The following is a 57,671-nucleotide window of genomic DNA, read 5'->3' as shown; positions in this document are numbered from 1 at the left end:
CGGAGCGCAGCTCGGCATCACCGTGACCGGCCTGCTCGTCGGCTACGTCGCCGAACCGCTCATCGGCGAGTCGCTGGGCGAGGCGCTCGGCGGCGTCGGCGTGCCCACCGGGGTCGGCATAGCCATCGGCACCGTGCTCGCGCTGCTCTTCTCGACCGTCGTGCAGATGCTCTTCGGCGAGCTCTTCCCCAAGAACCTCGCCATCGCGCGACCGGAGCCCGTCGCGCTGTGGCTGTCCCGGTCCACCACGCTCTACCTCGCCGTCTTCGGCTGGCTCATCGCCGTGTTCGACCGCGCGTCCAACGTGCTCCTGCGGACCCTCGGGATCGAGCCCGTCCACGACGTCGAGCACTCCGCCACAGCACGCGACCTCGAGCACATCGTCGCCGAGTCCCGAGACAGCGGCGACCTGCCCGCCGAGCTCTCCGTCCTCCTCGACCGCATCCTCGACTTCCCCGACCGCGACGTCGAGCACGCCATGATCCCGCGCGCCCGCGTCGACGTCATCCACCCCGACATCACCGTCGCCGGCGTCCGCGCGCTCATGAGCACCGGCCACTCGCGATACCCGGTGCTCGACGAGGACGACCGCGTGGTGGGCATCGTCCACCTCGACGACGTGCTCGCACACCACCACTCCGCCGACGCCCCCATCACGGCCATCATGCGCGACGCGACCGTCGTCCCCACGACGATGTCGCTCCCCGACGCGCTCCGTGAGGTCGCCGACACCCAGAACCACCTCGCGTGCGTCATCGACGAGTACGGCGGCTTCGCCGGGGTCCTCACCCTCGAAGACCTCGCCGAAGAGCTCGTCGGCGAGATCACCGACGAGCACGATCCCGAGACACCCACCGTCGAGCCGTCACCCGACGACGGCATCTGGGTCATGGCCGGCGACGTGCACGTCGACGAGGTCGAGCGCGCCATCGGCTACGACCTGCCGCGCGGTGACTACGAGACCATCGCCGGCCTCGTCATCGCCCACCACGGCTCGTTCCCAGCCCCGGGCACCAGCATCGACATCCTGCTCCCACCCGACCCGGCGGACCTCGCCCGGGCCGAGGAACCACCGACGGTGACGATGCACGTCGACGTGCTCGAGATCGACCGGCACGTGCCGTCCCTCGTGCGCGTGAGCCTCCCGCTCGAGGCGCTCAAGCCCACCACGGCACCCGAGGCGTCCGAAGCACCTGACGCCACGACCGACACGAAGGAGACGGGCCGATGAGCAACCCCTGGATCATCATCAGCGTCACCGTCCTCCTCATCGCGCTCAGCGCGTTCTTCGTCGCCATCGAGTTCGCGCTGCTCGCCGCGAAACGGCACCGCCTCGAAGACGCCGCCTCGCACAGCCGGGCGGCACGAGCCGCGCTGCGCAGCGCGTCCGAGCTCACGCTCCTGCTCGCCGGGTCCCAGCTCGGGATCACGATCTGCACCCTGGCGCTCGGTGCCGTCACCAAACCCGCCGTGCACCACTGGCTCACCCCGCTCTTCGAGTCGTGGGGGATCGCGGCGCTGCTCGCCGACGTCGCCGGATTCGCGCTCGCGCTCATCATCGTCACGTTCCTGCACCTCGTCGTCGGCGAGATGGCACCGAAGTCCTGGGCGATCGCGCACCCCGAGCGATCGGCCACCCTCCTGGCGATCCCGATGCGCGCCTTCATGGCGCTCACCCGACCGCTCCTGCGGGCGCTCAACGAGTCAGCGAACTGGTGCCTGCGCCGTGTGGGCGTCGAGCCTGCCGACCAGGTCGCCAGCGGCCAGAACCCGGACGACCTGCGACACCTGCTGGAGCACTCCGCGAACGTCGGTGCACTGGACCCCGCCTACTTCGCGCAGCTCTCCGGCGCGCTGGAGCTCCAGAGCCTGACCATCGCCGACCTCGTCGACCACGACGCCCGTCCGGTGTTCGTGGACGCCGACGGCACCATGGACGACATCCGGGCCGCCACGCTCGCCACCGGCCACCTGCGCCTGCTCGTCGGGGACCCGGACGCGATCCTCGGCGTCGTCCACGTCCGGGACACGCTCGCCGAGCCCGACGACCGGGCAGCGCGAGAGGTCGTCCGTCCCGTCTTCACGCTCGACGCCGCGACGCCCGTCTACGCCGCCCTCACCGCGATGCGCGAGACGCGCAACCACCTCGCGGTCATCACGCACGGCGACGAGCTCCGGGGAGTCGTCACGCTCGCCGACGTCCTGCGTCGTCTCTTCCCGCGGACGTCCGCGCAGGAGGCGATCGCCCAGACGACCTGAGAGCCCCCGCACCGCCCGCGGGCACGCGTCGTCGCGTGACCGCGGGCGTTCGCGTGCCCGAGGACGTTCGCGTGCCCGAGGGCGTCGGGCGGCTCAGTCGGCCGTCGGCGGACGGCGGGAGAGGTACTTCGCACTGTCGTTGACGTACGCGTAGTAGAGCCCGATGAGGACTCCACCGCCGAGGAAGTTCCCGAACAGCGCGATGCCGACGTTCGCCGACGCGAGACCGACGTCGACCCCCTCGCTCAGACCGACGACAGTGAAGAGCACCGTGTTCGCGACCGAGTGCTCGAGCCCGAGGAACGCGAACATGAACACCGCGACGATCATGACGAGGCTCTTCGTGAGGTCGTCCTTGATGCGCCCGTTGTACACGAGGAGCATCGCGAGGTTGATGAGGAAGTTGCAGAGGATCGCCCGGACGAGCAGGTCGCCCCAGCCGGCCGCACCCTCGGTGATGAATGCCGTCTTGTGCTCGACCGACGCGACCATCTCGGCCATCGGCACGCCCTCGGTGATGGTGCTGAACCGGATCATGAGCGCGACGAGCAGCCCGCCGAGCGCGTTCCCGAGGAAGCACAGGCCGAGGATCCGCAGGGCCTTCGACCAGCTCGTCCGGCGGTAGTACGCGCCGATCGACACGATCATCATGTTCGACGTGAGGAGCTCGGACTTCGAGTAGTAGATGAACACGAGCGCCCAGCCGAACGCGAGCGCACCGGCGATCCGGCCGAGCGGGCGCAGCGTGCTCTCCCCGAGGTCGACGGCGTCGAACGCCGCGATGACCGCGTAGTTCGTCGCGTAGAGGACACCGATGATGATGCCCGCCATCGCCGCGCGCTGCAGGTAGCGGCGCGCGAGAGCACCCGAGAGCTCCGTCTTCGTGTCGAGCGCGTCGAGGACGGTGCTGATGAAGTGCTTGCCGGGGAAGAGGTCGTGCGGATCCTGCGTCATGGGGTTCATGGTCGCAGACCCGCCCGCCTCACCACGTGCCGAGCGGTCATCCCACCGGGGACGCGACCGACGCCAGGGCGCCGACGATGTCGTCGACGCGCTGCTTGGCGTCGCCGAAGAGCATCGCGGTGTTCTCCTTGAAGAACAACGGGTTCTGCACGCCCGCGTAGCCGGTGGCCATGGACCTCTTGAAGACGATGACCTGCTTCGCCTTCCACACCTCGAGGACCGGCATCCCGGCGATCGGCGACGACGGGTCGTCGAGGGCCGCGGGGTTGACCGTGTCGTTCGCCCCGATGACGAGCACCACGTCCGTCTCGGCGAGGTCGTCGTTGATCTCGTCCATCTCGAGGACGATGTCGTACGGCACCTTCGCCTCCGCGAGCAGGACGTTCATGTGGCCGGGAAGACGGCCGGCGACGGGGTGGACACCGAAGCGGACCTCGACGCCCTGGGCGCGCAGGCGCGAGACGAGGTCGGCGACCGGGTACTGCGCCTTGGCGACCGCCATGCCGTAGCCCGGGGTGATGACGACGGACCGGGCGGCCGTGAGCATCTCCGCCACGTCGGCGGCCGTGACCTCGCGGTGGTCGCCGTAGTCCGTGTCGTCGCTCCCGCCTGCCGGGGCGCCGTCGTCCGAGCCGAAGCCCCCGAGGATGACGGACACGAAGGACCGGTTCATGGCCTTGCACATGATGTAGGACAGGATCGCACCGGACGAGCCGACGAGGGCGCCGACGATGATGAGCAGGTTGTTGCTCAGCATGAACCCGGCCGCGGCGGCTGCCCACCCGGAGTACGAGTTGAGCATCGAGACGACGACGGGCATGTCGCCACCGCCGATCGAGGCGACGAGGTGCCACCCGATCGCGAGAGCCACGACGAGGAGCAGGAGCAGCGGCGCGAGCGACGGGCTCGTGAGGAACCAGGCCATGAGCGCCGCGCTGACGAGGAGCCCTGCGAGGTTGAGCAGGTTGCGCCCGGGGAGCATGAGCGGCGAGGACTTGATGCGCGCCGAGAGCTTGAGGAAGGCGACGATCGACCCGGTGAAGGTGATGGCCCCGATGAAGATCCCGAGGAACACCTCGACGAGGTGGACCGCGTCGGCGTGCGTCTCGGTGAGGTAGGAGTTCACACCGACGAGCACGGCGGCGAGACCGACGAAGCTGTGCAGCATCGCGATCATCTCCGGCATCTGCGTCATCTCGACGCGGCGGGCCTGCCAGGTGCCGAGCGTCGCGCCGACGATGAAGACGAGCGCGATGAGCAGTGCCGTCACGAGGACCGACCGCTCGGAGCTCTCGAGGCTGAGGGCCACGGTCGCGCCGAGGGCGAGGACCATGCCGGTCATGCCGAAGAGGGCACCGCGCCGGGCGGTCGCCTGCTTGGACAGGCCCGCGAGGCTGAGGATGAAGAGGATGGCCGCGACGACGTACACGGCCTGCGCGAGAGAGGCGAGCGTCATGTCAGACGTCCTTCCGGAACATGGAGATCATGCGGTAGGCGACGAGGAACCCACCGAAGATGTTGATGCTCGCGACGGTCGCCGCGACGAACGCGAGAGCCGTGACCCACCAGCTGTCGCTGCCGATCTGCAGGAGCGCACCGACGAGGATGATCCCCGAGATGGCGTTCGTCTGCGCCATGAGCGGCGTGTGGAGGGAGTGGCTCACGTTGGAGATGACGTAGTAGCCGACGAAGACCGCGAGGACGAACACGGTGAAGTACCCGGCGAACGCGGGCGGCGAGAACGCGACCGCCAGGCCGAGGAGGACCGCACCGAGCCCGTACCCGGCGAGCTTGCGCTGGCCTGCACGGCGGGCGGCCTCTCGCTCTTCGAGCGCACGCACCGCCGGGTCGACGGTCGGGACGACCTCGACCGGCGCGGCGACCGGGACGGCCGAGACCTGCACGGGCGGCGGCGGCCAGAGGACCTCACCCGCGAGCGTGACGGTCATCCCCCGCTGCACCACGTCGTCCATGTCGAGGACGACCTCGCCGTCGGCGTCCGGGGTGAGGAGCTTCATGAGGTTGACGATGTTCGTGCCGAAGAGCTGGGAGGTGTGCTTCGGCAGCCGGCTCGTGAGGTCCGTGTACCCGATGATCGTCACGCCGTTGTCGGTGACGATCGTGGACCCGGGGACGGTGAGCTCGCAGTTGCCGCCGCCCGAGGCGGCGAGGTCGACGACGACGCTGCCCGGTCGCATCGCGGCGACCATCGAGGCCGTGATGGTGCGCGGGGCGGTGCCACGGACGAGCGCGGTGGTGATGACGATGTCGGCCTTCGCGCTCTCTTCCGCGTACATGACGGAGGTGAGCCGCTCCTGCTCGGCGGTCATCTCCTGGGCGTAGCCGTCCGAGGAGACGTCCTGCTGCGCGTCCTGGGCCTGGACGAACTCGGCGCCCATGGACTCGATCTGCTCGCCCGCCTCGGGGCGCACGTCGAAGGCGCGGACCTGCGCACCGAGGCTGCCGGCGGCCCCGATCGCGGCGAGGCCGGCGACACCGCCACCGATGACGAACACCTTGGCCGGGGCTGTCTTGCCCGCTGCTGTCACCTGTCCGGTGAACATGCCGCCGTAGGCCTCGGCGGCCTCGATGACGGCACGGTACCCGGCGACGTTGGACATGGTGCTGAGGACGTCGAGCGCCTGGGCGCGGGAGATGCGCGGCACGGCGTCGAGCGCGAGTGCGCTCACGCCACGCTCCGCGAAGGCGGCGACGAGCTCGGGGTGCGTCGCAGGGGCCATCATCGCGACGACCGTGGCACCCGGTCGGAGCTGGGCGACGCCCGCGTCGTCGGGGGCGTTGACACAGGTCACCACGTCGCTCGTCCACGCGGTGGCGGCGTCGACGACGCCGGCACCGGCCTCACGGTAGGCGACGTCGGGGAAGCTTGCCTGCGCGCCTGCTCCCGCCTCGACGACGACGTCGTAGCCGAGCTTGACGAGCTGCGCCACGGTGGTGGGTGTTGCGGCGACGAGCCGTTCCCCGGGACGTGTCTCCCGGGGGATGCCGATCCTCATCGAGCCTCCTCGTTGATGGTGCTTCCAGTGTCCACCCCGGCGCCGACGGCCAGGACGGGTGTGCTGCGCTCGGTCGTGGGCTGGTCGTGCGCCCGTTCCCCGGACCATGATCGCGTGCCCGGGCCCCTCGCTGCCAGGACCAAGAACCCTCGCCGGTCGTCCGCCTGTCCTCGCCGAGCGCACGAGGTCGGTGGGCACCCGGGTCGAGGAGGTGCGCAGAGCCACTCTCCCACAACGGGTAAGCGCTTTCCTAGGACCTCGGTCCTCGTGTCCGGACGCGAATTGTCACGCCCGGGTGACAATCCTCACCACCCGTTGACTCTGGGTATGTGAACGGACACACTTCTCTGTGACGGCGCGTGCCACTGCCCCCCTGCGCGGCACGCGTCGTCTTCTCATGTCCCGGCCGGCTCAGCCCCGGGTGCCGACCGTCGCCGCGGCCCCGATGTCCCCCGTGATGACCGCGTTGATGAGCTCCGTGCTCCACGCGAGGATCTCCGCCCCGCGCAGCGGCCGCCCACCGATCCGGGCGGTCGTCGGGAACGGTACGAGGATCGTGCGCGTCGCCGGCTTGAGGAGCGTGCCGGGGTAGAGCCGCTTGAGCCGCAGCTGCGCCGACTCGGGCAGGTCCACGGGCGCGAAGCGCACGAACTTCCCCTGCGACGTGACGTCGGCCAGGCCGGCTGCTCGGGCATGGTTGCGGAACCCGGCGACGTCGAAGAGGTTCGCCACCATCTCCGGCACCGGGCCGTAGCGGTCGACGAGCTCGGCACGGATGTCGTCGAGCTCCGTGGCGGTCTGGGCCGCGGCGATCTTCCGGTACGCCTCGAGGCGCAGACGCTCGTGAGCGATGTAGTCGTGCGGCAGGTGCGCGTCGACGGGGAGCTCGATCGTGACCTCGGGCGCCTCCTCCTCGACCTCGCCGCGGAAGCCGGCCACGGCCTCCCCCACCATCCGGATGTAGAGGTCGAAGCCGACGCCCGCGATGTGCCCGGACTGCTCACCTCCGAGGAGGTTCCCTGCCCCGCGGATCTCGAGGTCCTTGAGCGCGACCGCCATCCCCGAGCCGAGGTCCGTGTTCGCCGCGATCGTCGCGAGGCGGTCGTGCGCCGTCTCGGTGAGCGGGCGCTCGGGCGGGTAGAGGAAGTACGCGTAGGCCCGGTCGCGGCCTCGACCCACACGCCCCCGGAGCTGGTGCAGCTGGGAGAGCCCGAGCATGTCGGCCCGCTCGAGGATGAGCGTGTTCGCGTTGGAGATGTCGAGGCCGGTCTCGATGATCGTCGTGCACACGAGGACGTCGAACTTCTTCTCCCAGAAGTCCATGATGACGCGCTCGAGCTGGTGCTCGCCCATCTTCCCGTGCGCCACCTCGATCCGGGCCTCGGGCACGAGCTCGTGCAGACGGGCAGCGGTGCGGTCGATGGACTCGACCTTGTTGTGCACGTAGAACACCTGACCCTCGCGCAGCAGCTCGCGGCGGATCGCCGCCGTGATCTGGCGCTCGTCGTACGCGCCGACGTACGTGAGGATCGGGTGGCGCTCCTCCGGCGGCGTCGCGAGCGTCGACATCTCGCGGATACCGGTCACGGCCATCTCGAGGGTGCGCGGGATGGGCGTGGCGCTCATCGCGAGGACGTCGACGTTGGTGCGCAGCTGCTTGAGCTTCTCCTTGTGCTCGACGCCGAAGCGCTGCTCCTCGTCGACGACCACGAGGCCGAGGTCCTTGAAGCGGATCGAGCCGGCGAGCAGGCGGTGCGTGCCGATGACGACGTCGACCGTCCCCTCCGCGAGGCCGTCGACGACCTCCTTCGCCTCCTTGTCCGTCTGGAAGCGCGAGAGGCCCTTGACCACGACGGGGAAGCCCGCGTACCGCTCGGAGAACGTGTCGTAGTGCTGCTGGACGAGGAGCGTGGTCGGCACGAGGACGGCGACCTGCTTGCCGTCCTGGACGGCCTTGAACGCCGCACGCACGGCGATCTCGGTCTTGCCGTAGCCCACGTCGCCGCACACGAGGCGGTCCATCGGGACCGTCTTCTCCATGTCGCCCTTGACCTCGTCGATCGTGGCGAGCTGGTCGGGCGTCTCGACGTACGCGAACGCGTCCTCGAGCTCACGCTGCCACGGGGTGTCGGTGGAGAACGCGTGACCCTTCGTCGCCATGCGTGCCGAGTAGAGGCGGATGAGCTCGCTCGCGATCTCCTTGATCGCCTTCTTCGCCCGCCCCTTCGTCTTGGCCCAGTCCGAGCCGCCCATCTTGTTGAGGGACGGCGACTCGCCACCGGTGTACTTCGTCACCTGGTCGAGCTGGTCCGTCGGGACGTAGAGGCGATCGCCGGGGTGGTTCTTGCGCGACGCGGCGTACTCGATGACGAGGTACTCGCGCGTCGCGGCGTTCGCCCCCGCGCCGAGCGTGCGCTGCACGAGCTCGACGAACCGTCCGACTCCGTGCTGCTCGTGGACGACGAAGTCCCCGGTCCGCAGCTGGAGCGGGTCGACGACGTTGCGCCGCTTGGACGGCATCTTGCGCATGTCGCGTGTCGAGGAGCCTGCGCGCCCGGTGAGGTCGGACTCCGAGAAGACGGCGAGACGCAGCTCGGGTGCCACGAAGCCGGGACCGACCGGTGCCGGGGTGACGAGGACGACCCCACCCTCCGGGTCCGCGCCGATCTCCCCGACGAGCCGCGCGGGCGTCTCCACCGCGCTCAGCTGCTCGACCATCCTCTTAGCCGGGCCGTGGCCCTCGGTCGTGAGGACGAGGCGCCAGCCGGCCAGCTGGAGCCCGCGGATGTCGTCGAGCGCGCGCTGGACGTCGCCCCGGTAGCTCTCGACGTCGCGTGCGGCCACGCGGAGCGTGTCAGCACCGTCCATGTGCGCGAAGGTCGGGGTCGCGTCCTCGGGCTCGTCCCCGGCGCTCGGGTCGTCGAGGCCGAAGGAGGACAGGGTCCACCAGCCGAGCCCGCGCCGGGCCGCGATGTCCCGCACCTCCTCGATGGTCGCGAAGGACGCGGCACCGAGGTTGATGGGCGACGTCCCGCCCGCTGCGGCCCCGGTCCAGGCCGCCGCGAGAAACTCCTCGGTCGTCGCGACGAGGTCGAACGCCCTGCGCCGGACCTTCTCCGGCTCGGAGAGGACGACGAGCGCGTCGTCGGACACGAGGTCGAGGACCGAGACCATCGAGTCCACGAGCACGGGTGCGAGGGACTCCATGCCCTCCACGGCGATGCCCGCCGCCATCTTCGTGAGCATCTCCTCCGCACCGGGTAGCTGCTCGACGAGCGCCGCGGCGCGGTCGCGCACCGAGTCGGTGAGCAGCATCTCGCGGCAGGGCGGTGCCCACACGCCGTGGTCCGCCACCTCGAGGCTGCGCTGGTCGGCGACCGCGAACCAGCGGATCTCCTCGACCTCCTCGCCCCAGAACTCCACGCGCAGCGGGTGCTCCTCGATGGGCGGGAAGACGTCGAGGATCCCGCCGCGCACCGCGTACTCGCCCCGGCGCTCCACCATGTCGACGCGGGAGTACGCCGCCGCACCGAGCTGGTCCGCCACGACAGAGAGGTCGGCATGGTCGCGCACCTCCAGCCGCACGGGCTCGAGGTCGCCGAGACCCTCGACGACGGGCTGCAGGAGCGCACGCACGGGCAGGACGAGCACGCGGACCTCCCCGGTCATGCCGCCGTCGGCCGACGGGTGGGCGAGGCGACGGAAGACCGCGAGCCGTCGCGCGACCGTGTCCGAGCGCGGGGACAGCCGCTCGTGCGGCAGCGTCTCCCACGCCGGGAGGACGGCCACGTCGTCGTAGGGCAGGTAGCAGCGCAAGGCGCTCGCGAGCTCGTCCGCCTCGCGGCCGGTCGCCGTGACCACGACGAGCGGTCGCGAGCCTGCCACGCCGCTCAGGGGCACGGGGCCGTCGCTCGACCGTGACCCGGCCATCGCCGCGAGCAGCGGCGGCCGCACGCCGACCGGACCGACGACGTCGAGGAACCCTCGGGAGGCGACGCGCTCGACCGCGGCGCGGGCGCCGTCGTCGGCGAGGAGGGCAGAGAGGACTCCCGTGAGATTCATGATTCCTTCGACAGGTACAGGCACTTCGACACGTGCGGGGACGCAGACGGGCCCGGATCACGAGTGAGCCGGGCTGTGCTCCCACACTACGACGAGACACCGACACCGGCACACGGCAGCAGCCTGAGCGAGGCCCGTGCGGGCTCCGCTCGGGCCACCCGCAGGACCACCCCGAGAACCACCCCGACCGCCCTGGTCAGCGCTCGGCCGCTGAGTACGCTCGATCGCATGGCACACGTGGTGGTGGTCGGATCAGGGATCGTCGGGCTCGCGACCGCTGCGCGGCTGGCCGCGCGCGGGGACCGGGTGACCGTGCTGGAGAAGGAACCCGTGCTCGCGGCGCACCAGACGGGCCGCAACTCCGGGGTGATCCACTCCGGCCTCTACTACCCGCCCGGCAGCCTCAAGGCGACGCTCGGGACCGCGGGGGCCGCGTCGATGACGGCGTTCGCGCAGGAGAACGGCGTCGCGGTCCGCACGACGGGCAAGCTCGTCGTCGCCGTGACCGAGGACGAGCTGCCGCGCCTGACCGTCCTCGCGGAGCGCGCGACCGCGAACGGCGTCCCGGCACGCCTCGTCAGCGCCGCCGAGGCGCGCGAGATCGAGCCGCACGTCGCGTGCGTCGCGGCGTTGCGCGTCGAGAGCACCGGGATCGTCGACTACCGGGCGGTGTGCCGCGTGCTGGCGGAGGCCGTGGAGGCCGCCGGCGGCGAGGTCCTCCTGGGCCGCTCCCTGGTCTCCGCGTCGTCACCCGCATCGACGACGGAGCCCGTGCGGGTGACCGTCGCGCACGGCGGCGGCACCGAGGAGATCGCGGCTGACGCCCTCGTGGTGTGCGGCGGACTGCACGCCGACCGCCTCGCCCGCGCCTGCGGGGTGGAGCCCGGCGCCCGCATCGTCCCGTTCCGCGGCGAGTACTTCGAGCTGGTGCCGGAGGCGGCGAGCATGGTCCACGGCCTCGTCTATCCCGTGCCCGACCCGCGCTTCCCGTTCCTCGGGGTGCACCTCACGACGATGGTGCACGGCGGCGTCCACGCGGGCCCGAACGCCGTGTGGGCGCTCGCACGCGAGGGCTACCGGTGGCGGGACGTCGACGTGCGCGACGTCGCGAGCGCGCTGTCCTGGCCCGGGCTGTGGCGCCTCGGCGCACGCAACGTCGTGCCCGGGGCACGGGAGGTCGCCCGCTCGATGTCCCGCTCGCTCTTCGCGTCGAGCCTGGCTCGGCTCGTGCCGGGCATCGGGCGCGACGACCTCGTGCCGAGCCCGTCAGGCGTCCGGGCGCAGGCGCTCGCCAAGGACGGCCGGCTCGTGGACGACTTCCTCGTGGCCACCGGACCGCGCCAGGTCCACGTCATCAACGCGCCGTCACCGGCCGCGACTGCTGCCCTCGAGATCGCCGAGCACGTCGTCAGCGTCCTCGACTCCGTCACCGCCCGCGCCGCGGCGTGAGCGCCGGACGCGCGGGGCGGGCGGCTCGACGGCGACGACGCACCACGGCATGAAGAGCTGGACGAGCGGCCCGATCGCCAGCGCGTAGAGGACTGTCCCGACGCCCACGGTGCCGCCCAGCAGCCACCCGAGCGCGAGCACCGTGATCTCGATGGCGGTCCGGATGACGCGGAGCGACCCGCTGGTCCGGCGCGCGAGGCCGGTCATCAGCCCGTCGCGCGGGCCGGGACCGAGCTGCGAGCCGATGTAGAGCGCCCCGGCAACACCGTTGGCCACGACGCCGCCGACGAGCAGCGGCACCTGGACCGCCAGGTCCTCGGCCTGCGGCAGCACCGCGAGGGTCAGGTCGAGCGCCACGCCCAGCCACAGGGCGTTCGCGACCGTGCCGAGCCCGGGCATCTGTCGCAACGGGATCCACAGGGCGAGCACGACGACGCCCGTGACGATGACGACGGTGCCCATCGAGACCGGTACGTGCTGAGCGACACCCGCGTGGAAGACGTCCCACGGGTCGAGGCCGAGCCCGCTCCGGAGCATCATGCCCATGGACACCCCGTAGAGGGTGAGGCCGACGAAGAGCTGGGCGAGCCGACGTGGCATCCGGCCGGCACGGAGCTGGTCCAGCGGCGAGAGGTCCTGCAGGGCGCGCGCCGCGGTCATCGGTCCACCGCCGGACGCAGCGGCTGGTCGAGCACGACGACGCACCAGGGCATGAACCGCTGCACGAGGGGGCCGATCGCGAGCGCGAAGAGCACGGTCCCCACCCCGACGGTCCCGCCCAGGACCCAGCCGAGCAGGAGCACCGTGACCTCGATGCCGGTGCGGAAGACCCGCAACGACCCACCCGTGCGGTGAGCGAGGCCCGTCATGAGACCGTCGCGGGGGCCGGCGCCGAGCTGAGACCCGATGTAGAGGGCGCCCGCCAGGCCGTTGAGGACGATCCCGCTCAGGAGCAGGGGTGCCTGGAGCGCGAGCCCGTCGACCGGTGGGAGCACCCGGAGCGTGAGGTCGAGCGCCACACCGAGCCACAGCGTGTTCGCGACGGTGCCGACGCCCGGCACCTGCCGCAGCGGGATCCACAGGGCGAGGACGAGGACGCCGGTGAGGATGACGACCGTGCCGATCGACCACGGGAGGTGACGGGCGAGCCCTGCGTGGAGGACGGTCCACGGGTTGAGGCCGAGCCCGCTCCGGATCATCATCGCCGTGGACGCTCCGAAGAGGGTGAGCCCGAGGAAGAGCTGGACGAGCCGGCGGGTCATCCGGCCGGCGCGGAGCTGCTCGAGCGGCGAGAGGTCTTGGAGAGCGGGCCGTGCGGGCAGTGCACGTTGAGCGGGCTGGGCTGTGGCCGTGATCATCCCGTCACGGTATCCGCCAGTGGCCTTCAGAAAAAGAGCCACTTGTGGAACAGTGGGCTCATGACCGAGCCCCGGATCTCCCCCGACGCCCTCCGTGCGCTGCTCGGTCCGTCCCAGCCCGGCGTCCCGGCGTACCGGTGGCTCAGCGAGCGCATCACTCTCCTCGTCGCGGACGGGCGGGTGCTGCCCGGGGTGCGGCTGCCGAGCGAACGAGCGCTGAGCGACGTGTCGGGCATGAGCCGGACCACCATCGTCCGCGCCTTCAGCCACCTCACGGAGTCCGGCTTCCTCGAGTCCCGGCGCGGGTCGGGGCGCGTCGTGCGCCTGCCCGTCCACGACGTCCCCCGCGCCCGCGAACCGATGCCCGCGAGCAGTTCCCGGAACGAGCCCGACCGCTCCCTCGACCTCACGTCAGCCGCTCCCTCGGCGGCCCCCGGGGTGTTCGAGGCGCTCCGCTCCGCTCTCGACACCCTGCCGTCGTACACCGCGGGGAGCGGCTACGTCGCCGGGGGGCTGCCTGTCCTGCGCCGGGCGATCGCCGAGCGCTACACGCGCCGCGGCCTCGCGACCGACCCGGAGAACGTCCTCGTGACCTCCGGCGCGCTCGATGCCATCCGACTCCTCGCCCAGCACCTCGTGCGCCCCGGGAGCCGCGTCGTCGTCGAGACACCGGGCTACCCCAACGCGTTCACCGCGCTGCGGACTGCCGGTGCCCGGCTGGTGGGTGTCCCCGTGAACAGCCCGGAGATCGACGTCCCGGCGCTCCTCGACGCGGCCCGCTCGACCGGTGCCGTCGCCATCCTCGTCATCGCCGACTTCCACAACCCGACCGGACGGCTGCTCGACGACGCCGCGCGCACCGCGCTCGTCGACGGCGCGCGGAGCCTGGGCGTCCGGCTGATCGCCGACGAGACCCTCGTCGAGACACGGCTCGACCGCGACGCGCCGGTGCCCGCACCCGTCGGGGGCCGGGGAGCAGGCGCGATCCTCGTCGGTTCAGCAGCGAAGACGTACTGGGGCGGCCTGCGGCTGGGGTGGATACGGGCCCCCCGGCGCACCGTGGCCGACCTCGCCCGGGCACGGTTGTCCGGGAGCCTCGCCGACCCCGTCCTGGAGCAGCTCGCCCTCGCCACCCTCCTGCACGAGCGTCCCGGTCTCGACGACGAGAAGCGCGAACGGCTGCGCGGTGCGCGCGACACAGCGGTGCGGCTCGTCCGCGAGAGCATGCCCGGGTGGGAGGTGCCCGTCCCCCCGGGCGGGCTGTCCCTCTGGTGCCGGCTGCCCGGGCCGACGTCGTCCGCGCTCGCCGTCGCGGCCGGTCGACAGGGCGTGGCCCTCGCCCCCGGGTCGAGCTTCTCGGCGACGGGCCACGGCCTCGAGCACCACGTGCGCATCCCGTTCACCCTGCCGCCCGACGAGCTCGCGGACGCCCTGGCCCGCGTCGCCCGGGCGTCCCTCGAGGTGAGCGGGGCTCAGTAGGACAGCCGCATCCCGCCGTCCGTGGTGAGGACCTGGCCGACGACCCACGCGCCCTCGTCCGTCGCGAGCCACCCGATGAGTCGAGCCGGGTCGTCGGGCCGACCGAAGCGCCCGAAGGGCGTGGCTCGGGCGAGCGCCGCGAGGTCGGTGGTGTCACGGTCGGACGTCTCGGCGTCGAGATATCCGGTGTTCACCGGTCCGGGGTTGATCGTGTTGAGGATGATGCCGAGCTCGAGGAGCTCGGCCGCGACCGTGGCCGTCGCGCCCGCGAGCGCGGCCTTGCTCGTCACGTACGCGACCTCCCCGCGCATGGGGCCGTCCTGCTGGCCGGACGTCATCCAGAAGACTCGGCCTGCATCGCGCTCGTCGACCGGGGTGCGCTCGCCGGAGCGGGCGCCCGGCCTCGTGGGCTCGGCACCTGGCACGGCGCCGGAGCGCAGCTGGGCGAAGCGCTGCGTGAGCAGCAGCGTCGAGCGCGTGTTGGCGTCCCAGAACGCGTCCAGCCGGTCGGCCGTCATGTCGAGGATCGAGCCGTCGTCCCCGCTGCGGGCGTGGTTGCACACGAGGATGTCGAGGCTGCCCGTGAGGGCGTGCGCCTCGTCGACGAGCGCGAGAGCGGCCTCCGCGTCACGCAGGTCAGCGCTGCGGTCACCGAAGACCGCGCCGCCGGCGAGCGCCCCCTGGACACCGGCACGCACGGCGTCGAGGTCGTCACCGCCCCAGGGCTGGTCCGCGTCGTGCGGGCTGAAGTGGTGGATGAAGACGTTCGCGCCGAGGTCCGCGAGCCGCGTGGCGACCGCATACCCGATCCCGCGCCGGCGGGAGACACCGGTGACGAGGGCGGTCCGGCCCGCGAGCGGTCGCGAGGCGGTGGGGTGCGGCGCGGTGGGGTGCTGGGGCATGGGCTCGCTCTCGTCGGTGCGGGCAGGACGGACGTCGTGCCCGGCGCGAGCGTACGGTGAACGAGCGGTGCGAGCCACGGCTTTTCGCAGTCGGGCGTCACCGGGTGCGGGCGTAGAGCTCCTCGTAGCGGTCCACGACGCGATCCCACGTGTACGTGCTCTCCACGAGCGCACGGCCGGCGCTCCCGAGGCGATGGCGCAGCTCCGCGTCCCCGAGCGCACGCTCGAGGGCACCGGCCAGGGCACCCGTGTCCGTCGGGTCGACGAGCAGGCCCGTCTCGCCGTCGGTGACGAACTCCGGAGGGCCGCCACGGGTGGTCGCGACGACCGGTGCGCCGGCCCGCCACGCCTCGAGCACGGTGATGCCGAAGGACTCGGCCCGCGAGGGCACGACGACGACCGTCGCCTGCGCCATCTCCTCTGCGACCTGACGCCGGGCGAGCCGGCCCAGCAGGTCCACCCGGTCCGCGAGTCCCAGGTCCACGGCGAGACTGCGCAGCGCAGCCTCCTCCGGACCGTCGCCCCCGATGCGCAGCCGTGCGTCCGTAGGCACGACGCGGGAGTCTGACGCCGCGGCGAACGCACGCACGAGGAGGTCGAAGCCCTTGACGTGCTGGAGCCGGCCGACGGCGAGCACCACCGGCGGGCCGTCGTCCCCTCGGCGCCCCTGCCCGGCGGAGTCCGTGGCCGGCACCCCGTCCTCGACGAGGTCGACGCCGTTCGGCACCGTCGTCGCCGTGCGCGCGTCCCACCGGGGGAACCGTCGCTCCAGGTCGTCGACGACCATGCGCGAGCAGCCTGTCACCGCGAGCGCCCGCGGCAGCGTCGAGCCGAGCGCCCAGGGCACGAGCCGTGAGGCGTCGAAGACGGAGTGGTCGTCGGCGAACGTCTCACCGTGCGAGCTGACGACGAGGGGAACGCGGGCGAGGCGGTGCAGCGCGAGGGCGTACACCCCGTTCGGCCCGAAGCACTGGACATGGAGGATGCCGGGTGCGCCACCCGCTGCACGACGGAACGCGCGCAACGCCCCGACCCAGTGCCACGTGGCGTGCGGCAGGCGCGCCGCGAACGCGAGCACGTCGCGGACCGACCGTGCGGGGAGCGGCGTCGGGAGGTAGCGCACCGTGATGCCGTCGACCGTCCGCACCCCCAGGTGCTCGCCGCGGTCGACCGTCCACACCTCGACCGCATGACCGCGCCGGGCGAGGACGCGGGCGACCCGCCGGGTGTGCTCCTCCACACCACCCGGGTACGGGTCGTAGGAGCTGGACACGAGGACCACGCGCACGCGAATCACCCCGACCCTCACCTGTGTGACGCCCGTCCCGTCCAGGACCGGGCGCGCCGACTCCGGCATGATGGGCATGCTTGCACAGTCGGTGCGTCACGTCGACGTACCGAGCCCCGGCCGCTCGCCACCACCCGAGAGGTCAGCCCCCGAGAACTGGCGGTCCCGTGCCACCCACACCGTCGTCCCCCACGCAGCGGGGCCACCTCGTGCTCGCGACCGTCGCCGTGGACACCCCCATGGGTGCGCAGGTCTACCAGGAGGAGATCGCCTCTCGCGCCGAGGAGTCCCTCGCAGCGGCTGCCGCGGAGAGTCCTCCTGCAGGTGCCCCGTGGCGGGTCGACCGGACCGTCGTGCGCTCCGTCCGCTCGCCGCTCGCCGGGACCGCCCGCCTGCCGCTGGGCTACCTCGGCAGGGCGTCGACCCGGGTGCGCGCCCTCGCCGGCCGGGCCCTCTACCCCCGCGACGCGGTCGTGCACCGCATGGACCTCGCGCTGCCGCCCGCGCCGGGCCGTGAGGTGCTGACCATCCACGACGTCGTCGCGTGGCGCTTCCAGGACGAGTCCGCGCCCGTGCGGGCCGCCGCCGAGGAGGCCCGGCGCGCGGCCGCCGTCATCTGCGTGTCGCGGTTCAGCGCGCAGGAGGCTGTCGACCTGCTCGGCATCGACGACCCCCACGTCGTGTACAACGGGGTGGACCGGCAGTTCTTCGACGCCGACCGTGTGCCGTCGGCCTATGCCGCCTCGCTCGGCGTGCGGGGGCCGTACGCGCTCCACGCGGGCGGGGCGTCCCGGCGCAAGAACCTCGCCGCGCTCGCCGAGGCGTGGCCGGCGATCCGGTCGGCCCGTCCCGAGCTCACGCTCGTGCTCTCCGGCCCGGAGAACCCGGAGCGGACCCGGCTGTTCGCGCGCCTCCCGGGGACTCTCCTCGTCGGGCGGATCCCCGCCGCGTCGGTACCCGGTCTCGTCGCCGGCGCGAGCGTCGTCGTGGTCCCGTCGCTCTACGAGGGCTTCGGGCTCCCCGCGCTCGAGGCGATGGCCGCGCGCACACCCGTCGTCGCCGCGGCGACGAGCTCGCTGCCCGAGGTGGTCGGCCACGCGGGGATCCTCGTGGAGCCCACTCCTGCCGACATCGCCGAGGGCGTCGTCTGGGCGACGAGCGGCGACCCGCAGATCGCGCTCATGGTCGAGGCCGCCCGCCTGCGCGCCGCGGAGTTCACGTGGGAGCGCAGCGCCCTCGAGCACGCACGGATCTGGCGCTCCGTGCGCTGAGCGACAGGGGCGGCGTCAGCGCACGCTCACGTCGACGAGGACGGACGCGACGAGTGCCGCCGTGAAGCAGACGGCGCTCGCGCGGAAGGCCGAGACCCCGCGGGCCCGGTCCCGGACGGGGTGCGCGTCGAGCATGTCCAGAGCACCAGGCCGTCGCGACCGCCGGACGAGCACGAGTCCGCGGACCAGCTGGACGACACCGACCACGAGGAAGAGGACAGCACCGACGAGGACAGCGGTGGCGGTGTGGTTCTCGGTCATGACGGCTCCAGGTCGGGTGGGACGACACTACGTCCTGGGGCAGATCCCGCGAGCCGAGCGGAGCGGCGCGCTCAGAGCACCTTGCGGCGGCGCCAGAACGGTGTCGACCACCGGTCCTCTGCGGCGTAGTAGTGAGCGCGCTCGACGAGGTAGTCGCTGCACTCGACGTCTCGGGCGTCCTCATAGCGTTCGAGCGGGGACGCGGGGTCCGGTCGACCGTCGGGCCCGGGCCCGCCGGCGGCGAACCAGGTCTCGACCGCGTCGGCCGCTGCCGCAGCGGTCCGCAGCGCCCGGAGGACGCCGCTGCCCGAGACCGGGTCCACAGCCAGGGCGGCATCACCCACGGAGAGCCACGGCAGGGCGTCGCGCCGGAGGAGACGGTGGCTCGCCGCCGGCCACGGCTGGGGCCGCGAGCGCGTGCGGGTGCCCGCGAGCCGGGCCGACGTCGCTGCGGTGCCGTCGAGCCGTGCCCACCACACGTCGGTGCTCGCCAGCCGGTCCGCGCGAGAGAGGTCGGCGTCGGTCATGAGCATCGTCACGGTCTGCCCGGACGGGACCGGGGCCGAGTACCACCATCCGTCGGGCGACGTCTCGACGAGGAGGTGTCCCGGCGGGTCGCCGGGCACCTCGACGGCGACCGCGAGCGCCACGAGCCGGTCGAGGATCACGCGTCGTGCGCCGAGCATCCGCCCGACGTGCGCGCTGCGTCCTGTCGCGTCGACCACGACGCGGGCGTGGAGCGTCGGGCCGGGGCCGTGCGAGCGCGGGACTGCGGTCTGCACGACCCACCGGTCGTCCGACCGCTCGCACCGGGTCACGAGGAGTCCGGCGCGCAGGTCGGTCCCGGCGCGTCGTGCAGACTCCGCGAGCATCGCGTCGACCGCCCGCCGGTCCACGTGCCACCCGCGCCCGTACGGACCGACGACGTGCGAGTGCGCGGTCGGGACGTCGTCGCCCCAGGTGCTGCGCGTGCCCCAGGACGGCAGGGGGCCGAGGGCCAGGAACGCGTCCCACAGGCCGAGGTCCCGCAGGAGCGGCTGGACGGCCGGCGCGAGGGACTCTCCCACACGGGAGTCCGCGAATGTCCCGCGCTCGACGAGGGCGACGTCGAGGCCGGCGCGAGCGAGCCGCAGCGCCGTGGCGGAGCCGGCGGGTCCTGCTCCGACGACGACGACGTCGTGCACGCGCCGAGCCCCGGACGAGGGTGGTCTCTCCCCGTCCGGGGCGTCCCGTCGTGTCACCGCGGATCGTCCTCGTGGCAGCCGCGGCACCCCTGACGGACACACCTGCGGATGTGGTCGAGGTCGACCCCGAGCTCTGTGAGCTCCTTGGCGAGCCGTCCGTCGCCGACGCCGTCGAGCAGGCACGCCACGACGCGGCACAGCGCGTCGTCGCTCCCCGGACCACCGTGCCCGTCGTGGCCACCGCTGTGGCCCGGGCCGCTGCCGGGAGGCGTCGCCGCGTCCTTGTCCCCACCGCGCCACACGGCTGCGGTGAGCGTGCGCTCGCGCGTCCACGGCAGCCCCTTGCGGGTGCGGCCGCGGGCCCGGACGCGGATCCGGTGCACCCCGGGGCGGCGTGCGACGAACGTCGCCTCGTACGCCCCCGGACCGGTGCGCTCGAGGACGAGCTCGACGGCGTCGCCGCCCGGGCGCGTGACCTCGGCCCACACGGCGGCGGCGTCGGTGGCAGGCAGCCCCGACTGGGTGACGGTGGCCAGGACGGAGACCGTGGCGCCGGGGTCGAAGCCGCTCTGCTCGACCTCCGCGCGCAACGACACGGAGGAGTAGGCGTGGACGACGACGCTGTACGGCAGCCGCGGGCGGACGGACGTGTCCGGCGTCCCGGCCGCCGATCCCGCCACCGGTCCGGTCGCGCGGACGACGGCGGCGTCCTGCGCGAGCGCGAAGGCCCGCTCGTGCTCGAGCAGGCGCCGGCGGTGCGTCGGGTCGTCGCCTCCTCGCCCGCGCCCGACGGGCGGGTGCGGCTGCAGGATGCTCACGTCGGTGCCCGCGCGCTCGGACTCCGCCGGGTCCTCCTGGCGGCCCACCGGTCTGGTCGGTTCGTTCCGGGGCTTGCCGATGGTCATGACCACGTGCCACGTGCCGGCTTGGTCGAAGCGCCCTGGGACGAGCTGGGTGGGCAGCGCAAGCCGGTAGTAACTCATCCCGTCGCCGGTCTCGAAGCGCATCGCCGGCTCGGAGCGTGCCCGCCACGGCTCGAGGAGCAGGCCGTTCGGGGTCTGGAGCCGGAAGTCCACGGCCTCCGGGCGCGGGGTGAGGAGGACGACCTCGACGCCCGAGTCCGCGTCGCTCACCGTGAACGGGATCCGGTGCACCTCCCCCGGGCTGAGCACGCCGCCCGGGTCGAGGACAACCTCCGCGGCGGAGATGCCCGCGAGGATCTGGAGGAAGTACTTCTGGAGGAGGAAGCGGTTGTCCCCCGTGATCGATCCGGTGACGAGGAGGAAGCCGCCCGTGTTCCCCGAGAGCGCCTGGAGCGCGGGCGCGCTCGTGTTCTGGGCGGTCCCGAACCCGACGGCGTACGTCGTGGCGTCGATCTGGCCCGCGACGTCGGCGATCCAGCGCGGAGAGTTCTCGACGCCGTCGGTGAGCACGAGCAGAGCCGTGCCGTCGTACGCCCCTGCCGTGGCGTCGAGCTGCGCCCGACCCTCGAAGATGCCGTCGCCGATGGACGTGGCGCCCTGCGGGTCGAGCCCGGTGCCGTCGATGACGTCCTGCGTCGCCGTGCGGTTGACGTCCGAGAGCCCGCCGTCGCCGAGCTGCAGGACGGCCTGGAGCGGCTGCGCGTCCTCGTTGTACCGGACCACCCCGACGCCGTCGCCGGAGAGCAGGAGGTCGACGAGCACGCCGGCGGACTGCTGGAGCGCGACGTGCTTGGTCTGGCCGTCGCCCCGGTCCTCGCTCATGCTCCCCGAGCGGTCGAGCACGAGGGACGTCGCCGTGGTCCGGCGCGGCACGGTGTTCCCGTCGATCGTCACCTGCCACGTCTGTGCGTGGTCCCCGGCGTTGCGCACGGTGACGGTCTGGGTGGGGATCGCGTCCCCGGCGGCGCCTGTCCGGAAGACGATCCACAGTCGAGCGGTCGCGACGCCGCTACCGGTGGTCGGTCCCACGGTGTCGGACGTCGTGACGGCGACGAGCTGCGGGTGGCTCGGCCCGCCGCCCGGTGCGAGCTCGAGGGTGACCGCAGCGCCCGTGGACATGACCTCGAACGCGATCGCGAGCGGCACCTCGCGCACCATCGCCATCGGCCCCTGCGGCACGTCGACGAAGTCGAGGTGCGGGGTGAGCAGGAGGATGGACGTCTCGGCGCAGTGCTGGACCTCGACCTTCTCGCTGCCCTGCTGCACCACGAAGCCGAGCCCCGTCCACTTGTCGACCATCTCGTCCATGCTCGCCACACCGCGCGACCACCGCACCGCCGTCGCCGAGCCCTGCGGGAAGACGTCGTTGGGGCGCGGGACCGGCCACCAGTTGTCACCGCACGCCTGGAAGTCCGCCTGCCACGGCAGAGCCATCGACGCGCTGATCCCACCGGGGTCGAGAGCAGCGTGGTCGAGACGGAACGGCGCGGCGTACGTGCTCTCGAGGATGGGCCGCGACCCGGCGCTCAGGCCACCCGCCTCGATCCCGGGGTAGAACGCACCGCCGACGCACGCCTCGAGGGCCGCCCGGTCAAGCCCGTCCGGCGTGATCGTCCCCGACGGGGTCGGCGGCCCCGCCCAGTCCGACGCGTAGGTGCCTGCCTGCCAGCGCTCGAGGTGGCCGTGCTGCGTGACGGTCAGGGCGGCGTCGCTGCCGGAGAGGCGCGGCATGTCGGGGGACGATCCGCCCGGCGCGCTCATCCTCAGCATGATCGCGTCGATCGTCGGCTGGTCAGTGACCGGTTCCGGCCACGAGTGCGCACCGAGGATCCCCTCGACCCACCGCATGTCCCGTGCCCGCTGGAGGATCGGGTGCACGTCGTGCGTGTAGGACGTCGTGGCCGGTGCAGGCAGGAGCCCGAGCTCGACCATCCGGTGCTCAAGCCGGTCGTAGAGGGTCGTCACGGTGTCCTGGTGGGGGGCGAACTTCGGTGGCGCGACGATCACCCACGCGGGCTCGACCGCCGGAGACGTGCCGGAGCCCCGCAGCGTGATCGTCGCGGTCACCGGCCCGTCCGAGACGTCGTCGTACCAGCCCGCGTTGCCCCAGAAGCCGACGATCCCGTTGCCGACCGGTGACGCCGACGTGCCGTGGCCGCCGAGGACGAGCAGGTGGTTCTCGTCGTCCGTGCGGATCTCGCCGAGCGGGACCGTCACGGCGCCTGCACCGCTGAAGGTGATGGTTCCGGTGTCGAACAGGTGGCGCTGGTCCGGGCCTGTCGCGGTGCGGGGGCCCGGGTCGATCGTCAGGGCACCGACGTCGGGCGACGCACCGTTGCGGCTGCCGAACGGCGCCTTCGCGTTGGCGAGGTGGACGGTCCAGCTGATCTCGGCGTCGGCGTCGGTGATCTCCTCGACGCTCGCGTCGTCATGATGGGCGAAAATCCGGAAGCGTGCGGCCTGGCGCTTGACCCTGCAGTCCGCGTCCTTGAACCCGCCTGGCGGGGCGGGCCGCTCCCCCGGGATCTCCGGACCGACGAAGAACTCGTCCGGGCTGTCGCCGACTCTCGCGATGCCGATCGCGGGGTGGATCCTGTACGTCGTGGCCATGGTGCACCGCCTGGGAGGAAGAAGACCTTCCTGCCAGTGTTTGCCCCGCGCGACGCGGGCACAATGGGCGATTGGTGTGAGATGTCTGTTCACCCGGCCGCTCACCCACCGCTCACCTCAGGGCCCGTCCAGCGCAGCGGACCATCCGGACATCTCTACGATGTGAGCATGTCTCGGTACGTCGAACGGTCTCCCCGTCCGGGCGCATGGCTCCTCCTGCTCGCCACCAGCACGGTCTTCTGGGCCGCCATGGTGTCCACGGACGACGACGCTCTCGTGACGGCGACCGTCATGGTGGGCCTTCTCACCGTCGTCGCCGGAGCGATGATGTGGCGCGACGGTCGGCTGTCCACCATCCGGCTCACGGACGACTCCCTGGACGTCGGGCGTACTCGGGTGCCCGTCTCCGAGCTGCACCCGTGGGGAGTCTGTCCACCGGGCATCCTCGTCGATGGCCCGATCCTCGGCGCCGATGCCGACGGACCCCTCGGGACGGGGGTGCTCACGCTGGTCCGACGCGACGGCGGCGCCGTGCTCGTGCAGACCAGGAACGCCTCCGAGCTGAGCGCCGCCCTCGACACGGTCCTCGCCCCGCTGCGCGACCTCGAGCTTCCCTGGTCGGCCGACCGAGACCCGGGCAGCGATCTCCCGGGCGGGAGCCCGATCGACATGTGGGCGTCGCTCGGCCGAGAGGACCACGCCGACGTCGACGACGCGCTCTCGGCCCGGCAGTTCCACGGGTTGCCCGCGCACGCCCCGTTCGTGCACCGGTGCGTCGTGACGGTCGGCGAGCATCGTGTTGCCCTCCGCTGGGAGCAGCGCGTGCTCGTGGCCTCGCTCGTCACCGGCGACGGGACGACTGTGCACGAGATCGCGCGCGGCACGCGGCAGACGGGTGACGGCCCGGGCAGCTTCTCCTGGTCCCACGCCAGGATGCCGCTCGACGTCGGCGGGCGCCCGGTCGACGTCGGGCGCGAGCGCAGCGGTGACGGCTGGCTCTGGCGCGTCAGCGGCCCGGACGAACGCTCCTGGACGTTCCGCCCTGGAGACCCCGTCGTCACCGACCACGTCGAGCTCACCCGCGACGGAGACCGAGCGCCCGTGGTCATCCACACGCTGCGACCCGTGCCCGGAGCACCGGGACCCGGGGCCGGCGCGCGGAGGGTGAGTTGGACGCCGGACGCCTCGCTCGCTGAGGTGGTCCTCGTCGTCATGTGGGTGCTCGACCGGGTCCACGAGGGGCTGCTGCCCACGGCCGAGCGCCTCGCGCGCGGCGAGGTCCCCAACTGAGGGCGCGGGGCCAGGACGCGCTCAGCCCGGCGCGTACGCCTCGATCGCGCTCACCGCGACGCCCTGATCGACGGCCGTGAGGTCCATGAAGCTCGGGTGCATCCCTGCGACGACGCCGGAGTAGTTCGCTGCCGCGACCTCGACGCCCCGCTCGGTCGTCGTCGGCACGTCGATGCGGACGCCCTCGATCTCGACGGCCTCGAAGCCGACCTCGACAGCGCGCTCGTGGAGCTGGTCGGCGACGGTGGCGACCTCGGTCCATGCGCCGTCCACGAGGACGGAGACGCGGTAGTCCCGCAGCCCCGCGGTGCAGCACCGGATTCCGGCGGTCGCCACGACGACGCGGTCGACGACGACGGGTTCGTCGAGGGCGACCTCGACCCACGGTGCGAGGTCGGCCGACCCCGCTGCGCCGTCGGGGCCGTCCTCGCTGAGCGGGCCCGATCGCCACGGCTCCGCGTCGTCGGCGCTGCCGTCCGTGATCGTCGACGCGGACGTCCCCTCCGCCGTCGAGGACGCGGTGACCGCCGCCCCCTCGAGCACGTCCGGTCCGTACTCCTCCGCCGGCGCGAGCGTCAGCTGCGTGCCGACGGGGGCTGTGAAGAGCTGGGGTGCGCCCGACAGCTCGACCTCCACGGGGCCGCCCGAGAGGTCGAGGGTGCGGGCGGCTCCGTAGACGTCGGTCGCGGTGACCGAGCCGCCCCCCTCAGTCGTGCCTGCCGCAGAGAGGACGGCCGTGCTCTGCCGGTCGTTCGTCCAGGCGGCGAGCAGCTCGGTGCCGTCGCCCGGGTCGGTCGCCCAGCGGAGCGCGTACGCATCCGGCACGGCGAGGTCGACCTGTTCCGGCTCGCCACGACCGACGAGTGCGCTGCGCGTCGTGGCGTACGCGAGGAGTCCCGGCTTGGCGTGCTGACCGAGCTGGAGCAGCGACCACGAGTTCCCCGTCTCTCCGAAGCCGCCCTCGGAGAAGAAGTACGTCCACTCCTCGACACCCGCGAGGGAGTACCAGAGGAGCTTGCGCGCCACGTCCGAGCCCTGGGCCCAGGAGTTGACCACGCCGTCGGACCACCAGCCGGACTCCGTGTCCCACACCGGCACGTCCTCGCCGCACGCGGCGACGACTTCCGCGAGCTGCGCCAGCAGGTTGTCGTCCTCGAGCCACCCGTCCTCCTCCCACGACCGGTTGAGGCCGGTGTACGGGTGCACGGCGACGACGTCGAGGCTCGCGCAGGCCCCCGCCTCGACAGCGGCACGCCACCACTCGACCGGCACGCCGAGCGTGTTCCCCCCGAGGACGACGACCTCAGGGTCGGCTGCCCGCGCGCCCGCGGCGAAGGGCGCCTCCACCTCCCGGACGTAGGCGCCGCCGTCGTCGAAGCCGGTGTTGTTCGGCTCGTTCCACGGTGAGTAGTAGACGATCCCGGGGGCCAGCTCGCGGAGCCCGGCGACGATCTCGCGCGCCCAGCCCTCCCACGTACCGGCCTCGACGGCAGACCGCTCCGCGTCGCCGCCCTGGCCCACCTGGACGACGAGGCTCACGTCCGTGCGCGACGCGAGCTCGGCTGCGGCAGCGAGGTCGTCGAGCGGGAGGGCGTCCCAGTCGAGGCCGTCCGGGCCCGGTGCGGCCGCCGGGTCGAGGACGAGCGCCCCGAAGTCGATCTGATACCGGTGGCTGCCGAGCGTGAAGTCGCCCGCGAGCGCGACCCCACGCAGCGGGCCGGCGCCGCCCCAGTCGGCACCGTCTGGCAGTGCGGCGAGGTCAGCCGTCAGCCCGGGCGGGCCGACCGTGTACCGCAGGCACGTGCCGACCACCTCGGCTCCGGTCGTCAGCTCGACGAGGCGCGCGTCCACCTCGTAGACCCCGGCGCGAGCGGGCGGCAGCGTGAGCGCCACGTCGCCGCCGTCCGCCGGCAGGGGCGCGTCGACCCACGCCGTGGCGACCGGGTCCGGCACGCGCGGGTCGCCGCGGACCTGGTAGCGCACGGCGTAGCGCTCGTCGGCCCCCGCCCAGGCGTCGTCGAGCCGGAGCGAGACCGCGGGCTCCTCCCCGTCGGCGAAGTACCCGTACACGCGGTCGGTCACCAGACCCGCGCCGGCTCCCACGACGGCGAGCTGGGGTGCCGAGCCTTCGTTGTACTTCACGGGCGACGACAGCGCCTGGGCCATCGTGTCCGTCCCGAGCGTCGCGAGCGCGACGGCGGCGCTGCCGTCCTCCCGGTTCTCCCCACGGACGAAGAAGTAGTACGTGCCGCCGCGCAGCACGAGGGGACTGCCCTCGGCGAGCTCGTACGACTGCTCCTCGCTCGTCGAGCGGTCCGGCCAGTACCCCGTACGCACCCCGTCCGGGGCGAACCACTCGATGCCGCGACCGTTCTCCGTGACGAGCGTCCCCGTCCCGTCCGGTCCGGCGTCCGCCCCCTCGACGCGACCGAGCCGGTACGTCGTGAGGACCGCGTCGGGAGCGTCCGGGTCCCAGCGTGCGCCGAGGCGCGCCACCTGCGTCCCAGCGGGGTCGACGACCGAGAGGTACGACGACGCCGCCTCCGCATCGGCCTCGAGGGTGACCACGGTCCCGTCCTCGTCCTGGCCGACGACCGTGCCGGGGAACCCGTCGACCGTGCCGGCGTCGTCGCCGTCCGTCGTGAGCAGGTGCATGAGGGAGCCCTCGTGGACGCCGACGGTCGCGGTCTCGCCGTGGGCACCGGCCGGGAAGAGGGCAAGACCGAAGAGGCTGAGGACCGAGCCGTCCGTCTCCGGTCCCGGCTCGATCGTCCGGCGCCACGCGAGGGTGCCGTCGGCGGTGTGCTTGAGGACGTCGCGTCGCCCGTCGAGGGTGTCGAGGAGGTAGACGGCACCCTCGGGGTCCACGACCATCTGCTCGGTACTGAAGAGCTCCGTGTCGTCGGTCGACGCGAGCGCGATGTCGAAGCCGCCGAGGAGCCGCCCGTCCGTGACGTCGTAGCGGCTCACGGTGTACGTGGTCGCCTCGTCCCACTCGAGGACGGAGGCGACGTCGCCTCTCACCTCGATGTCGAGCACGCGACCGCCGGGGACGGTGGCCACGTCGCCGACGAGGAGATCGGGCTCCACCGGGGGTAGGCCGTCGTCCGTCACCTGCGCGACGTCCGGGATCCCGCACACGGGAGCCGCACCCGAGGCGTCGACGCCGGTGGTCGTGAGCGCGACCGCGGCCGGTCCCGTGTCGTCAGGGGACGTGGGACGCAGGGCCGCGAAGACTCCGGCACCCACGAGGACCGCACCGACCGCCACGACCGCGAGCACACGTCGTCGCACCGGCGGCCTCGGACGGTCGTCGTCGCTCGCCGCACGCAGGGTCACACCGACTTTCACCCCGGTCCCCCTTCCCGACCGTTCGAGCGGGCCATAGCGTGCCCACGTGGACAAAACGAAGTATCCAGCCATACGGGTCGCAGGTCTAGGAAAGACCTACCGCATCGGCGCGTCGGGCGAGAGACCCACCACGGCGGCCGAGGCTGCCGTCAAGCGCCTGCGCCGGCCGCTGCGTCGAGCGCAGCACACGGAGTTCGACGCGCTCGACGACCTGACCTTCGACGTCCCCTGGGGGGAGGCCGTCGGGATCATCGGACGCAACGGCGCCGGCAAGTCGACGCTCCTCAAGCTGCTCACCCGCATCACCGCGCCCACGCGCGGACGCATCGAGCTCGGCGGGCGCATCGGCAGCCTCCTCGAGGTCGGCACCGGCTTCCACCCCGAGCTCACCGGTCGCGAGAACATCTACCTCAACGGCGCGCTGCTCGGCATGCACCGCAAGGAGATCGCGCGGCGGTTCGACGAGATCGTCGAGTTCTCCGGCGTCGCGAAGTTCCTCGGCACCCCCGTCAAGCGCTACTCCTCCGGCATGTACGTGCGGCTCGCCTTCGCGGTCGCTGCCCACCTCGACACGGAGATCCTCGCGATCGACGAGGTCCTCGCCGTGGGCGACGCGGAGTTCCAGACGAAGTCGCTCGCCAAGATGCGCGACGTCGCGAAGGACGGACGCACGGTCCTGTTCGTCTCCCACCAGGCGCAGACCGTCAGCGCACTGTGCTCCTCGGCCCTCTACCTCGACTCCGGCCGGCTCGTCTACCAGGGCGAGGTCTCGGGAGCGCTCGAGAGGTACCGGAACAGCTTCGAGGCGTTCGCCCTCGCCCAGACCGACCCGGAGCGCCGTCCCGGCTCCGGCGAGGTCCGCGCGCGGTCCGTGACGCTCGACTCCGACGCGTTCGACCCGAACGGGCCCAAGGGCGTCCGGATCCACCTCGACGCGAACCGCGACGCGGTCGGCCAGTACTTCGTGTCCTGTCACGTCAACGACCTCAACGGGTCCGTCGTAGCGCAGTGCGACTCGCGGCTCGTCGGCGCCTGGTTCGACCCGGCCGACGAGCACAAGGTGACGATGACGCTGCACGGCCCGTGGCTCAAGCCCGGGAGATACACGATCGACGTCTACGTGTGCAAGACCGGGATCCTCGACGCCTGGGAGGGCGCCGCCGCGTTCGAGGTGCTGCCCACCAACCCGTACCCGGAGCTCGCCGCCGACGAGGCGATGACCAAGGGCCTCGTCCTGGCCGACTTCACCTACGAGCGGAGCTGACATGGGGACCATCGTCATCACGCCACCGCGCCGCTTCTCGCTGCCCGGCGTCGGCGAGCTGTGGGAGGCCCGGGAGGTGCTCAACCAGTTCGGTCGGCGCGACATCATCCTGCGCTACCGCCAGACGGCGATCGGCGTCACGTGGGTGCTCCTGCAGCCCGTCGTGGCGGCGGGGATCTTCTCGGTCGTGTTCGGCCGGGTGGCGGGGCTCGACAGCGGCGGTGTGCCGTACTTCCTCTTCAGCTACATGGGCATGCTCGCGTGGAACCTCTTCGCCGGCGTCATCACGCGGGCCGCACCCTCGCTCGTGAGCAACCAGGCGCTCGTGTCGAAGGTCTTCTTCCCACGGATGCTCGTGCCGCTCTCCACGACGCTGTCCGTGCTCCTCGACTTCGTCGTCGCGCTCGGCCTCGGCATCGCGCTGCTCGTCGTCTACGGCGTGAACCCCGGGTGGCCCGTGCTCCTCCTGCCCGTGTGGGTGGTGCTCATGCTCCTGCTCGGCGCCGGGGTGGGTCTCGCCGCGTCGGCGATCATGGTGAAGTACCGCGACGTCGCGTACATCGTCCCGTGGCTCGTCCAGGTGATGCTCTTCGCGGCACCCGTCGCCTACGCGCTCGACACCGTGCCCGCGAACCTCCAGACGCTCTACTCGCTCAACCCGCTCACGTGGCTGCTCGAGGAGTTCCGGTGGTCCCTGCTCGGCACGCCCGCTCCGGAGACGTGGCAGATCGGCGCCTCCGTCGTCGTGTGCCTCGGCGTGTTCGTCGCGGGGGCGCTCGTGTTCCAGCAGCTCGAGCGGGAGTTCGCAGACGTCATCTGAGGCGACCCTGCCGATGCGTCTCGCTGGGACGAGCAGACCGTCGACGACGGTCACCGGCGTCGCCCGGCCAGCGGAGCTGCTCCCGGGAGCGACGTCCGGGCGCAGCCGGTCAAAGCCATGCCGAGGACGTCCCGTCAACGTGCCTCGCGGCACATAGGTCTCGGACACGAGCCATGAGACACGACACGCCGATCCGGGACGCGCCCGGCACCCGTGTCTCATGGACGGTCGTTCACGGACACGCGCGCGCCTCTCCTCCGACGCTCCTCGTCGAGCAGGTCGTCCATCCGTCCCTCAAGCTCGTCAGGCAGAGCGCGCGGCCACCGCGAGAGCTCATCGACAATCTGCTCATAAGTGAGGTCTCCGGCTGCGAAACGCAGGGTGATCTCGTGCGGATCGCGGCCGTCTTGCCCGGGCTGGCCCTGCTTGATGGCGGCGTACGGAGCGTAGTAGGCCGCGCCGCCAGCGCGATGGCCGAGGCGATGGGCCCGCCTGCTGGATCGACAAAAATCGGATCTGGTCGATGCATCGACTATCTCACCAACCCAGGGTTGGCGAAGTTCAGGGTGAAGAACATGGCCGTCTCAACATCGAGCCACTACTGTTCGGATTGTTTGGCGCAGCGGGACAGCTGCCCGCCCGGAGTTGTATGCGAGTTATGTCTTCGAAGGGGTCGATGTGAGGTTCGTTCGGTCGCGAGTTGTTCCTGCTTTTGTCGCCGCGTCAGCGATGTTGCTCATGGATCTTCTCGCCGGACCGGTCCCTGCCGCGGAGGCAGGATGGTCGTCCCTGGATAATCCGACCGGCGTGGCCGTCTTGAACGATGAGGTCTTTGTGGGCTTCTCGGTGGCTGATGACGCCTTCCTTGCAGCCAACGGAGTCGCCAACATTCCCGTCGCGACCGCTCCTGCCGCGGCAGGAGTCGCTGGAATTTCCGTCACCATGGGTCAAACGGCACTCAACACAGGGGCCGCCGTCGCCGGTGTTGGCATGTTCGGTTGGCTACCCGGATGGTTGCACATCGGCGACACGCCAGCAGGCCTAGCTCCAGGTCCTGGGATCGGTCCTGGCTGGGATAAATTGCCCGCCTATGCATACACATCGGGTATGTACGGGAAGATCTACTCTGTGGACTCCGTGACAGTTTCCGCGGACCGGCACCAGGTGACGGTTGTTGAGACCGTCACTCATCAGCCTGGGTACCAGCAGGCGGCGGCGTGGAAGATGCGCTTCGGTTGCGCCGCGACCATCGATCGCCCAGCCAACTTCGAGGTCGGCGGGGATAGCACGTCGATTGGCTGGTCAGGCGCTCTCACCGGGACAGTCACCAGCACGTACGACTGCGGACCGTACAACGTCATCGTGGGCGGCACGGTGGGATACAGCCTGCTCAATAGCCCTCCGTATCCGAGCGAATATCACGCAAGATGGCTGCCACCCTATGCGGTAGGCGCACCCACCGGCACACCTGCTGGCACGGGCGCGTACGGCCGCTCGGTGACGTGTTCGAACGGTCAGACGTACACGTCGTCGACTTCCGCAACCGTGGCGCAGTCTGGCGACATCCAGCTCCCAGCGCTGAACTGCCCCGCGGGCTCGGTCGTTGTGACCTTCGAGTCGATCTGGACGCCTCTCGGCGGCGGGCCGCAGATCGTCACGCCATCAACCGCGACACCCGCCTGGGTGCGGGACATCCCGACTGAGTACCCGAACTGCTTGAACGAGACGTGCCTGCTCCAGCTGTTCGAGAAGACCTCCTCGACCGAGTCAACCACCTGCGGACCGCTCGCCACGCTCTGCGCCGAGTGGTACATCAGCCCCACCCGCGCCCTCGACTATGAGTGCCACTGGGGCCCATACACGGTCGCCCTCAGCGCGTGCGCGGTCTTCCGGGACCCGGGGCAGGTCTTGCCGAACGCCGAGGCCGGCGCCGATGGCACCGTCGAGATCACCGAGTGGCCCTCCCTCGAGCTCGACACCGGCCTCGTTGCGACCCTTCGCTCGAAGTTGATCCGCCGCTACGACAACGACACGGACACTGCCTGCAAGGCGCTCGCCGAGGCTGTCCGGGCCGACCGGGCGGCCACCGCGCTCGTCACCGTTCCCGACATAAATGAGGTCTGCGGGAACGGTGGCGGTCTGCAGCCCGCCCTGCAGTGGGTCGCAGACAGCGACGGCGTCGACCTGGCCATCACTGCCCTGGTCCATGCCTCAACGCTGGGCAAGAAGCTCGACACCTTCACGCCTGACTGCGACGAGATCAACTCCACAGGCCAATGCCTGGAGTGGGCCTCCGACTCCAGCGACGACCTCCCCACCCCCGAACCAGAACCCGAGCCCGCCCCAGCCGGTGCGGGAGGCTTCGTACCACCACCTGCCAACTGCCTCAGCCCCACCCAGCGCGACGCCCTGATCAACCAGCTGCCAATAGAAAAGCACCACATGGCCACCAGGTTCGCCCTCTACGGGCAGACCTTTCAAGACATCCTCGACGACTACAACCTGAACCTAGACGTGGTGGATGAGGCCGGAGTATGGAACCTGGTCCCGATGGCTCACCGAGGCCGGCACCCGAAGGAGTACCACGACTGGGTCATGACCAACTTCGAGAATGCCGCTATTCAAGCTGGCGCAGGGAACACACAGGCGTTCATCGACCTGTTCACCACGTGGGTCGTCGACACTGTGAAGGCCGACCCGACGATCGTGCGACTCTCCTACTGGAAGTGCTACCGATGACCAGCTACTACACCGCCTCAGCGTTCTTCCACCCCACCGACGGCTCCTACAGCGCGTTCACCGCGGGCGGGCGCATCTTCAAAGAGCGCCTCCACAAAGACGGAACCTTCGTCGACCCACCCGTGACCGAGTGGAACTGGCGTCGGGCCGGACCCGCCCCGGACTGGCCCGGGACGTTGGTGCGCCTGTTCAGCGTGCGCATGGCAGACATCGTCCAGTCCCACCTGGGCGAGCTCGACGCCGTGCAATGGATGCCGGCCGTCGTCACCAGCACCGACGGGCAGCGCGGCGACTACCGCATCGCCCACTTCACCGAACGGCCCGACGTCCTCGACCCCGACGCGTCCACCTTCGGACCCAACGGCCAACCCATCCGCTGGGTCCTGTCCGCCCGCAAGATCGCCGGCCGACACTTCTTCCCCTCCCACGACTACGGCCGCAACGTCATCATCAGCGCCACCCTGCGCACCGCCCTCCTCGACGCCAAACTCACCGGCCTCGACATCGACCCCGTCCGCCTCGTCGACTGAACCCACATCCGAGACGATCAACCGTCTGAGTCGCCCACCTAGACTCCCCGGCGCGGAGCTCGACGACACACCGCACGGTGGAGATCGGGAGCCACCGGCGCCCCTGTCCTCGCGCACCTCCAAGGTCGTGGATCGTCCTCTGCAAGGGGCTTGAGGTGTACCGTCTGGTGCGGTGGATGTGTCGTGCCTCGACTGAGCGGTAGCCCCTTGCGGAAGCAAGAGGTGTAACGCTAGGTTGAGGTTGGATAGAAGATCTGCACCTAAGGCCTGACCGCAGCAGCGGTCGGGCCTTCGTCATACCGGGCTAGAGCTCGCCCCAACCGAGCGTCTGGTCCGCGCTCGTTCAGCACACCCTCCTCAGCCGTCAGGACAGTATGAGCATTGCGTCCCTCGAAAAATCGAGTTAGTGTGACCGCAGTGGGGGATGAATACACCCTCAGACAGGAAGCCCTCGTTCACGGGGGCTTTTTTTGCGCCGTTTTCCAACGGATCTCCCCACCCCGCAGAGCCGCCAACGGGGCCGGCCTGTCACACTGTCACACCTATGGCACTGATCCGCGTCTATGAGCTCGCCAAGGAAATCGGCGTCCCATCCCTCACGGTGATGGAGGCGGCCAGAGTGCTCGGCTACCCTCAACGGTCAGCCTCCCAGCCCTTGGACCCCCCGCTGGTCCGAGAGCTGCGCACACAGCTTCAACCGGACGCGCCCCTTCCCCCGCCGCGCCCGACACCTCCTCCACCCCAACCTCCCCGCTGCAAGCTGCCGTCAGATCTCCTGACCGCGGTCGAGGCGGCGCGACACCTCGACGTGCAGCCGGCGACGATCAGGAAGTGGGTGACTCGTGGCTACCTCCAACGCTCAGGCACCCGCGGCACCGCTGCCCTCTACATGCGCGAGGAGGTCGAACGTGCCGGCCGAGAGATCCACCTTCGAACGCAGCGTGTGCAGGAACCGCGGGCCGCCCCTCGATACCAGCGCCCGATCACCGCCCTCGAGGCATCGCGACTAGTCGGTGTGAGCCCGTCCACGATCCGCATGTGGGTCAAACGAGGCCACCTCTCCCCCACCGGGAGAGACGGTAACAAGCATCTCTTCGACTCACTGCACGTCCTGCGTGCGGCACGCCGATAGTCCAACTTCACACCAACCAGCAGGCCCGCTCCGGCGGGCCTTTTTTGTGCCCGAAAACAGAGCGGCAGCCGAACGATCCGCCCGGGCATCGGCACAGTGAGCGACGGTCGCTCACTCGACCTGGAGAAACCATGAAACGCGCACCACTCATCGCAGCGTCCATCCCCCTCCTCCTCGCAGCACATACCGGGATCTCTCTCGAAAGCGTCCTCAGCCTGATCCTCTTCGTGGCAGCAGCGGCGCTGATCATCACCATGGCCATCAAGGTCCTGTTCCGGACCTTCGTGCTGCGTACGCCACGAGAGCGCACTGACGTGATCAAGCTGATCGAGGCGCTGTTCTCGCGTCAGCGATGAACGACTTGCGAGGCACAGCTCGACAGCGAAGCCCTGCCCAAATACGTCTCGTAACCCATGGGTTGCAAGACGTCTCGTGGCGGCCGTCGTCAGAGGCTGTGAGGCTCGATCTTCTTCGGCTCCGGTGTTCTCTTTGGTGACACGCGCGCTAGCCGTCGAGTGGCAGGTGATAGACGAGCTCGGTTCTCCTCGACGTAACGGGCGGTGCGAGGGGCATCGATCTTTCCCAGCTCTCTGAGCGCGATCCCGACCGAGGTCTGCACGAAGTGCTCGTGATCGTCGAGCAGCATGTCGACCAGGAGGAACGGGTCCTCCAGATCTCGTGCCCTGATGAGCCAGAAGGCGGCCGTGATCGCTGTGCGGCGCTCCATCGGGCGGGCCGAGCGCGCCAGATCCAGGAGCGGGTCGCGCGGGCGCGTCAGGAGGTAGTCCCCGACGACGCGCGGTGCTGCGCGGTCGACCAGGCACCAGGAGTCGATGTGCGCGTGCTCGTCGAGGTACATCGCGTAGATGGCTGCACGGTCGGGCTCGTCCCGGCCTCGTCGACGAGCCCGGAAGTCCAGGATGCTGACCGCGGTCAGGCGTCCCTCGTACCACGGGCTGCGCAGCAGTGCTTGGACCTCGTCGAGGTCCATCTCGGACGAGGCCTTCGCGAGGTCGAACACGTCCTTCATCCGCACGCCGATGACCTGGTCGGCGGGGATGCGTCGCGCGGTGCTTGATCGGTTGTCCGGGGTCGCCATCGTCTGCAGGATCGAGAGCGCATCCTGGGCGTTGCCGGCTCGGAGCCCACCATGCGGACTTGCCGCAGTCGCGCGCGTGCCGTCGCTGGAGCGGTGCGGCTCGCTCATGAGCCCTCCGTGAGGTGGTGCGCCCGCAGCTCGTCCTGGTAGTCACCGATCTCGTCGGGGCCGCCCTGCCATGCGGCGAAGCGCGGTTCGGTCGATTCCGTGGTGGGGTCGAGCAGGTGACCGACCCGTGCCAGCTCGAACAGCAGCGGCACGAGCTGGATGCCTGCTTCCGTCAGTGAGTAACGACCAACCTTGCCCCGCGGCGCGGCCTCCTTGGTGAGCAGGCCGATCGACACAAGGTGCTGGAGCCGGCGAGAGAGCATCGGTGGGCTGATGCCTTCGCCTGACCGCGTGAGCAGCTCACGGAAGCTGCGCCGGTCGCAGAACGCGACATCGCGCAGGATCACCAGGCTCCACGCATCTCCCAGAAGCTCCACGCCTCGATTGATCGGGCACCGCGAACGCGGCTCGGCTAGTGCCACGACTCTCCTCTCCAGAAGTGATTGCGAATCACTACTACCAAGAATACAGTTCCCCGTGTCAAGTAGTTACATTTCGCAACCACTTCACCAGGAGGTCAGATGTCGACGCAGCGCAAGGTGATCGCCAACATCGTCGTCACATTGGACGGCCGAACCACGGGGCCCGGCGGCCCGGCCGACATGAGCCCCATCGCCAGGCACGGCGTGAGCGAGCAGGCTCGAGACGCACTAGTACAGATGACGTCAGCCACCACGGTCCTGCTCGGCCGGGTCAACTACGAAGGTTTCCACGGCTACTGGCCGCACGTAGCCCACGACCCGGCGGCGGACCCGAGGGACCACGCCTTCGCCACGTGGCTCGAGACGGTCGACAAGATCGTCTTCAGCACGAACGAGGGCGACCTGGCATGGACCGGGTCTCAGCATGCCCAGGGCAGTCCGACCGAAGTCGTCCGGTCGCTGCAACAGACCGGCGAGGGGGACATCCGCATCCTGAGCAGCCAGTCAATCATCCGTCAGCTGCTCGACGCCGATCTCGTGGACACCCTCGAGATCACCCATGCACCCGAGATCATGGGCAGCGGACCGACGCTCTTCGACACGGTCCGCGCACGCTCCCGCTGGGTGATCGAATCCGCAGAGGCCACAGACTCGGGCGCCGTCAGGGCGACGTACACCCGCACCCGATCACCGGAGACGAACGCTCTCGGCTCACCCGCCGCACGCCACCGATCCTTCGCCCAGCGGTTCGGCCACACGATCGCCGCCACCACCGACTGGGAAGCCCGGTCCCCCGTCCCCGAGTGGCAAGCGCGCGACGTCGTCGAGCACCTCCTGGACTGGTTCCCGCCGGCGCTGACGGCATGGACAGGCATCACCCTCCCCCCAGCCGAAGAAGGCGACCTCGCCGAGCGCTGGTCAGCACGCAGCCACGCGGTCCAAGAGCTGCTCGACGACACAACCGCCAACACCACCGTCGCCGACGGCCCTTTCGCAGGCTCGACGGTCGCGAACACGATCGACCGGGTCTACACCGCCGACGTCTTCATGCACACCTGGGACCTCGCACGCTCCTCCAAGCTCGACCCGCACCTCGAGCCCGAGTTCGCGGCGGAACTTCTCGCCGGACTCCGATCGATGGAGTCGGTACTGCGGTCCTCCGGTCAGTACGGCTCCGCAATCGAGACCTCCAGCCCCGACCCCGTGGATCAGCTCATGGCCTTCATCGGTCGCACCCCCTAGCGGGCACACCACGAACAGCTCGACGAGACGTCTCGTAACCCATGGGTTGCGAGGCGTCTCGTCGACCGATTCCCGCGGACAGGTCGCCCGGCGGGCGTCTTTGGGCGATCGGCGGCTCTCAACTGAGCCTCTTGACGTCGTCATGGCGACGCTCTTATTGTGCATTGATCATGACCAATGAGGGGGCGACGTGTGGTTTGACGGTGGGAACGTGTGCGTGAGCGTCACGGCCGGTTACGTGTGCGTCTCGTGGGTGACTGCGGTGATCTATCTCGGGGCGGTGGCGTTGGTCCTGGCGGCCGTGTTGGGCGTGCTGGTCTGGGATGCGCGTCGTACTCCGACGCCGTCCCAGGCGGCGTCGAGGGCGAACCGGCACGCGACCTTGGCTTCCGTGGTGGGCGTAGTCGTGATGGCGTCGATCCTGACGTGGATGATCGGGGGCTCGGTGCTGGGTGTTGTGCCCTGGCGGGATGGACGGGTCCTGGCCCTGTTGCCCGCCCTGGCCGGGGTCTCGTTGTTGGTTGCGCAAGCGATCGGTCAGCTGACCTGGCCACAGCCGTCGGGGGTCGTCCGCGAAGCCGAGCTGACGCGCCGGGCGGTTGCCGACGTCGCTCCCGCCTGGCCGCGGCGGCTCGTGTTCGCCTGGGCCGGCACCGGGGTGCTCCTGCTCGTGATCTTCGGACTGGTCGCCGATGGCCCCCGGACCATGATCAGACGGGCAGGCCAGTACACGCAGGCGATCGGCCCGTACCCGGGCTGGTACTACGGAGTGCTCATAGGTTCAGTCATGGTGATCACGGTCGTGGCGACCGAGCTCGTGCTGCGGTTGATAGCCCTGCGGCCTGCGGTCGTCGGGGTCTCCGCCGAGTGGGACCTGCACCTGCGGCGCCGCTCAGCGAAGCACGTCACCCGAGGCGTGCAACTCGTGCTTGCACTCACGACGGCGGGTGTCCTGTACGCCGCCGGACGAGTGCATCAGTCGTTGGGGCCTTGGTGGATCGAGGGCGACGCGGGCGGCCACGTCGCGTTCGGGTCGCCTGCCCAGCAGTACCTCGGTACTGGACTCGTGATGCTGGCCGTCGTCGTCCTCGTGATGGGCCTGGTCTTCACCGTCGTCCCGGTGCGCAGGCGACAGCGGAACCGGACTGCCCCCTTCGCCGTGGCGGTTGCGTCGTGAGGATTGCCGTCGACCTGAGCTCCACCACACCGCACTACGAGCAGATCCGCGCCCAGGTTGGCGCGCTGATCACCGCGGGCGCGCTGAGCGAAGGCGACCGACTGCCCACCGTGCGCACGTTGGCCGCCGACCTCGGAATCGCAGCAGGCACCGTCGCTCGCGCGTACCGCGAGCTCGAGGCCGCCGGCCACGTCACCACACGCCGACGCTTCGGCACCGTCGTGACAGCACCGACGCGTGCAGCTGGCCGGTCCCAGGACATCGCTCGTCACCTCGTCGCCACCGCCCGCACCGAAGGCATCAGCGACTCCGACGTCCTGGACCTCGTCCGGTCCGCCCTCCTAGCGGAGGCCTCCGCACATGCCCCTAGCGCCGTCCTGCAACCCTAGGGTTGCAAGACGTCTCGTCGGTGCAGTCGACGACGTCGGAGAAACAGCGAGGCGCTCATGACCCGCGTGTCTCGTACCTATGTCTCGCAAGTGAACTGTACTTCCTATGTCATGAACCTGGGTTGCGAGACATTATGACGACGTCGAGCGGGAAGCTCATCGGCTACGCGCGAGTCTCGACCCGTCACCAGAGCACCGACCGCCAGGTGGTCGACCTCGCCGCGGCCGGCGCGCGCCGCGACGACCTCTACGTCGACCACGGCGTCAGCGGAGCTCGAGCACGCCGCCCAGAATTCGACCGGGCACTCGACGCGCTCCACGCCGGCGACACCCTCGTCATCACGACCCTCGACCACCTCGGACGCTCGACCGCGAACATGCTCACCCTCGCCGACGACCTCCGCGCCCGAGGAGCAGCCCTGCGGGTGCTCAACCTCGGCGGAGCGAGCATGGACACCTCCACCGCGACCGGCGCCATGATCTTCACCGTCATGGCCGCCCTCGCCCAGATGGAGCTCGAGATCAAACGAGCGAGTGAGCGACTCCGTCACCAAACGCCGCGCCGCCGGCACAGACCTCGGTGGCCGCCGACCCCAGTACACCGACAGCCAGATCCACAACGCCCACCGACTCATCACCGCCGGCGAGCCCGCCAGCCAAGTCGCCCGCGACCTCGGCATGTCCCGCGCGACGCTGTACAGGCGCATCGGGGCTCTTCAATAGACCGGTCGAGGCACTGCGCCTACGAGCGATCGCTCTGGTACGCAATCATGAGCACATGACTCCTCTCCAGATCGCCCTCCTCGGCATCAGCGCCACGATTCTCGGAGCTGCGATAACGGTGTGGGTGACCCGGAAGTACGGCAACCGTCGCGGACGGCTGCTCTTCACCTGGGAAGTTCTCCCGCTGCTAGAGCAAGAGTCGAGCGAGGAACTTCTCGAGGTCCACTACAAGGACTTTCCTGTTCCGAAGGCGCACCTCGTGACCCTTCAACTGGTCAACATCGGATCAGTCGACATCTCTAGCGACAGGTTCGATGCAGGTGCAGGGCTCGCCGTAGGGCTAGCCGGCTGCACGTTCTACGGCGCTCTACGCTCCTCGCACCCCAACTACGTCATGTTCCAGGCGGTGGGCACGGTCTCGGCGACCGTGTCGTTCCTCCCCTCCCTGTTGAAGAAGGGACAGTCCCGTGAGGTCACCCTGGTTGTCGCAAACGCGCCAGATGTCGAGATCCTGCGGGATCCACTCGTCAACGTGGACATCGTCGAACGCTCCGGCGCCGACGTTCTCGCATCAGTTATCCGCCAGACCGCCGAAGCCACTCTTCCGTTCGGCCTCGGACACTTGCTCCACACGGCCCGCGATGCGATCGGTCGTCGCTGAACGGGGCATAGCTGTCGTCCCGCCGCGGTGCGCTCAGGGTTGCTGAGTACGGTGAGGATCGGCGCACCGCCGCGCGGAACCACCATAGAGATGAGGACATGTGTCTGATCTTCTCCAGCCGATGTTGTCGACTCCGAGCCTTCGGGCTCTTCGGGTCCTTGAGTACGTATATGACTCTCCAGAGCGGTCGGCGTCTCGGGAGACGTCCACACGCGCACTCGAGGATGACCTCGGCCGTGATGGGGTACAGAACGCGATCCGAGACCTCGTGGAAGGCAGGCTCGTGAACTCGGAGCGCAGTCTGGCCGGGTTCAGCGGTGCCTACATCACGTCGGCCGGAGAGGACGTCGTGGAACGAGTCCGCCGCGCTCGCGACTCTGCGGCCCGACGAAACGGCGCCCTTCGTGACGGTCTTCTGAGCTGGATCTACAGCCAGGGGATCGACAGGCCTACCTATCTCGATCGCTTCCTCGAATCAGAGCACAACCAGTTCCACGGTGCTCCGTTTCAGAAGCGCGAACTTCAGAGCGCGTCTCGATGGCTCCGAGAGAAGGGCTACATCCGGGGTGAAGGTTCGAACGGTGCGGGCATCCCGCGACCGCAGATCACGGCTGAGGGGATTGAGATCGTGGAGCACGATGCAAGCGTGAATGATTCCTCCAGGTCCGTACCCCACCAGACTTTCAACACTGAGATCCATGGCTCCTCCGGGAACTTCGCGTTGGGTAGCAGGGACGTCAACCAGAGCAACTCTGTCACCAGCGGCGCCGCTGAGGCCGTAGCTCAGACACTGGCCGCGGTGCGCCAGGTACTCGACGTGCTCGTCGCTCAAGGAGCTGACCGCGGGGAGCTGGAGAGAGAACTCGATGCCGCAGAAGCAACCGACGTGAATGCCGACCCGGGGCTTGTGCGAGACATCCTCACGAGAATCAGAGGGGTGTTCGCCTCCGGAACCGCTGGCGCAATTGGTGGGGCGCTGGTCGCGCCGATCGAGCAGGCTCTGGCTCAACTTCCGGGGTAGATCGTGGGCTGGCGGTGCCTCACGACCGCACGCCAGGGCACCTAGATCGATCGGATGAGTGCGGGGTCGACCGTGCGCACGTTGTTCACGGCGCGGCTCACCAGGTGCGTGGTCACAGTGGCGGCGATCGCCTGCGAGCTTGCGTCGATCATCGCCACCATCGCCTTCGGGTCCTCGAGCTTCTCGGGGTGGAGCCACTCGTCCCACACGTCGTGCTCGAGGAACACCGGCATCCGGTCGTGCACCTCACCGGAGGCGTCGCGGGCCTCGCGCGTGATGATCGTGAACGACAGCGTCCACTCCCCCGTGGCGGGTCCTTGCGCGGGGCGTACAGGCCGGCGGCCGCCAGGAGCTCGTCGCCAGCGTGGATGAACTGGGGCTGCTTACCGTCCGGCAGCGCCTCCCACTCGTAGTACCCGATCATCGGCACGAACGCCCGGGCGCCGGCGAACGCCGAGTGGAACATGCCATTCATAGCCGCGTTCACGTTTCAACTGGGGCGCGCGCGGTCTCGGCCACGAAATCAGCCACGCGCTGCGCGGGCCTCGTCCTGGGCGGCACGCACCTGGACTGGGCCCTCCTCGTTGATCCGGGCGTCACGAGCGCTCTGCTCAACGGCGTCGGCCCCTGAGCCGCTCGACCTGCTCGGTCAGTCGGCCGACCTCCTCACTGAGCAGGTGGGCGGCGGTCGTCGCGTGCTCGGTGCGCGCCGCGAACTGCGGCACGAGCGGAGTCGTCACCTCGAGCGCAGCCGGTCGACCATGAGGTCCGCCTCGTCGAGCACTTCGCCTGCCGCCCAGGCCATGTCGCGCTTGGACTGGGTGATGAGGCGCAGCACGTCAGCATCGACGAGCCGCTCGATGGTCGCGTACGCACGCGCCTGGGACGCACCGGTCAGGCGCGCGACGTCGTGTGCATCGACGATCGGGTGGCTCGGCAGGAGCAGCAGCAGCGCTGCCGCCGCGGACCCGCCGCGCGGGTGCACGCGCTCTCGCCACTGCTCTGGCAGGGCGATCAGACGCTGAGCGGAGACCGATGCTTCCTCGGTCGCCCGCGCAGTGGCGTCGGCCAGGTACGCCGCGAACTTCTCGACGTCTCCGCTGCGGTAGCTGTTGACAAGCGCGAAGTAGTGCTCGCGGTCGGCGACGATCGCCGACGCCACCGGCACAGCCATCCGGGTGGTGACGCCCCGGTAGCGCCAGACGCCGTTGATGAGCGAGCGTCCAACTCGTCCGTTGCCGTCGGTGAACGGGTGGATGGACTCGAACTGGGCGTGGGCGACGGCGGACTGCAGGACCGGGTCGATGTCGGCGCGGCGCATGAAGGTGACCAGGTCGTCCATGAGCGCTGGGACGCGCTCGTGCGACGGTGGGACGCGCACGGCGCCCGCGGGCGATCGGTTGGAGCCGCCGATCCAGTTCTGGACGGCGCGCAGCCGGCCGGCGGACCACTTCTCCTGGGGGTCGTCGGCCATCAGCGGCCGGTGCGCGGCGAGGATGTCGTCGAGGCCCACACCGTCAGCGGCGCGGGTCACGAGCAGGCTGAGCCCGTCGATCGCGCCCTTGACCGTCCGCGCCGTCCTGGGCGCGCTGATCCCGTGCTGCGCCCGGGCCAGCTGGTCGACGGTGGTGAGCTCCTCCTCGATCCGGGAGGATGCGATGGCTTCGGTGCGCAGGAGAAAGGGCTCGAGGGTGGCGAGCTGGTCGGCGTAGGTGCGCTCGAGGACGCCGATGCCGACCTGAGCGGCCCGGCTGGCTTCCAAGAGGTCTGGAGAGGCGGTCAGCGGCAGGTCGGCGATCATCGGCGGGATGGAAGCGGTGTACTCGCTGATCTCGGAGCGGCGACCGTTGCTGGACGTCCAGGGCAGGACCTCGTGGTCGTGCGGCTGAAGGCCCGTCGCGGCGCCGTGCAGCGTCACGACGGGCTCGGCGCACACGAAGAATGGTGAGTCATGGTTGCTCCTAACCGAGAACATCAACCTTGCTATTCTCGCTTGTTCCTAGAAGCGAGAGCAACGAGTGTGCTGTTCTCGCTTCCGCAGGACCCGGACCGCTCGGGCGAGGTCACGCCGGCGCGATGCCGCCCCTCAGCGTCCGGACCGCGAGCCGCCCCGCCTCGTGCGGTGGCATCGCGCCCCGCACCGCCTGCTCTGCGGCGCAGTAGAGCACCGAGTAGTAGACCCCCAGCAACCAGTCGGCCGGGACGCCGGGATCGAGCGATCCCTCGGCCTGGCCGCGTCGGATGAGGGCGAGGGTGGCGTCGTCCTCGCCGCCCACCAGGTCCTCGGCGAGCGGGTGGTCGGAGAACCGCGACGGGTCGGTCCAGACGAACAGCACCCAGTCGCCGCGCTGGACCAGCCCTTCGAGCTGGCTCATGAGCTGGTCCAGGACGGGCGGCTCAGGCAGGCCGCGGGATCCGTCGTCGCACGGCCCGGCCTCTCCGAAGACCTCGAGAGCCGTGCGGACACAGGCGTCGAGCAGGGCCGGGCGGTCCGAGAAGTAGCGGTGCAGGGTGCTGCGGCTCACCCCGGCCTGCTCCGCGACGGCGCTCAGCGGGGCGGCGAAGTCACGCGCCCACGTGCGCACCGCGGCATCGATGATGGCCCGCCGGGTGCGTCGTCGGACAGGGGTGTCCTGGTCGGGCGCGGCCTCGAGCCCCTCCGCGCCGGACGGCGGGACGACGGAGCCGGGGTCCGGGTCGGGCTCGACCACCGGAGCAGGAGAGGACGGCATACGCCGCAGCATAGATCATCGCGACGTCAGCGACCGAAAAAGGGTCTTGTCAGCCTCAAAGTGCGACAGTATTGTCGCATCATGGCTGCCGACACCGGCGTCGCGACCACCCCCGACGCCACCGGCCCGTCCGATGCTCCGCCCCGGTGGCGGCTGCTCATGGCGTACGTCCGCCCGCACCGCGTCACGTTCGCCGTGGCCACCGCGCTCGGCCTCGTCGCCACGGCGACCGAGCTCATCAGCCCGCTGGTCACGCGGTCGGTGCTGGAGGGCCTCGAGACCGGCGAGTCCCTGACCGGTCCGGTCACGCTCCTGGTGTGCGTGCTGGTCGTCGGCACCGCCATCGGCTACGTCCAGACCGTGCTGCTCGGGACGATGGCCGAGCGCATCGTCCGCGGCGCCCGTCGCGCCATGCTCGGGCGGGTGCTCGGCGCCCGGTCCGACGCGATGTCCGGCCGCACCGGCGGGGAGATGGTGTCACGGGTCACGTCCGACACGACCCTCATCCGTGAGGCTGCGACGAGCAGCCTGGCCTACCTCGTCAACGGAGCGGTCTCGCTGGTCGGCACGCTCGTGCTCATGGCCTACCTCGACCTCGTGCTGCTCGCTGCGACGGTCGTGGTGATCGCGGTCGGCGCGGCCCTGGCGATGGCGCTCATGCCGATGCTCGCGCGCCTGCAGCAGGAGGTGCAGGAGGAGCTCGGCCAGCTCGGCGGCCGGCTGGACGGCGTCGCCCGCGCGCTCCGGACGGTCAAGGCCAGCCGCGCCGAGCCACGCGAGCTGGACCGCCTCGGAGGTCACGTCGACCGTGCGGCCCAGCTGGGTGTGCGTGCCGTGCGCATCGAGGCCGCCGCGTGGACCCTGACCGGAGTGGCGATCAACCTCGTGGTGCTGGTCGTCCTCGGCTTCGGCGCCTACCGCGTCACCACCGGGGCGCTCGACGTACCCACCCTCGTCGCCTTCCTGCTCTATGTCTTCGGCCTCATGTGGCCGGTGATGATGCTGACGATGAGCGTGACCTCCCTGCAGTCGGGCCTCGCGGCGGCGGTCCGGATCGAGGAGGTCACGTCCCTGCCGCAGGAGACCGACGCTCCCGGTGCGAGCGCCGCACCGCTGGGCGGGCTCTCCGACGCCGGCCCGGTGCTCGTCGTCGACGACGTCCACTTCCGCTACGGCCCCGAGGGCCCAGCCGCACTCAGCGGCGTCACGTTCGACGTCCCGCGTCGCGGTCACACCGCGCTCATCGGCCCGTCGGGCGCAGGCAAGACGACGGTGCTCTCCCTCCTGCTCAAGTTCCTGCACCCAGCCGAGGGGCAGGTGCTCCTCGACGGCGCGCCCTACCGCGTGTGGACCTCCGACGCTGTGCGCCGGCGGATCGGCTACGTCGAGCAGGACACCCCGATCGTGCCGGGCACCGTCCGGGAGAACATCGTGCACGCAGCCCCCGACGCGGACGACGCACGCGTGTGGGACGCGCTCGAGACCGTGCGCCTCGCCGACAAGGTGCGCACGCTGCCCGAGGGCCTCGACACCGAGGTCACGGCCGGGCAGCTGTCCGGCGGTGAGCGCCAGCGTGTGGCGATCGCCCGGGCGCTGGTCGCGCGCCCCGACGTGCTCCTGCTCGACGAGGCCACCGCACAGCTCGACGCGCTGACCGAGGCGGCGGTCACCGCCGGCATCCGTGAGCTCGCCGGTGCCGGCGCGGTCGTCTCCATCGCGCACCGGCTCTCGACCGTCATGGACGCCGACCAGATCGTGGTGCTCGACGCCGGCAGGGTGCGCGCCACCGGTACCCACACCGAGCTGCTCGCCTCCGACGAGCTGTACGCGGACCTCGTCGCCGCGCTGCGGATCGGTCCGGCGCCGGTCGGCTGAACGGCTGAGCGGCTGGACAGCTCAGGGCAACCGGTCGCCCGAGCGCAGGTCCAGCGGGTTGCTCACGACGCGCAGCCACCGGTCCGGGTGGCGGTGGACGAACCCGAGCGCGGCCGTGAGCCGCGGATGACGGTAGGCAGCCCGCCACCGCCGGATCTCCTCCCCCAGGTCGACCCGACCGGCGTGGCCGGACACGAGCCGCTTGCGCTCCATCTGCTCTGCCGTCCGCACCCAGCTGAGGTGGATGATCCCCTCGTCGGGCGTCACGACGTCGTGGACCACCGCGTCCGCCGGGTGCGCCGGGTCGGTGCTCGTCGCCGCGAAGTCGACACGGAGGTGCGGCACGTCGGCCTGGCGGCAGTGCGACAGGCGTGTCCCCGCCCGGACGGCGATCGCGCCGGGATACTCGGCGCGGACGCCACCGAACCGCCGACGGCGCTCCAGCACCCGGTCCGAGCCCGCCCCCGCCCGCTGGTACCACCACCGCGACGGGTAGTGCAGCGCGTCGAAGCCCTCCGCGTCAGCACGCTTGAGGCTCATGAGAAAGCGCTCGGGCGAGCCGAGCACCTCGTCGGTGTCCAGCTGGACGACCCAGTCCGCACCCTCGCTCGCCGCATCGAGCGCGCACTGGCGCTGCTCGGTCTCCCTGTCGAGCGCGAACCGGTCCGGCGCCGACCAGCGCCCCGGGAGCGGGACGATCTTGCCTCCCGGGTCGCACGCCTCGAGCCGCCGCAACGCCTCGGGCACCTCGAGCTCGTGCCCGCTCCACGACAGGTTCTCCTCGTCGTAGCTCACCACGAGGCGGTCGACGAACGGGTAGTACGACTCGACGCTCTCCGCAGTCCACGCGGGGTCGCCAGCGAGCACGTACGCGTTGATCCTCACCGCCCCAGTATCGAACCGCGACACAGCAGGTGACCATGGACGACCGGGGTGATCTGGACGAATCACCCCGGCCAGCATCCCTCACCCCCTGTCGCGAGGCGGCCCCTCCTGGCTACGGTGAGGAGCGCACGGCACGGATGGAACGACGACCGCCGACGAAGACGGGCCCCACGACATGACCTCGACCGAACCGCTCGCCCAGGACGCGCCCCGGCGCAGCGGACGCCGGCACGTGCACCTCATCACACCGGGAGACCACTACTCCCCGCGCACGGGCAGCGCCATCCCCAGCGTCGTCCACGGACTGTGCAGCAACGCCGACCCGGGCAGCCCCCGTCCCGCCGTCCTCGTCTCCCGCGGCACGTACCCCGACAGGTACCCGAGCGCCGACATCATCGAGTACGAGCTCGTCGAGCGCCGCCCGCGCGACCGGTACGTCGACGCCGCACGCGGGCTCCTGGGCCGCCCCCGCGCCGGCGCTCAACGACCCGTCCGGCCCGCGCTCGCGGACCAGTCCTCGTGGGAGAGCGCCGTCGTCGTCGCGCACAACCTGCCGCCCGCCGTCGCCCTCGTCGACGCCGACCACCACGCCCCGGTGCTCTACGCGCACAACCACCTCCTGCGGTCGTACACACCACGCGAGGCCGGGGCCGCGCTCGGGTCCGTCGCGCTCGTGGTCGCCGTGAGCGAGTCGCTCGCCGACCAGATCCGCCCCCACCTGCCCGCCTCGATGCGTGAGCGCGTGCGCGTCGTCCACAACGCGGCCGACACTGCACTCTTCTACCCGCCACCGCCCGGCCACGAGCCGGACCGCGACCGGCTCCGCATCACGATGGCCGGCCGCGCCATCCGCGACAAGGGCGCGGACGTGCTCCTCCACGCCATCCGCCTCCTCGACCGCAAGGACATCGAGGTGTGCGTCGTCGGATCCGCCGGCTTCGACCCCTACGCACCCCTGACTCCCTACGAGCAGTCGCTGCGCCGGCTCGCCGACGGGTGCGCCTCGACCATCCGGTTCGTCCCGTCATTGCCACGTCGCGCGCTCGGCGAGCTCATGCGGGACTCCGACATCGTCGTCGTCCCGTCCCAGTGGCCCGACCCCTGCCCCCTCACCGCCCTCGAAGGCATGGCGACCGGCCTCCCGGTCATCGGTACGGACATCGGCGGGATCCCCGAGATACTCACCGGCGTCGGCGCGCTCGTGCGCCCCCAGGACCCGCGGGCGCTCGCCGACGCGATCGAGCCGCTCCTCGACGACGCCCCGCTGCGCGCCCGCCTCGGACGCGCCTCCCTGGCCCACTCCGCGCAGCTCACCTGGGGACGCCGAGCCCGGGTGCTCGACCGGCACCTCGCCGAGCTCGTGGGCGTCTGAGCGCCACCCCGCTCGTCTCCGGCGTGAGCTGCCCGGATCGACTCACACTCGTAACACACCGCGTCAGATCCAGAAACACACGGCCCCTAGCGTTGCTCCTGTCAACGATCCCCGCGGGCCGTCGACCATCACGCTTCCGCCCGCTCTCCGACGCTCCTCGTCCTCCGGGACGAGGTACCGACAAGGAGGGCCCATGGGCCTGTCTTCAGCGTATGCACTCGTAGGGAACCCACGAGAGGGCTCGCGCACCGCGAGCGCCGCCACCACCTTCCTCGCCGCCCTCGCAGGTGACCTCGACCAGTCGGTCGTCGACCTCGCGGACCTCGGTCCAGCGGTCCTCGACCCCGGCTCGACCACCGCCTCCGACGCGGTCGCCGCGATCAGCCAGGCACGCCTGCTGCTCGTCGCCAGCCCGGTCTACAAGGGCAGCTACACCGGGCTGCTCAAGGCCTTCCTCGACCGGTTCCCGCCGGGCGCCCTCGCCGGCGTCGTCGCGGTCCCCGTCATGGTCGGGGCGTCCCCGGGCCACGCGGTCTCCGCCGAGGCGTACCTGCGCCCGTTGCTCCTCGAGCTCGGGGCCACGTGCCCGGCTCCCGCGGTGTACCTGCAGGAGCAGACGCTCGTGCACGTCGGTGCGGCCGTGACCGAGGACCCCTCGGTCAAGGACCCCATAGCCACGTGGTGCGCGCAGCACGCGTGGCTCGTGCGGTCGGCGCTCGCCGGCGCACGCGTCGCCGCCTGAGGACTGCGCCTTCTCGCACCGCACGTCCTGACGACGGCTTCGCCGTCCGCGCCACCACACCAGAGACCCACGCACCAGAGCACCGTCGCCGTCTCGACCTCGCTGCCGCACCTGCGGCGCGACCGGTCGACCCCGCGACGGCGCTCCCCTCGTCGTCCCCGCAGCACCTCTCACGCCAAGGAGCCCCGCGCATGACCGCTTCTCTCGTCGCCCGCACCGCAACCGACACCACGCCCGCCAGCACCGCCCCGCCGTCCCCCGTCACCGACATCGCCGCGAACCCTGCCGCCTTCCGTGAGGGCCTCGCGCAGATGGTCACCTCGGTGAGCGTCGTGACCGCAGAGGTGGACGGGGCCCGGTACGGCTTCACCGCCAACTCGGTCACCTCGGTGTCCATGAGCCCGGCCCTCGTGCTCGTGTGCCTGGCGCACACGGCCGAGTGCCACGACGCGTTCCTCGCGGCCGAGACCGCGTCGATCAACATCCTCGCCGCCGACCAGGCGCACCTGTCGAAGGTCTTCGCGACGCGGGGCGCCGACAAGTTCGCGGCGGCCGACTTCCCCGCCGGTCCCACGGGCGCCCCGGTGCTGGACGGTGCGACCGTGGCCCTCGAGGGCCGTGTGCACGACCGGTACAGCGCGGGCGACCACACCGTGATCCTCCTCGAGGTCGAGCACGTCCACCTCGGCGGGCGGGAGCCGCTGACGTACCAGGGCCGGATGTTCCGTGAGCTGGCCCAGGTGGCGTCGTGAGCGCCGTGGCCGTCGGACCCACGGGAGCCGCTGCGCCGCTCGCTCCGCACGTCGTCTCCGACCCGGACCACATCGTCGTCCGCTGCCTGCACAAGACCTACCCGGGGACGAGGGTCGCGGCGCTCCAGGACGTCGGCCTCGTGGTGCCGCGCGGGACCTTCGTGAGCCTCATCGGCCCGAGCGGCTGCGGCAAGTCGACGCTGCTGCGGGCCGTCGCCGGGCTCGAGGGCGTCGACGACGGGTCGATCACGATCTTCGGTGCGACTCCCGAGGAGGCGTGCACGGCCAAGTCCGTCGGCCTCGTCCCCCAGGCGCCCGCGCTGCTGCCGTGGCTCACGGTCCGCCAGAACGTCGAGCTGCCGCACAAGGTCAACCGTCGCGCCGACAGGCGCCGCGCCGAGCGTGAACGCAAGCACCCCGCCCGGTCGACGCCCGACGCCTTCGCGGACGTCGACTCGCTGCTCGACATGGTCAACCTCACCGATGCCGCGGACAAGCACCCCGGTGCGCTGTCGGGCGGCATGCAGCAGCGGGTCGCGATCGCCCGGGCCTTCGGGCTCCGGCCGGAGATCCTCCTCATGGACGAGCCCTTCTCGGCGCTCGACGAGTTCACGCGTGAAGCCCTGCAGCTCCAGCTGCTCACCCTGTGGCAGCAGATGCGCACGACGGTCCTCTTCGTCACGCACTCCGTCCGCGAGGCCGTGACGCTCTCCGACCAGGTCGTCGTCATGTCCGCCCGACCCGGTCAGGTGCACGAGGTCATCGACGTCGACCTTCCTCGGCCTCGCGGCGCGGACGTGCTGCTCAGCCCTCGTCTGCACACGATCGAGGACCGCGTCCGCGCGAGCCTCCAGAGCGCGTGGGAGGCCGGGGCCGCCCCGGCCGACCTCGTGGCGAAGTGACCGTCCCCATGACGACGAACCCGACCAGGAGGCCACCCGTGCCTGTTCATGCCGCCCACGCCGCATCGCCCGGCACCGCGGGAACCGTCCCCGCCGGAGCCTCTGGCGAGGCCCCGCACGTCTACACGGCGAGCGCAGCCCACGGCCTCGCCGTCGCGGCGGTCACCGACACGACACCGGGCGGGGGCGTGCCCGTCGTCCCGGCACGGCCTCGTGCCGCAGGAGCGACGCCCGCCCGCGGCGGCAGGCGGCGTGTCCCCCGCGCTCTGCGGCCCTCGTTCTGGCTGCCGACGACGGCCTCGGTCGTCGTCGTCGCTCTCGCCTGGTCGTGGATCGCGTCCGAGAACAAGTACCTGCTGCCGCCGCTCGCGGCTGTCGGCGAGCTGCTCGTCGAGGACTCGGCGCTCTTCGCGTCCAACGCGTGGGCGACGCTGCAGATCGCGATCGCCGGTCTCGGCATCGGCTTCGGGTCCGCGTTCCTGCTCGCCGTCGTCATGAGCGAGATCGGCGTCCTGCGCCGCGCGATCCTGCCGCTCGCGATCGTGCTCAACGTGACCCCGGTGGTCGCGCTGGCTCCGGCACTCGTGGTCGCGTTCGGCTTCGGCATGACACCGAAGGTCATCGTCACCGCGATCATCACCTTCTTCCCGGTGCTCATCAACGTCACGACCGGGCTGCGATCGGTACCCGTCCCGGTGCTGCACGTGTTCTCCACCCTGCACGCCTCACGCCTCGAGGTGCTCCTGCGGTTGCGGATGCCGAGCGCCCTGCCCTACACGCTCGCGGCCCTGCGCGTCGTGCTCCCTCTCTCGATCGTCGGGGCCGTCGTCGCCGAGTTCGTCGCCCCGGGATCCTCCTCCGGGCTCGGCACCATGATCAAGACCTCCGCCGCGAACTCCCAGCTCGCCCAGCTGTACGCCGCGATCGCCTGGCTCGCCGTGATGGGTGTCGCGATGCTCCTCGTCATCACCGTGATCGAGAAGCGCGTCCTCTTCTGGCACGACTCCCAGCAGGGCGCCACGACCTGACCCGTCGACTGTCGTCCCCACCGTGCTCCCTGTCTTCCACCCCGCCCCTGTCTCATCGGCCCCTCCCGAAAGGCACCACCATGACCCCCCGCTACCGCCGCCAGCTCCGCACCGCACCGCCCGCCCTCGTCGTCACCGTCGGGGCAGCCCTGCTGCTGTCCCTCGCCGCGTGCTCGAGCGACGCGAGCGGCGCAGACGGCGCCGACGCACCCGACGCCGCCGCCGAGGGCAGCGCCATCTCCACCGAGCGCTGCGCCGAGAACGAGGCCGCCGGCACGATCACGTACATCACCGGCTACCAGTACCAGTCGTCAGCCGGCATCCTCGAGGCGCTCGCGGCCGACTCCCTCGGCTACTTCGACGCCCTGTGCCTCGACGTCGAGATCCAGCCCGGGACAGGTGACACGGCGGCGAACGCACAGCTCGTCGCCGCCGGCACGGCGCAGGTCACCTCGCTCGGGAACGACGCCGAGGCCCTCAAGGCCGTCGCAGGCGGCATCGACGTCACCGGCATCGCCACCTGGGGCCACGTCCCGATCGCGACCCTCATGACCAGCACCGAGATCACCGACCTCACCCAGCTCGAAGGCACCACCCTCGGCCACAAAGGCTCGCTCCCCGCACCGCTGCGCGCCATGCTCGTCGAGGAGGGTGTCGACCTCGCCGCGATCGAGCTGGTCGAGGTCGGCTACGACCCGACCGTCCTGCCGCGCGGTCAGGTGCAGTCGCTCACCGGCTACAAGTCGAACGAGCCCCTCCTCCTCGCCGCGATGGGCGAGGACATCACCGAGTGGAACCCCGAGGACTACGGCATCTCCGGGTCCTTCGGCACGATCGTCGCCAACCCCGCCTTCGCGGCAGAGCACCCCACAGCGGTCGAGGACTACCTCCGCGCGACCGTCAAGGCTCTCGACTACTGCGTCGAGAACGGCGAGGAGTGCGTCGGCTTCGCCGCCGACGTCGCCGAGTCGGGCTACGACTCCGAGCACAACCTCAAGATCTGGGAGACCGAGTCCGGCCTCGTCGCGGACTCGACACCCGAGGGCAGCCCGGTCGGCTTCCACGACGAGGCGCTCACCACGGCCGAGGGCGAGGCGCTCGTCGCCTCCGGCGAGCTCGACACCCTGCCGACCGTGAGCGACGTCTTCGACCCGAGCTTCCTCGAGGCCGTCTACGACGGTACGGAGCTCGTCTGGCCCGCTCCCTGATCTCAGCGCACGCCGGGCACCCGCCTGCAGCGCGGGTGCCCGGCACCACGACCCGTCTCGACAGACCACGCACCACGAAGGACCACGATGACCACCACGCCTGACACCACCACGCCCGATCCCGCCAGCGCCCCGACCTCGGGTCCCGAGCTCGGCATCTTCCTGCCCATCGGCAACGGCGGCTGGATCATGTCCGAGACCGCACCCCACCCTCAGGCCACGTACGAGTACAACCGGACCGCAGCCGTGCTCGCCGAGGACGCCGGGCTCGACTTCATCATGTCGATGGGCAAGTGGCGCGGCTACGGCGGCACCACCGACCACTGGGGCCGCACCCTCGAGTCCGTGTCGATGATGTCCGGCCTCGCCGAGGCCACGAGCCGCGTGAAGATCTGGGCGACCATCCACACGAACCTCTTCAACCCGGCCATCGCCGCGAAGATGTACACGACCATGCAGCAGATCAGCGGCGGCCGCGCCGGGATGAACATCGTCGTGGGTGCCTACGCCCAGGAGTTCTCGCAGATGGGCCTGTGGGACGAGAACTTCGACCACGCCGCCCGCTACCGGTACACGGAGGAGTGGACGAGCGTCCTCGAACGGCTGTGGAGCGAGGACTCCGTCACCCACCACGGTGAGTTCTTCGACCTCGAGGACTGCCAGTCCCGCCCGCACCCCGAGGTGCGCCCTACCCTCATCAGCGCCGGCCGCTCGACTGCAGGTGTCGAGTTCCAGGCCCGCCACTGCGACGGCTCGTTCCTCACGGCCGACGACCTGCCGGGGCTGCGCACCGTCTCCGACCAGGTAAAGGCCGCCGCGGCAGCCCAGGGTCGCTCGATCAAGACGTACTCGATGTGCACGGTCGTGCTCGGTGACACCGACGCCGAGGCCGAGGCACGGCGCCGCGAGTACGGCCGCGGCGCCGACATCGAGGCGATCGTCAACATGAAGACGTCCTGGGGCCTGCCGCTCGACAAGGCGATGTCCATGACCGCCGCGGCTCCCGAGGACGAAGCCTTCCAGACGGCCGTGGTGCACGGCTCGCCCGAGACGGTGGCGGAACGCATCACCGAGCTCGTCGAGGAGACCGGGATCGACGGGCTCATGATGATCTTCCCCGACTACCACGCAGACCTCCCCGTCTTCGGCGAGACCGTGCTGCCGCTCCTGCGCCCCGCGTCCGTCCTCGAGGGTGTCTCGTGAGCGCGACGACCTTCTCAGGCCTCGCGACGCTCACCGACGCCGCCGGTACCGAGCGCCCGCTGCCCGGTCCGCTCGCGGAGGCCGCGCTGCTCGTCGTCGACGTCCAGCGGTCCTTCGCCGACCCGGCCCACCTCCCGTGGCTCGACGAGGCGGGCCTCGCCGCGGTCGAGGCAGCCGTGACCCGCACGCAGTGGCTCGTCGCCCAGGCCCGCGAGACCGGGGTGCCGGTGGTGTGGGTGGCGCTCGAACAGCTGCCCGACGCCCCGTGGCTGACGTCGCTCTGGCTGCGCGGGCTCGACACGTCGACCTGGCCGGCTCCCGACGAGCCTTGCGTGCAGGGCACCGCCGGCGCCGAGTGGTACCGCGTCAGCCCGCGGCCGGACGAGACCGTCGTCGCGAAGCGCCGGTACTCGGGCTTCCTCGGGACGACGCTCGAGGCCCACCTGCGCTCCGCGGGCGTCACGTGGGTCGTGGCGTGCGGCCTCACGAGCGAGTGCTGCGTCGACGGGACCGTCCGCGACGCCTTCCAGCTGGGCTTCCGCGTGGTCATGACGGCTGACGCCACGGCTGCCTACGACCCTGCGACCCACGCCCACGCCCTGTCCGTGCTCGCCGACAACGCCGCGGTCGTCGCCTCGTCCGAGGCCGTCGCGGACGCCTGGCACCACGCCGCCGCGGCCGCTGAGCCGGTCGCCGAGCCCGTCACCGCCGGGAGGCTCCGATGAGCACCATGAAGCTCGCCTTCGACATCTCCTTCGCCCACACCGAGGGGAAGTGGGCCGCGCCCGGCTCCTGGGTGGGTGCCGACTACCCCGACGTCGGCCTCTTCACCGAGCTGGCCGTCGCTGCCGAGCGCGGCGGCATCGACATGCTCTTCTTCGGCGACGGCACCGGGATCCCCGACACGTGGGAACAGTCGATGGACGCCGCGGTCCGCTACGGAGTTCAGTGGCCCCGCCAGGACATGAGCCCCTTCATCGCAGCCATGGCGCAGGCGACCAAGCACATCGGCTTCGGCCTGACGTACTCCTCGACCTACATGCACCCGTTCTACACGGCGCGGTTGCTCAACTCCCTCGACCACGTGACCAAGGGGCGGATCGCCTTCAACGTCGTCGCCTCGGGGCGCCTCGCCGACGCTGCCAACTACGGCTTCGCCGGACTGCCCGACCACGACCAGCGCTACGAGCGCATGGAAGAGTTCGTCACGGTCTGCAAGGCGCTGTGGGACTCGGTCGAGCCCGACGCGATCGTCCGCGACCGCAGCACCGGGCAGTTCGCCGACCCCACCAAGGTGCACCGCGTGGACCACCACGGCCAGTTCTTCGACGTCGCCGGGCCGCTCCCCTCGGTGCCGAGCCCCCAGGGTCACCCGGTCCTCGTCCAGGCCGGCGCGTCGCCGCGCGGCATCGCCGCGAGCGCGTCCTTCGCCGACGTCGTCTTCGGCCTCGGTGGGCACCTGCCCTCGCAGGTCCGGCATCGTGCGGCGCTCGACGCGGCGCTCGACGCGGCCGGGCGGCGCCCTCAGGACGTCGGGATCCTCTGGGCCACCCAGGTGGTCCTCGGGCGCACTCCCGAGGAGGCTGCCGCCCGCAAGGGGGAGATGGGGTCGATGCTCACCGACGACGCCGTCGGTGCCTACCTGTCCTACAACTCGGGCTTCGACTTCTCCGTGCTCCCGGAGAAGTTCACGCTCGCGGAGGTCGCCGAGCAGATCGTGGCCGCGCAGGCCACCCAGTCCGGGTTCGTGCAGCGGCTGATCGCGCGACGCGGAGACGACGGGGTGGTCAGCCGCACCGAGTTCTTCGAGGAAGGCAGGAGGTACGCGACGGGCCACGAGCAGACGATCGCAGGCACCGCCGAGCAGGTCGCCGACGAGCTCGAGGCGCAGTTCCTCGCGACCGGGTCGAACGGTGGGTTCATGATCTGCAACCCGCAGTCCATGCCGTCGTCGCTCTACGAGGTGACGGACCTGCTCGTGCCCGAGCTGCGCCGTCGCGGTCTTGTGGGTGACTCGTACGCGGGCACCACCCTGCGCGAGAACCTCCGCGCATGACCGCCGCCCAGGCGTCCGTAGCGGTCACGGGCGGCGCCGGGGCTCCGGAGACGGCCGGTGGATCCGGGGAGGCGCGGGCCGCTCGTCCGCGCCTGCCTCCCCGGCTCCGGCGGCAGATCGTCATCACGTGCTGCCTCGTCGCGAGCGCCCAGGTCACCTGGGGCGCGATCGTCCCGGCGCTCCCCCGCTACGGCGTGACGTTCTCCGCCTCGTCGTTCCTGCTCGGCGCGATCGTCGCGGCCTTCGGCGTGGGGCGTCTGCTCGTGAACGTCCCTGCCGGGCTGCTGGCCGACAGGTTCGGGCCGCGGCGGCTCCTGCTCGGCGCGCTCGTCGGGCTCGTGGTCGTCACCGTCCTCACGGCTTTCGCCCCCACGCTGCCCGTGCTGCTCGTCGCGCGGTTCCTCGCAGGCGTGCTCGGCGGGTCGGTCGTGACGGTCGGCCTCGCGCTCGTCACGGCCCGAGCCCCGGCGGACGCCCGCGGGACCGTGCTCGCCACGGCCCAGGCCGTCCAGCTCGCCGGAGGCGCCATGGGCCCTGTCGTCGGCGGTCTGGTCCTCGACCGGTGGGGGCTCCACGCGGTGTTCTTCTGCGCCGCGATCCCCGCCGTCGGTTGCCTCCTGTGGACTCTGCTGCGACCGGACCCGGAGTTCTGGGCCAGCCCCGCCCCCGCGGCAGGGGCACACCGGACGCCCTCGTCGGAGGCCACTGTCCGCTCGCGTCGCGTGACCACGGACCTCGCCGCGTTCGTCGGGCTCAACGTCGTGGGCTTCGCGGTGTTCGTCATCCGCTTCGGCGGCGAGCAGTCCCTCGTGCCGATCCTCGGCGACCGCGTCGGCATGAGCTCGACGCAGCTCGGCCTGTCGATCGGCGTCATCACCCTCGTCTCGCTCGGGCTGCTTCCGCTCCTCGCACGGCTGCTCGACACCGGGTGGCGACGGCGCCTGCTCGTGCCCGGGATGCTCGTCGCCGCGGTGGCCGTCGGCCTCTACCCCGTCGCAGAGTCCCCGCTGGCGTTCGCGGTCCTCGTGGTCGTCGCTGGGGTCGGTGCCGCCGTCGGCGGAATCGTCCCCGGGGTCGTCCTCGCAGACGTCGCCGCGCCTGGTCGACAGGGGGCGGCCGTGGGGATCTTCCGGTCGACGGGCGACCTCGGCGCGGTCGTCGGCCCGCTCGCGCTGGGGCTCGCCCTCGACCACTGGGGGGCCGGGTCCGCGAGCCTCGCGCTCGCCGCCGTCGCCGGGGGCTCAGCCGTCGTGTACCTGGTGCTGGTCCGTGGCCGCCGAGTGCTCACGCCACCTACCCGCGGCTGACGCCCAGCGCCGTCCGCACGTCCGACCCGACGCCTCGCCAGCGGGGCACCACCCACCGGGTGGTGACCGCCTGCCAGGAGCGGGCCTTCTCGGCGACGGGGATCGGCGCGATGGCGACGGCCCGGTAGAGCTCGAGGTTGAGCCGCGTCTGCGGGAACGCGAAGCGCACGTTGCCGTCGGGCGCGTGCCACTTCACCTGGTTCTCGCCCTGCTGGGAGAACTGCTCCGAGTGCCGGCGCTGGTGGAAGAGCCGCTCGTCGACGAGCGCCATCGGGCCCTGGCACAGCAGCTCGGTGAGCAGCACCATGTCGTCCCCCACCATGGGCTTGAGGCCGCGCGAGGAGCGCAGGGCGTTCATCCGCACGACGCCGTACATGACGTGCGAGGCCTGCGAGACGTAGAGGTTGTGGACGCGCTCGTGCGGCGTCGGCGCACCGAGGCCGAGGTCCTCGTCCTGGAGGTCCTCGAACACCGTGCCGTCGGCGCCGATGAGCTGGGTCCGCGGGCAGACGAAGGGCGTGCGCAGGCCGGCGTCGTCGAGCGCCTCGATGCACCGGGCCGCGAAGCCGGGCAGCTTGACGTCGTCGGCCGCCTGCCAGGAGAACAGCGGCGACC

At 71.1% G+C, this 57,671-nt stretch carries 46 protein-coding genes and 1 pseudogene (2 of these 47 cut by a window edge); 28 read left to right on the top strand and 19 right to left on the bottom strand.

Annotation, left to right across the window (positions count from 1 at the left end; all coding sequences use genetic code 11):
- Together ABKW26_RS01920 and ABKW26_RS01915 are read left to right on the top strand one after the other, a co-directional pair.
- On the top strand, positions 1–1,231 hold the 3' portion of the coding sequence (locus ABKW26_RS01920; protein WP_348590723.1) for a hemolysin family protein. 191 nt of this gene lie to the left of the window's left edge; the window shows 1,231 of its 1,422 coding nt (coding positions 192–1,422); its start codon lies beyond the left edge, outside the window; the stop codon is at positions 1,229–1,231.
- On the top strand, positions 1,228–2,259 hold the full coding sequence (locus ABKW26_RS01915) for a hemolysin family protein (RefSeq protein ID WP_348590722.1): 1,032 nt from the start codon (positions 1,228–1,230) through the stop codon (positions 2,257–2,259). The genes ABKW26_RS01920 and ABKW26_RS01915 overlap by 4 nt, the downstream gene beginning before the upstream one ends.
- A gap of 93 nt (positions 2,260–2,352) precedes the next feature.
- Here ABKW26_RS01915 and ABKW26_RS01910 read toward each other — a convergent pair whose 3' ends face one another.
- The 4 genes from ABKW26_RS01910 to mfd form a co-directional block, all read right to left on the bottom strand.
- Positions 2,353–3,213 (bottom strand): formate/nitrite transporter family protein, encoded by an 861-nt coding sequence (locus tag ABKW26_RS01910; protein ID WP_348590721.1) that lies wholly within the window; start codon positions 3,211–3,213, stop codon positions 2,353–2,355.
- Between the two features lie 46 nt (positions 3,214–3,259).
- Positions 3,260–4,678 (bottom strand): Re/Si-specific NAD(P)(+) transhydrogenase subunit beta, encoded by a 1,419-nt coding sequence (gene pntB, locus ABKW26_RS01905; RefSeq protein WP_348590720.1) that lies wholly within the window; start codon positions 4,676–4,678, stop codon positions 3,260–3,262.
- A 1-nt stretch (position 4,679) separates the two neighbouring features.
- On the bottom strand, positions 4,680–6,239 hold the full coding sequence (locus ABKW26_RS01900) for a Re/Si-specific NAD(P)(+) transhydrogenase subunit alpha (protein WP_348590719.1): 1,560 nt from the start codon (positions 6,237–6,239) through the stop codon (positions 4,680–4,682).
- 411 nt (positions 6,240–6,650) lie between these two features.
- Positions 6,651–10,301 (bottom strand): transcription-repair coupling factor, encoded by a 3,651-nt coding sequence (mfd, locus tag ABKW26_RS01895; protein WP_348590718.1) that lies wholly within the window; start codon positions 10,299–10,301, stop codon positions 6,651–6,653.
- Positions 10,302–10,529: 228 nt separating this feature from the next.
- On the opposite strand from mfd, the gene lhgO reads away from it, so the two are divergent.
- Positions 10,530–11,750, top strand: a complete 1,221-nt coding sequence (lhgO, locus tag ABKW26_RS01890; RefSeq protein WP_348590717.1) for an L-2-hydroxyglutarate oxidase — start codon at positions 10,530–10,532, stop codon at positions 11,748–11,750.
- Here the strand turns inward: lhgO and ABKW26_RS01885 are convergent.
- Both ABKW26_RS01885 and ABKW26_RS01880 read right to left on the bottom strand, forming a co-directional pair.
- Positions 11,667–12,410 carry a hypothetical protein gene (locus ABKW26_RS01885; RefSeq protein ID WP_348590716.1) on the bottom strand — a complete coding sequence of 248 codons (744 nt, stop codon included), beginning with the start codon at positions 12,408–12,410 and terminating at the stop codon, positions 11,667–11,669. The genes lhgO and ABKW26_RS01885 overlap by 84 nt on opposite strands.
- Positions 12,407–13,108 (bottom strand): hypothetical protein, encoded by a 702-nt coding sequence (locus ABKW26_RS01880; RefSeq protein WP_348590715.1) that lies wholly within the window; start codon positions 13,106–13,108, stop codon positions 12,407–12,409. Before ABKW26_RS01880 ends, ABKW26_RS01885 begins: the two co-directional genes overlap by 4 nt.
- A gap of 60 nt (positions 13,109–13,168) precedes the next feature.
- Here ABKW26_RS01880 and ABKW26_RS01875 point away from each other — a divergent pair, with 60 nt between their 5' ends.
- Complete coding sequence (locus ABKW26_RS01875) at positions 13,169–14,587, top strand: PLP-dependent aminotransferase family protein (RefSeq protein WP_348590714.1); 1,419 nt, start codon at positions 13,169–13,171, stop codon at positions 14,585–14,587.
- Here the strand turns inward: ABKW26_RS01875 and ABKW26_RS01870 are convergent.
- Both ABKW26_RS01870 and ABKW26_RS01865 read right to left on the bottom strand, forming a co-directional pair.
- Positions 14,581–15,489 (bottom strand): SDR family oxidoreductase, encoded by a 909-nt coding sequence (locus tag ABKW26_RS01870; RefSeq protein ID WP_348590713.1) that lies wholly within the window; start codon positions 15,487–15,489, stop codon positions 14,581–14,583. The genes ABKW26_RS01875 and ABKW26_RS01870 overlap by 7 nt on opposite strands.
- A 97-nt stretch (positions 15,490–15,586) precedes the next feature.
- The gene (locus ABKW26_RS01865) at positions 15,587–16,855 is read right to left on the bottom strand and encodes a glycosyltransferase family 4 protein (RefSeq protein ID WP_348590712.1); all 1,269 of its coding nucleotides are present in this window, start codon (positions 16,853–16,855) and stop codon (positions 15,587–15,589) included.
- An 89-nt stretch (positions 16,856–16,944) separates the two neighbouring features.
- Between ABKW26_RS01865 and ABKW26_RS01860 the strand changes: the two genes are divergently transcribed.
- A complete protein-coding gene (locus ABKW26_RS01860) occupies positions 16,945–18,048 on the top strand; it encodes a glycosyltransferase (RefSeq protein WP_348590711.1) in 1,104 nt (367 codons plus the stop codon).
- Between the two features lie 15 nt (positions 18,049–18,063).
- On the opposite strand, the gene ABKW26_RS01855 is transcribed toward ABKW26_RS01860, so the two are convergent.
- The 3 genes from ABKW26_RS01855 to ABKW26_RS01845 form a co-directional block, all read right to left on the bottom strand.
- Positions 18,064–18,309: a hypothetical protein gene (locus ABKW26_RS01855; RefSeq protein ID WP_348590710.1), complete on the bottom strand. Its 246-nt coding sequence runs from the start codon at positions 18,307–18,309 to the stop codon at positions 18,064–18,066.
- Between the two features lie 71 nt (positions 18,310–18,380).
- Positions 18,381–19,550 carry an NAD(P)/FAD-dependent oxidoreductase gene (locus tag ABKW26_RS01850; protein WP_348590709.1) on the bottom strand — a complete coding sequence of 390 codons (1,170 nt, stop codon included), beginning with the start codon at positions 19,548–19,550 and terminating at the stop codon, positions 18,381–18,383.
- Positions 19,547–23,026 (bottom strand): LodA/GoxA family CTQ-dependent oxidase, encoded by a 3,480-nt coding sequence (locus ABKW26_RS01845; protein ID WP_348590707.1) that lies wholly within the window; start codon positions 23,024–23,026, stop codon positions 19,547–19,549. The genes ABKW26_RS01850 and ABKW26_RS01845 overlap by 4 nt, the downstream gene beginning before the upstream one ends.
- A gap of 168 nt (positions 23,027–23,194) precedes the next feature.
- Between ABKW26_RS01845 and ABKW26_RS01840 the strand changes: the two genes are divergently transcribed.
- Complete coding sequence (locus ABKW26_RS01840) at positions 23,195–24,316, top strand: hypothetical protein (RefSeq protein ID WP_348590706.1); 1,122 nt, start codon at positions 23,195–23,197, stop codon at positions 24,314–24,316.
- A 21-nt stretch (positions 24,317–24,337) separates the two neighbouring features.
- On the opposite strand, the gene ABKW26_RS01835 is transcribed toward ABKW26_RS01840, so the two are convergent.
- Positions 24,338–27,667 (bottom strand): hypothetical protein, encoded by a 3,330-nt coding sequence (locus ABKW26_RS01835; protein ID WP_348590705.1) that lies wholly within the window; start codon positions 27,665–27,667, stop codon positions 24,338–24,340.
- A gap of 46 nt (positions 27,668–27,713) precedes the next feature.
- Here ABKW26_RS01835 and ABKW26_RS01830 point away from each other — a divergent pair, with 46 nt between their 5' ends.
- The 5 genes from ABKW26_RS01830 (at position 27,714) to ABKW26_RS01810 (ending at position 34,508) form a co-directional block, all read left to right on the top strand.
- Positions 27,714–28,931, top strand: a complete 1,218-nt coding sequence (locus ABKW26_RS01830; RefSeq protein ID WP_348590704.1) for an ABC transporter ATP-binding protein — start codon at positions 27,714–27,716, stop codon at positions 28,929–28,931.
- Between the two features lies 1 nt (position 28,932).
- Complete coding sequence (locus ABKW26_RS01825; protein ID WP_348590703.1) at positions 28,933–29,751, top strand: ABC transporter permease; 819 nt, start codon at positions 28,933–28,935, stop codon at positions 29,749–29,751.
- Between the two features lie 738 nt (positions 29,752–30,489).
- Positions 30,490–32,490, top strand: a complete 2,001-nt coding sequence (locus ABKW26_RS01820; RefSeq protein ID WP_348590702.1) for an AHH domain-containing protein — start codon at positions 30,490–30,492, stop codon at positions 32,488–32,490.
- Complete coding sequence (locus tag ABKW26_RS01815; RefSeq protein ID WP_348590701.1) at positions 32,487–33,020, top strand: DUF1629 domain-containing protein; 534 nt, start codon at positions 32,487–32,489, stop codon at positions 33,018–33,020. The genes ABKW26_RS01820 and ABKW26_RS01815 overlap by 4 nt, the downstream gene beginning before the upstream one ends.
- Before the next feature lie 1,263 nt (positions 33,021–34,283).
- Complete coding sequence (locus ABKW26_RS01810; protein ID WP_348590700.1) at positions 34,284–34,508, top strand: hypothetical protein; 225 nt, start codon at positions 34,284–34,286, stop codon at positions 34,506–34,508.
- A gap of 89 nt (positions 34,509–34,597) precedes the next feature.
- Here ABKW26_RS01810 and ABKW26_RS01805 read toward each other — a convergent pair whose 3' ends face one another.
- Together ABKW26_RS01805 and ABKW26_RS01800 are read right to left on the bottom strand one after the other, a co-directional pair.
- A complete protein-coding gene (locus ABKW26_RS01805) occupies positions 34,598–35,359 on the bottom strand; it encodes a DNA alkylation repair protein (RefSeq protein ID WP_348590699.1) in 762 nt (253 codons plus the stop codon).
- The gene (locus ABKW26_RS01800; protein WP_348590698.1) at positions 35,356–35,781 is read right to left on the bottom strand and encodes a helix-turn-helix domain-containing protein; all 426 of its coding nucleotides are present in this window, start codon (positions 35,779–35,781) and stop codon (positions 35,356–35,358) included. The genes ABKW26_RS01805 and ABKW26_RS01800 overlap by 4 nt, the downstream gene beginning before the upstream one ends.
- Before the next feature lie 99 nt (positions 35,782–35,880).
- On the opposite strand from ABKW26_RS01800, the gene ABKW26_RS01795 reads away from it, so the two are divergent.
- The 6 genes and pseudogenes from ABKW26_RS01795 (at position 35,881) to ABKW26_RS01770 (ending at position 40,994) form a co-directional block, all read left to right on the top strand.
- Positions 35,881–37,023, top strand: coding sequence for a dihydrofolate reductase family protein (locus tag ABKW26_RS01795; RefSeq protein WP_348590697.1), 1,143 nt, complete (start codon positions 35,881–35,883; stop codon positions 37,021–37,023).
- A gap of 217 nt (positions 37,024–37,240) precedes the next feature.
- Positions 37,241–38,200: a hypothetical protein gene (locus tag ABKW26_RS01790; RefSeq protein WP_348590696.1), complete on the top strand. Its 960-nt coding sequence runs from the start codon at positions 37,241–37,243 to the stop codon at positions 38,198–38,200.
- On the top strand, positions 38,197–38,589 hold the full coding sequence (locus ABKW26_RS01785) for a GntR family transcriptional regulator (RefSeq protein ID WP_348590694.1): 393 nt from the start codon (positions 38,197–38,199) through the stop codon (positions 38,587–38,589). The genes ABKW26_RS01790 and ABKW26_RS01785 overlap by 4 nt, the downstream gene beginning before the upstream one ends.
- 134 nt (positions 38,590–38,723) lie before the next feature.
- A pseudogene (locus ABKW26_RS01780) lies at positions 38,724–39,312 on the top strand (recombinase family protein).
- Between the two features lie 55 nt (positions 39,313–39,367).
- Positions 39,368–39,973: a hypothetical protein gene (locus tag ABKW26_RS01775; RefSeq protein WP_348590693.1), complete on the top strand. Its 606-nt coding sequence runs from the start codon at positions 39,368–39,370 to the stop codon at positions 39,971–39,973.
- Between the two features lie 100 nt (positions 39,974–40,073).
- A complete protein-coding gene (locus ABKW26_RS01770) occupies positions 40,074–40,994 on the top strand; it encodes a hypothetical protein (protein ID WP_348590692.1) in 921 nt (306 codons plus the stop codon).
- A gap of 41 nt (positions 40,995–41,035) precedes the next feature.
- Here ABKW26_RS01770 and ABKW26_RS01765 read toward each other — a convergent pair whose 3' ends face one another.
- The 3 genes from ABKW26_RS01765 to ABKW26_RS01755 form a co-directional block, all read right to left on the bottom strand.
- Positions 41,036–41,272, bottom strand: a complete 237-nt coding sequence (locus ABKW26_RS01765) for an SOS response-associated peptidase family protein (RefSeq protein ID WP_348590842.1) — start codon at positions 41,270–41,272, stop codon at positions 41,036–41,038.
- Positions 41,273–41,730: 458 nt separating this feature from the next.
- Positions 41,731–42,912, bottom strand: a complete 1,182-nt coding sequence (locus ABKW26_RS01760; protein ID WP_348590691.1) for a Fic family protein — start codon at positions 42,910–42,912, stop codon at positions 41,731–41,733.
- Between the two features lie 145 nt (positions 42,913–43,057).
- Complete coding sequence (locus tag ABKW26_RS01755) at positions 43,058–43,726, bottom strand: TetR/AcrR family transcriptional regulator (RefSeq protein ID WP_348590690.1); 669 nt, start codon at positions 43,724–43,726, stop codon at positions 43,058–43,060.
- Between the two features lie 81 nt (positions 43,727–43,807).
- Here ABKW26_RS01755 and ABKW26_RS01750 point away from each other — a divergent pair, with 81 nt between their 5' ends.
- Positions 43,808–45,601, top strand: a complete 1,794-nt coding sequence (locus ABKW26_RS01750; RefSeq protein ID WP_348590689.1) for an ABC transporter ATP-binding protein — start codon at positions 43,808–43,810, stop codon at positions 45,599–45,601.
- Between the two features lie 21 nt (positions 45,602–45,622).
- Here ABKW26_RS01750 and ABKW26_RS01745 read toward each other — a convergent pair whose 3' ends face one another.
- The gene (locus ABKW26_RS01745; RefSeq protein ID WP_348590688.1) at positions 45,623–46,486 is read right to left on the bottom strand and encodes a hypothetical protein; all 864 of its coding nucleotides are present in this window, start codon (positions 46,484–46,486) and stop codon (positions 45,623–45,625) included.
- 175 nt (positions 46,487–46,661) lie between these two features.
- Between ABKW26_RS01745 and ABKW26_RS01740 the strand changes: the two genes are divergently transcribed.
- The 10 genes from ABKW26_RS01740 to ABKW26_RS01695 all read left to right on the top strand — a co-directional run bounded on the left by ABKW26_RS01740 (position 46,662) and on the right by ABKW26_RS01695 (position 57,056).
- The gene (locus ABKW26_RS01740) at positions 46,662–47,858 is read left to right on the top strand and encodes a glycosyltransferase family 4 protein (protein WP_348590687.1); all 1,197 of its coding nucleotides are present in this window, start codon (positions 46,662–46,664) and stop codon (positions 47,856–47,858) included.
- A 193-nt stretch (positions 47,859–48,051) separates the two neighbouring features.
- On the top strand, positions 48,052–48,600 hold the full coding sequence (locus ABKW26_RS01735) for an NAD(P)H-dependent oxidoreductase (protein WP_348590686.1): 549 nt from the start codon (positions 48,052–48,054) through the stop codon (positions 48,598–48,600).
- A gap of 191 nt (positions 48,601–48,791) precedes the next feature.
- A complete protein-coding gene (locus ABKW26_RS01730; protein ID WP_348590685.1) occupies positions 48,792–49,352 on the top strand; it encodes a flavin reductase family protein in 561 nt (186 codons plus the stop codon).
- The gene (locus ABKW26_RS01725) at positions 49,349–50,254 is read left to right on the top strand and encodes an ABC transporter ATP-binding protein (protein WP_348590684.1); all 906 of its coding nucleotides are present in this window, start codon (positions 49,349–49,351) and stop codon (positions 50,252–50,254) included. Before ABKW26_RS01730 ends, ABKW26_RS01725 begins: the two co-directional genes overlap by 4 nt.
- Positions 50,255–50,292: 38 nt before the next feature.
- Positions 50,293–51,282 (top strand): ABC transporter permease, encoded by a 990-nt coding sequence (locus tag ABKW26_RS01720; protein ID WP_348590683.1) that lies wholly within the window; start codon positions 50,293–50,295, stop codon positions 51,280–51,282.
- An 80-nt stretch (positions 51,283–51,362) separates the two neighbouring features.
- On the top strand, positions 51,363–52,490 hold the full coding sequence (locus ABKW26_RS01715) for an ABC transporter substrate-binding protein (protein ID WP_348590682.1): 1,128 nt from the start codon (positions 51,363–51,365) through the stop codon (positions 52,488–52,490).
- A gap of 87 nt (positions 52,491–52,577) precedes the next feature.
- Positions 52,578–53,693 carry an LLM class flavin-dependent oxidoreductase gene (locus ABKW26_RS01710; RefSeq protein WP_348590681.1) on the top strand — a complete coding sequence of 372 codons (1,116 nt, stop codon included), beginning with the start codon at positions 52,578–52,580 and terminating at the stop codon, positions 53,691–53,693.
- Positions 53,690–54,418 carry an isochorismatase family cysteine hydrolase gene (locus ABKW26_RS01705; RefSeq protein WP_348590680.1) on the top strand — a complete coding sequence of 243 codons (729 nt, stop codon included), beginning with the start codon at positions 53,690–53,692 and terminating at the stop codon, positions 54,416–54,418. Before ABKW26_RS01710 ends, ABKW26_RS01705 begins: the two co-directional genes overlap by 4 nt.
- On the top strand, positions 54,415–55,749 hold the full coding sequence (locus ABKW26_RS01700) for an NtaA/DmoA family FMN-dependent monooxygenase (protein ID WP_348590679.1): 1,335 nt from the start codon (positions 54,415–54,417) through the stop codon (positions 55,747–55,749). The genes ABKW26_RS01705 and ABKW26_RS01700 overlap by 4 nt, the downstream gene beginning before the upstream one ends.
- Positions 55,746–57,056 (top strand): MFS transporter, encoded by a 1,311-nt coding sequence (locus ABKW26_RS01695; protein ID WP_348590678.1) that lies wholly within the window; start codon positions 55,746–55,748, stop codon positions 57,054–57,056. The genes ABKW26_RS01700 and ABKW26_RS01695 overlap by 4 nt, the downstream gene beginning before the upstream one ends.
- On the opposite strand, the gene ABKW26_RS01690 is transcribed toward ABKW26_RS01695, so the two are convergent.
- On the bottom strand, positions 57,043–57,671 hold the 3' portion of the coding sequence (locus ABKW26_RS01690; protein WP_348590677.1) for a glycosyltransferase family 2 protein. 244 nt of this gene lie beyond the right edge of the window; the window shows 629 of its 873 coding nt (coding positions 245–873); its start codon lies off the right edge, out of view; its stop codon occupies positions 57,043–57,045. The genes ABKW26_RS01695 and ABKW26_RS01690 overlap by 14 nt on opposite strands.

Source organism: Sanguibacter sp. 25GB23B1 (assembly GCF_040012415.1).
Classification (GTDB): domain Bacteria; phylum Actinomycetota; class Actinomycetes; order Actinomycetales; family Cellulomonadaceae; genus Sanguibacter.
The sequence above is the reverse complement of the archived record's forward strand: the minus strand, read 5'-3'. Positions and strand labels throughout refer to the sequence as shown.

Excerpts from the sequence above, each read along its gene's own strand:
- ABKW26_RS01915 (WP_348590722.1), top strand. The coding sequence starts at position 1,228 with ATGAGCAACCCCTGGATCATCATCAGCGTCACCGTCCTCCTCATCGCG.
- ABKW26_RS01910 (WP_348590721.1), bottom strand. The coding sequence starts at position 3,213 with ATGACGCAGGATCCGCACGACCTCTTCCCCGGCAAGCACTTCATCAGC.
- pntB (WP_348590720.1), bottom strand. The coding sequence starts at position 4,678 with ATGACGCTCGCCTCTCTCGCGCAGGCCGTGTACGTCGTCGCGGCCATC.
- ABKW26_RS01900 (WP_348590719.1), bottom strand. The coding sequence starts at position 6,239 with ATGAGGATCGGCATCCCCCGGGAGACACGTCCCGGGGAACGGCTCGTC.
- mfd (WP_348590718.1), bottom strand. The coding sequence starts at position 10,301 with ATGAATCTCACGGGAGTCCTCTCTGCCCTCCTCGCCGACGACGGCGCC.
- lhgO (WP_348590717.1), top strand. The coding sequence starts at position 10,530 with ATGGCACACGTGGTGGTGGTCGGATCAGGGATCGTCGGGCTCGCGACC.
- ABKW26_RS01885 (WP_348590716.1), bottom strand. The coding sequence starts at position 12,410 with ATGACCGCGGCGCGCGCCCTGCAGGACCTCTCGCCGCTGGACCAGCTC.
- ABKW26_RS01880 (WP_348590715.1), bottom strand. The coding sequence starts at position 13,108 with ATGATCACGGCCACAGCCCAGCCCGCTCAACGTGCACTGCCCGCACGG.
- ABKW26_RS01875 (WP_348590714.1), top strand. The coding sequence starts at position 13,169 with ATGACCGAGCCCCGGATCTCCCCCGACGCCCTCCGTGCGCTGCTCGGT.
- ABKW26_RS01870 (WP_348590713.1), bottom strand. The coding sequence starts at position 15,489 with ATGCCCCAGCACCCCACCGCGCCGCACCCCACCGCCTCGCGACCGCTC.
- ABKW26_RS01865 (WP_348590712.1), bottom strand. The coding sequence starts at position 16,855 with ATGCCCATCATGCCGGAGTCGGCGCGCCCGGTCCTGGACGGGACGGGC.
- ABKW26_RS01855 (WP_348590710.1), bottom strand. The coding sequence starts at position 18,309 with ATGACCGAGAACCACACCGCCACCGCTGTCCTCGTCGGTGCTGTCCTC.
- ABKW26_RS01845 (WP_348590707.1), bottom strand. The coding sequence starts at position 23,026 with ATGGCCACGACGTACAGGATCCACCCCGCGATCGGCATCGCGAGAGTC.
- ABKW26_RS01840 (WP_348590706.1), top strand. The coding sequence starts at position 23,195 with ATGTCTCGGTACGTCGAACGGTCTCCCCGTCCGGGCGCATGGCTCCTC.
- ABKW26_RS01825 (WP_348590703.1), top strand. The coding sequence starts at position 28,933 with ATGGGGACCATCGTCATCACGCCACCGCGCCGCTTCTCGCTGCCCGGC.
- ABKW26_RS01820 (WP_348590702.1), top strand. The coding sequence starts at position 30,490 with ATGGATCTTCTCGCCGGACCGGTCCCTGCCGCGGAGGCAGGATGGTCG.
- ABKW26_RS01815 (WP_348590701.1), top strand. The coding sequence starts at position 32,487 with ATGACCAGCTACTACACCGCCTCAGCGTTCTTCCACCCCACCGACGGC.
- ABKW26_RS01810 (WP_348590700.1), top strand. The coding sequence starts at position 34,284 with ATGAAACGCGCACCACTCATCGCAGCGTCCATCCCCCTCCTCCTCGCA.
- ABKW26_RS01805 (WP_348590699.1), bottom strand. The coding sequence starts at position 35,359 with ATGAGCGAGCCGCACCGCTCCAGCGACGGCACGCGCGCGACTGCGGCA.
- ABKW26_RS01795 (WP_348590697.1), top strand. The coding sequence starts at position 35,881 with ATGTCGACGCAGCGCAAGGTGATCGCCAACATCGTCGTCACATTGGAC.
- ABKW26_RS01775 (WP_348590693.1), top strand. The coding sequence starts at position 39,368 with ATGACTCCTCTCCAGATCGCCCTCCTCGGCATCAGCGCCACGATTCTC.
- ABKW26_RS01755 (WP_348590690.1), bottom strand. The coding sequence starts at position 43,726 with ATGCCGTCCTCTCCTGCTCCGGTGGTCGAGCCCGACCCGGACCCCGGC.
- ABKW26_RS01750 (WP_348590689.1), top strand. The coding sequence starts at position 43,808 with ATGGCTGCCGACACCGGCGTCGCGACCACCCCCGACGCCACCGGCCCG.
- ABKW26_RS01740 (WP_348590687.1), top strand. The coding sequence starts at position 46,662 with ATGACCTCGACCGAACCGCTCGCCCAGGACGCGCCCCGGCGCAGCGGA.
- ABKW26_RS01735 (WP_348590686.1), top strand. The coding sequence starts at position 48,052 with ATGGGCCTGTCTTCAGCGTATGCACTCGTAGGGAACCCACGAGAGGGC.
- ABKW26_RS01730 (WP_348590685.1), top strand. The coding sequence starts at position 48,792 with ATGACCGCTTCTCTCGTCGCCCGCACCGCAACCGACACCACGCCCGCC.
- ABKW26_RS01715 (WP_348590682.1), top strand. The coding sequence starts at position 51,363 with ATGACCCCCCGCTACCGCCGCCAGCTCCGCACCGCACCGCCCGCCCTC.
- ABKW26_RS01710 (WP_348590681.1), top strand. The coding sequence starts at position 52,578 with ATGACCACCACGCCTGACACCACCACGCCCGATCCCGCCAGCGCCCCG.
- ABKW26_RS01700 (WP_348590679.1), top strand. The coding sequence starts at position 54,415 with ATGAGCACCATGAAGCTCGCCTTCGACATCTCCTTCGCCCACACCGAG.
- ABKW26_RS01695 (WP_348590678.1), top strand. The coding sequence starts at position 55,746 with ATGACCGCCGCCCAGGCGTCCGTAGCGGTCACGGGCGGCGCCGGGGCT.